Annotated in this window: 37 protein-coding genes (1 of these 37 running past the window's edge); 18 read left to right on the forward strand and 19 right to left on the reverse strand. The window is 68.1% G+C overall.

From position 1 onward, the window contains the following. From ACI0FO_RS04905 to ACI0FO_RS04945, 9 genes are all read right to left on the reverse strand, one after another. On the reverse strand, window positions 1–1,617 hold a 1,617-nt coding region (locus ACI0FO_RS04905; RefSeq protein ID WP_416024586.1), incomplete at its 3' end, for a condensation domain-containing protein. After that, entirely contained in the window at window positions 1,617–10,154 is an 8,538-nt protein-coding gene (locus ACI0FO_RS04910; protein WP_416024588.1) for an amino acid adenylation domain-containing protein, read from the reverse strand. The genes ACI0FO_RS04905 and ACI0FO_RS04910, both read right to left, overlap by 1 nt. A gap of 29 nt (window positions 10,155–10,183) precedes the next feature. Continuing rightward, window positions 10,184–11,149 (reverse strand): TauD/TfdA family dioxygenase, encoded by a 966-nt coding sequence (locus tag ACI0FO_RS04915; RefSeq protein ID WP_416024590.1) that lies wholly within the window; start codon window positions 11,147–11,149, stop codon window positions 10,184–10,186. After that, window positions 11,146–11,877 (reverse strand): 4'-phosphopantetheinyl transferase family protein, encoded by a 732-nt coding sequence (locus ACI0FO_RS04920; protein ID WP_416024592.1) that lies wholly within the window; start codon window positions 11,875–11,877, stop codon window positions 11,146–11,148. Before ACI0FO_RS04920 ends, ACI0FO_RS04915 begins: the two co-directional genes overlap by 4 nt. Next, complete coding sequence (locus tag ACI0FO_RS04925) at window positions 11,855–12,598, reverse strand: thioesterase II family protein (protein WP_416024594.1); 744 nt, start codon at window positions 12,596–12,598, stop codon at window positions 11,855–11,857. Before ACI0FO_RS04925 ends, ACI0FO_RS04920 begins: the two co-directional genes overlap by 23 nt. Window positions 12,599–12,600: 2 nt before the next feature. After that, window positions 12,601–12,825, reverse strand: coding sequence for an MbtH family protein (locus ACI0FO_RS04930; protein WP_416024595.1), 225 nt, complete (start codon window positions 12,823–12,825; stop codon window positions 12,601–12,603). 234 nt (window positions 12,826–13,059) lie between these two features. Further along, window positions 13,060–14,805, reverse strand: a complete 1,746-nt coding sequence (locus tag ACI0FO_RS04935) for an acetyl/propionyl/methylcrotonyl-CoA carboxylase subunit alpha (protein ID WP_416024596.1) — start codon at window positions 14,803–14,805, stop codon at window positions 13,060–13,062. 16 nt (window positions 14,806–14,821) lie between these two features. Next, a complete protein-coding gene (locus ACI0FO_RS04940) occupies window positions 14,822–16,441 on the reverse strand; it encodes a 5-oxoprolinase/urea amidolyase family protein (protein WP_416024598.1) in 1,620 nt (539 codons plus the stop codon). An 8-nt stretch (window positions 16,442–16,449) separates the two neighbouring features. Further along, complete coding sequence (locus ACI0FO_RS04945; RefSeq protein WP_416024599.1) at window positions 16,450–17,211, reverse strand: LamB/YcsF family protein; 762 nt, start codon at window positions 17,209–17,211, stop codon at window positions 16,450–16,452. Window positions 17,212–17,425: 214 nt separating this feature from the next. On the opposite strand from ACI0FO_RS04945, the gene ACI0FO_RS04950 reads away from it, so the two are divergent. Next, window positions 17,426–18,094 (forward strand): GntR family transcriptional regulator, encoded by a 669-nt coding sequence (locus tag ACI0FO_RS04950; protein ID WP_416024601.1) that lies wholly within the window; start codon window positions 17,426–17,428, stop codon window positions 18,092–18,094. On the opposite strand, the gene ACI0FO_RS04955 is transcribed toward ACI0FO_RS04950, so the two are convergent. Both ACI0FO_RS04955 and ACI0FO_RS04960 read right to left on the reverse strand, forming a co-directional pair. Continuing rightward, entirely contained in the window at window positions 18,061–19,497 is a 1,437-nt protein-coding gene (locus tag ACI0FO_RS04955) for a PepSY-associated TM helix domain-containing protein (protein WP_416024603.1), read from the reverse strand. The genes ACI0FO_RS04950 and ACI0FO_RS04955 overlap by 34 nt on opposite strands. 76 nt (window positions 19,498–19,573) lie before the next feature. Then, a complete protein-coding gene (locus ACI0FO_RS04960; RefSeq protein ID WP_416024604.1) occupies window positions 19,574–20,071 on the reverse strand; it encodes a DUF2946 family protein in 498 nt (165 codons plus the stop codon). Window positions 20,072–20,277: 206 nt separating this feature from the next. Here ACI0FO_RS04960 and ACI0FO_RS04965 point away from each other — a divergent pair, with 206 nt between their 5' ends. Both ACI0FO_RS04965 and ACI0FO_RS04970 read left to right on the forward strand, forming a co-directional pair. Further along, a complete protein-coding gene (locus ACI0FO_RS04965) occupies window positions 20,278–20,661 on the forward strand; it encodes a hypothetical protein (RefSeq protein WP_416024606.1) in 384 nt (127 codons plus the stop codon). A 10-nt stretch (window positions 20,662–20,671) separates the two neighbouring features. Further along, complete coding sequence (locus ACI0FO_RS04970) at window positions 20,672–20,896, forward strand: YMGG-like glycine zipper-containing protein (RefSeq protein WP_416024608.1); 225 nt, start codon at window positions 20,672–20,674, stop codon at window positions 20,894–20,896. Here the strand turns inward: ACI0FO_RS04970 and ACI0FO_RS04975 are convergent. The 4 genes from ACI0FO_RS04975 to ACI0FO_RS04990 form a co-directional block, all read right to left on the reverse strand. Further along, complete coding sequence (locus ACI0FO_RS04975) at window positions 20,890–21,627, reverse strand: ribonuclease activity regulator RraA (RefSeq protein WP_416024610.1); 738 nt, start codon at window positions 21,625–21,627, stop codon at window positions 20,890–20,892. The genes ACI0FO_RS04970 and ACI0FO_RS04975 overlap by 7 nt on opposite strands. Before the next feature lie 149 nt (window positions 21,628–21,776). After that, entirely contained in the window at window positions 21,777–24,185 is a 2,409-nt protein-coding gene (locus tag ACI0FO_RS04980) for a TonB-dependent siderophore receptor (RefSeq protein ID WP_416025644.1), read from the reverse strand. Between the two features lie 166 nt (window positions 24,186–24,351). After that, window positions 24,352–25,320: a FecR family protein gene (locus ACI0FO_RS04985; protein WP_416024612.1), complete on the reverse strand. Its 969-nt coding sequence runs from the start codon at window positions 25,318–25,320 to the stop codon at window positions 24,352–24,354. Further along, entirely contained in the window at window positions 25,307–25,810 is a 504-nt protein-coding gene (locus tag ACI0FO_RS04990; protein WP_416024613.1) for an RNA polymerase sigma factor, read from the reverse strand. Before ACI0FO_RS04990 ends, ACI0FO_RS04985 begins: the two co-directional genes overlap by 14 nt. Before the next feature lie 299 nt (window positions 25,811–26,109). On the opposite strand from ACI0FO_RS04990, the gene ACI0FO_RS04995 reads away from it, so the two are divergent. Genes ACI0FO_RS04995 through ACI0FO_RS05015 form a run of 5 tightly spaced genes read left to right on the forward strand, consistent with a single transcriptional unit; the run spans window position 26,110 to window position 30,986 of the window. Continuing rightward, entirely contained in the window at window positions 26,110–26,877 is a 768-nt protein-coding gene (locus ACI0FO_RS04995) for an endonuclease/exonuclease/phosphatase family protein (RefSeq protein ID WP_416024615.1), read from the forward strand. Then, window positions 26,874–28,076, forward strand: a complete 1,203-nt coding sequence (gene clsB / locus ACI0FO_RS05000) for a cardiolipin synthase ClsB (RefSeq protein ID WP_416024617.1) — start codon at window positions 26,874–26,876, stop codon at window positions 28,074–28,076. Before ACI0FO_RS04995 ends, clsB begins: the two co-directional genes overlap by 4 nt. Further along, window positions 28,073–29,074, forward strand: coding sequence for a lysylphosphatidylglycerol synthase domain-containing protein (locus ACI0FO_RS05005; RefSeq protein WP_416024619.1), 1,002 nt, complete (start codon window positions 28,073–28,075; stop codon window positions 29,072–29,074). Before clsB ends, ACI0FO_RS05005 begins: the two co-directional genes overlap by 4 nt. 33 nt (window positions 29,075–29,107) lie before the next feature. Next, entirely contained in the window at window positions 29,108–30,241 is a 1,134-nt protein-coding gene (locus ACI0FO_RS05010; RefSeq protein ID WP_416024621.1) for a DUF3182 family protein, read from the forward strand. Next, window positions 30,228–30,986, forward strand: coding sequence for an alpha/beta hydrolase family protein (locus ACI0FO_RS05015; protein ID WP_416024622.1), 759 nt, complete (start codon window positions 30,228–30,230; stop codon window positions 30,984–30,986). Before ACI0FO_RS05010 ends, ACI0FO_RS05015 begins: the two co-directional genes overlap by 14 nt. A gap of 34 nt (window positions 30,987–31,020) precedes the next feature. Here the strand turns inward: ACI0FO_RS05015 and ACI0FO_RS05020 are convergent, their stop codons facing one another. Together ACI0FO_RS05020 and ACI0FO_RS05025 are read right to left on the reverse strand one after the other, a co-directional pair. Further along, the gene (locus ACI0FO_RS05020; RefSeq protein WP_105559161.1) at window positions 31,021–31,419 is read right to left on the reverse strand and encodes a PRC-barrel domain-containing protein; all 399 of its coding nucleotides are present in this window, start codon (window positions 31,417–31,419) and stop codon (window positions 31,021–31,023) included. Between the two features lie 83 nt (window positions 31,420–31,502). After that, window positions 31,503–33,272 (reverse strand): thiamine pyrophosphate-requiring protein, encoded by a 1,770-nt coding sequence (locus tag ACI0FO_RS05025; protein WP_416024624.1) that lies wholly within the window; start codon window positions 33,270–33,272, stop codon window positions 31,503–31,505. Window positions 33,273–33,524: 252 nt separating this feature from the next. Here ACI0FO_RS05025 and glgA point away from each other — a divergent pair, with 252 nt between their 5' ends. From glgA to fhuF, 9 genes are all read left to right on the forward strand, one after another. Continuing rightward, window positions 33,525–35,111, forward strand: a complete 1,587-nt coding sequence (gene glgA / locus ACI0FO_RS05030) for a glycogen synthase GlgA (protein WP_416024625.1) — start codon at window positions 33,525–33,527, stop codon at window positions 35,109–35,111. A 15-nt stretch (window positions 35,112–35,126) separates the two neighbouring features. Further along, window positions 35,127–38,387 (forward strand): alpha-1,4-glucan--maltose-1-phosphate maltosyltransferase, encoded by a 3,261-nt coding sequence (locus ACI0FO_RS05035; protein ID WP_416024627.1) that lies wholly within the window; start codon window positions 35,127–35,129, stop codon window positions 38,385–38,387. A 21-nt stretch (window positions 38,388–38,408) separates the two neighbouring features. Beyond that, entirely contained in the window at window positions 38,409–41,765 is a 3,357-nt protein-coding gene (gene treS, locus ACI0FO_RS05040) for a maltose alpha-D-glucosyltransferase (protein ID WP_416024628.1), read from the forward strand. After that, a complete protein-coding gene (glgB, locus tag ACI0FO_RS05045) occupies window positions 41,762–43,969 on the forward strand; it encodes a 1,4-alpha-glucan branching protein GlgB (RefSeq protein ID WP_416024630.1) in 2,208 nt (735 codons plus the stop codon). The genes treS and glgB overlap by 4 nt, the downstream gene beginning before the upstream one ends. A gap of 4 nt (window positions 43,970–43,973) precedes the next feature. Next, a complete protein-coding gene (gene glgX, locus ACI0FO_RS05050; protein ID WP_416024632.1) occupies window positions 43,974–46,085 on the forward strand; it encodes a glycogen debranching protein GlgX in 2,112 nt (703 codons plus the stop codon). After that, window positions 46,082–47,908 (forward strand): malto-oligosyltrehalose trehalohydrolase, encoded by a 1,827-nt coding sequence (treZ, locus tag ACI0FO_RS05055; RefSeq protein ID WP_416024634.1) that lies wholly within the window; start codon window positions 46,082–46,084, stop codon window positions 47,906–47,908. Before glgX ends, treZ begins: the two co-directional genes overlap by 4 nt. Further along, window positions 47,905–50,133: a 4-alpha-glucanotransferase gene (gene malQ / locus ACI0FO_RS05060; RefSeq protein ID WP_416024635.1), complete on the forward strand. Its 2,229-nt coding sequence runs from the start codon at window positions 47,905–47,907 to the stop codon at window positions 50,131–50,133. The genes treZ and malQ overlap by 4 nt, the downstream gene beginning before the upstream one ends. Window positions 50,134–50,142: 9 nt before the next feature. After that, a complete protein-coding gene (gene treY, locus ACI0FO_RS05065) occupies window positions 50,143–52,800 on the forward strand; it encodes a malto-oligosyltrehalose synthase (RefSeq protein ID WP_416024637.1) in 2,658 nt (885 codons plus the stop codon). 140 nt (window positions 52,801–52,940) lie between these two features. Continuing rightward, window positions 52,941–53,699: a siderophore-iron reductase FhuF gene (gene fhuF / locus ACI0FO_RS05070; protein ID WP_416024639.1), complete on the forward strand. Its 759-nt coding sequence runs from the start codon at window positions 52,941–52,943 to the stop codon at window positions 53,697–53,699. On the opposite strand, the gene fhuE is transcribed toward fhuF, so the two are convergent. Then, window positions 53,696–55,828: a ferric-rhodotorulic acid/ferric-coprogen receptor FhuE gene (gene fhuE, locus ACI0FO_RS05075; protein WP_416024641.1), complete on the reverse strand. Its 2,133-nt coding sequence runs from the start codon at window positions 55,826–55,828 to the stop codon at window positions 53,696–53,698. The genes fhuF and fhuE overlap by 4 nt on opposite strands. Before the next feature lie 245 nt (window positions 55,829–56,073). After that, window positions 56,074–56,946 carry a GntR family transcriptional regulator gene (locus ACI0FO_RS05080; RefSeq protein ID WP_416024643.1) on the reverse strand — a complete coding sequence of 291 codons (873 nt, stop codon included), beginning with the start codon at window positions 56,944–56,946 and terminating at the stop codon, window positions 56,074–56,076. Between the two features lie 170 nt (window positions 56,947–57,116). On the opposite strand from ACI0FO_RS05080, the gene ACI0FO_RS05085 reads away from it, so the two are divergent. After that, window positions 57,117–57,671 carry the 5' portion of a C45 family autoproteolytic acyltransferase/hydolase gene (locus tag ACI0FO_RS05085; RefSeq protein WP_416024644.1) on the forward strand. Its footprint extends 609 nt past the window's final position, so the window shows 555 of its 1,164 coding nt (coding positions 1–555); its start codon is at window positions 57,117–57,119; its stop codon lies off the right edge, out of view.

Below are 57,671 nucleotides of genomic sequence, written 5' to 3' on the forward strand. Positions count from 1 at the left end.
CAGTTCCGCGTAGCGCAGGCTGACACCGCCCATCGCCAACGCCGGCGCGTCGGGCGTGGCCGCCGCCTGCGCCGCCAGCTGCTCCGGCACGCTCGGCACCCTGCGCGCCGCGCCGCCGTCGCCTTGCGCCAGCAGTTCGCGTTCGTCTTCAGCTTCCAGCCACGGCAGTTCCGCTACGCGTGTCCCGGGCGCATCCAGCCAGCCGCTTAACACGCGCACGTAGCGCCGGGCAAGCCGCGCCATGCGCTCGACGCTGAACAAGTCGGCGGCGTAGATCACGCTGGCGGTCAGACCGCCGGCCGTGTCCTCACGCGTTTCCAACGTCAATTCGAACGGTGTGTCGTCCAAGGGCACGGCAAACGGCGTCAGGGTCAGGCCTGGCAACGCAGCCAGCGCGTCGTAGTCGTCGCGCAAATGGTTGGCCATGACCTGGAATAGCGGATTGCGCTGCGCGGATCGGGCCAGTTGCAGGGCGTCGACGATGCGGTCCAAGGGCAACTCGCCATGCGCTTGCGCCTGGATCATGGCGTCGCTGGCACGCGCCACGGCCTCGGCCAGCGTGTCGGCCCCGGACAGGACATTGCGCAACACCTGGGTGTTGACGAACAAGCCGACCAGGCCCGCCGTGTCTTGACGGCCGCGATTGGCGGTGGGCACGCCGACGCGAATGTCGTCCAGCCCGCTCTCGCGGTGCAACAGCACCTGAAACGCCCCGAGCAACACGCTAAACAGTGTGCAGCCTTCCCGCTGGCACGCGCGGCGCAGGCGCTCTGGCATGCCCGCCGGCAGCACGATCTGCTGCCGGCCCGCGCGAAAAACGTTGTCCGACCCGCGCATGCCGTCAACCGGCAATTGCAGCCAGGGTTCTTCGCCGCCCAGCTGCGCGCGCCAATACTCCAATTGGCGCGCCTCTTCACCGGCCGCCAGCCAACTGCGCTGCCAGGCGGCGTAATCGGCGTAGTCGACGAGCAAGGGGGCAAGCGCCACGGGCGCGTTCTCTAGCGCCGCGCGGTAGCAGGCGGCCAGTTCGTCCAGCAGCACCTGCATGGACCAGCCATCCGCCACGATATGATGCAGCACGCCGACCAGCACATGGTCGTCCTTCGCGGCGCGCAGCAGGGCAAAGCGCGCAAGCGGCCCCGAAAGCAAGTCGAAAGCACGGCCATTCAGCCCGCCGGCGGCCTGCGCGAACGCCGCCTCGCGATCGCCGCTGGCCGGCACGGCCAAGTCGATCCGCTCCAGCGGCAGCGCGCCGGCATCAAGGACGCGCTGCACGGGCGCCCCGTGCGCATCTAGTTCGAAACGGGTGCGCAGGGCCGCGTGCCGTTGCGCCAAGGCATCAAGCGCGGTTTGCAACGCGGCCACATCGAGGTCGCCGCGCAGACGCAGCCCGCCCGAGATATGGTAAGCGGTGGAGTCCGGCGCAAGCCGCCACAGGAACCATTGCCGCTGCTGCGCAGGCGACAGCCCGCCACGCTCGGCGGCGCTGGCCGGCACGATAGGGAATTGCCCTGGCGACAGCCCTTGCTCGCGCAGCCTGCCATAGACCGCCTGGCGTTCCGCCAGCCCCAGGGTTGCGAAGCGCGCGGCAATGCGCGCAAGCGAGGCGTTCGACATCAGTGGTTCTCCAACGTATCCATGAAGGCGTCCAGGGCGTCCAGCGCCTGCGTGTCCGCCGCGCCGCCTGCGTCCTGCAGATGCCCAGCGAACGCCGCCAGTGTCTGGTGCTCGAACAGGGCATTGATGGGCGCCTGCCGGCCCAGGCCTGCTTGTATCCGCGCCGTGACCTGCATGACCATCAGCGAATGGCCGCCCAGCTCGAAGAAGTTGTCCAGGCGCCCTACCCGCTGCACGCCCAGCACGTCCGACCAGATCAGCGCCAGCTGCGCCTCCAGGCCCTCGCGTGGCGGCACATACTCGCGGGCCGTTTCGTTCAAATCTGGCGCGGGCAGCGCCTTGCGATCAAGCTTGCCGTTGCGGTTGCGCGGCAAGGCGTCCAGCCGCACCCACACCCCGGGGATCATGTAGTCGGGCAGATCGCGGGCCAGGGCCGCGCGCAGCGCCTCGCGCCACGCCTGCGCGCCCTCGGCCGGTTGCCATCCGGCAGCCGGCGCGACATAGCCGACCAGACGAGCGCCATGGCCGTCGTGGATCGCCTGGACGGCGGCTTCGCCGACTTCCGGCAACGCCGCCAGGCGCGCTTCGATCTCGCCCAGTTCGACGCGATACCCGCGCACCTTGACCTGATGATCGGCCCGCCCGGCGTACTCCAACACGCCATCGGGCCGCATGCGCCCAAGGTCTCCGCTGCGATACATGCGCCCGCCCGCTTCTTCGCCATGCAGGTCGGGCAGGAAGCGTTCGGCGGTCAGGTCCGGCCGGCGCTTGTAGCCGCGCCCCACGCCCACGCCGGCGATATAGATTTCGCCGACGACGCCCGGCGGCACGGGGTTCAGTTCGCCATCCAGCACCATCAGCCGCGTATTGTCGGCGGCCGTGCCGATAGGCAACCCCGGACCGGGCTCCGCGTCGCCCGGTCGCAAGGTAAAGAAGGCGACGTCGTCGGCGCATTCGGCCGGGCCGTATGCATTGACCAGCGGTACGGCGGGATAGCGCCGCAGCCAGTCGCGCGCCAACGACAGCGGCGTGGCTTCGCCCGTGGGAAGCATCCAGCGCAGCGCCGGCAGCGCCACGGGTTCGGCGGCCAACATTCCCCGGATCAGGGTTGGCACGCTTTCCAGCACCGTGATGCCGCGCGCCTGTGCATGGCGCAACAGCGCGACGGGGTCGCGTGCCGTGTCGTCCGGCACCACCTCGACGGTGGCGCCGCACAGCAGGCCCGCCAACATCTGCCACACAGAAATATCGAAACTGGGAGCCGCCGTCTGTCCGATGACAGCGTGCTCGTCCAACCCCAGCGCGGGCACTTTGCTCAACTGGTTGTTCAGCATGCCCCGGTGCGTGACCACCACGCCCTTGGGTTCGCCCGTGGAGCCGGACGTGAAGATCAGGTAGGCGGCCTGGTCCGGGTGCGCATGGCGTCCGGGGTTGCCGGGTTCCTGTCCGCGCCCGCGCGCCGGGCCAGCCAGCGCTTCTTCCGCCCACAACACACGCGGGGCGTTCGGCACCAGCGCCAGCGCGGCATCCAGAAGCGGCGCCTCCGCCGTGCCGACCAGCACCACTTTCGCGCCGCTCTGGCCGAGGATGGACGCCACGCGCTGCGGCGGCAGGCGCACATCCAGCCCAAGGTAGGCCGCGCCCGCCTTGAACGCACCCACGGCCGAGGCGATAAAATTCACGCCCCGCTCGCAATACACGGCCACGACGTCATCGGCGCGCACGCCACGTTCGATCAAGGCCTGGCCGATGCGGTTGGCGCGCCGGTTCAGCTCGGGATAGCTGACGGCATCCTGGCCGCACCGCACCGCGATGCCGTTGCGGTGGGCGGCCTGGGCTTCGAACAAGCGCACATAGCCGGCGTCGAAGGAATAGTCCGCCAGGCGGCCCCGGCCCGCGGCAAGCAGGCGATCCCGTTGGGCAGGCGACGGCGCCATCAGGGACGCGACGGGCGCGTCGGGCGTCGCCATCAGGCCTTCGACATTGGCGCGGAAGGTGGCCAGCATGGCGGCCACGGCCTGCGCGTCCAGCCGGCGGGTGTCGTAGGTCAGTTGCAGCGCCAGGCGCGGCCCCGGCAGCAGGACCACCGTCAATGGGTAATTGGTGTGCGTGCGCATCCCCAGCGAACGCAGTCCCATGCGCTCGGCGCGGTCGAATACCGATCCGGCGATGGGCGCATTTTCGAACACCACCAGGCTGTCGAACAGCGGTTGGCCCGGCGCCACCTCGCTGAACCCTTGCACCTCGGCCAGCGACAAATGCTCGTGCGCCCGCATATCGGCATTCTGGTCCAGCAGTGCGCGCATCCATTGCGCTGCCGACATTGCCCCGCCCGCCGGCAAGCGCACGCGCATCGGAATCGTATTGATGAATATGCCGATCGTCTGCTGCGCCTGCGCCATCTCGGTCGGGCGCCCGGCCACGGTTACGCCATAAAGCACCTCGTCCTGGCCGGCATGGCGCGCCAACGTCAGCGCCCATGCCGCCTGGATCACGGTATTGGGCGTGACGCGGCATTGCTGCGCGACGCGCTGCAGTTGCGTGGTCTGCGCCTCGCTCAACGTGCTGGTCAGATCAACCATTGACGACACTTCGCCCGCCGTCGCGGCGCGCAGCCCCGGCAGCGGTGTCACTGCGCCGAAACCGGCCAACGCGTCGCTCCAATAGCGGCGGGCGGCGTCGATGTCGCGCGCCTGCAGCCAGTCGATAAAATCGCGATGCGGGCGGCTGGGCGGACGCACGGGCTCGTAGCCGGCGCGGCGCGCGTCGTAATTGTCAAAGAAATCCGTCAACAACAGCGACAGGCACCAGGCGTCCATCAACATGTGGTGAAAGCTCAGCGCCCACCGGTATTCCCGGTCGGCCACGCGGGCCACGCGCAGTCTCAGCAACGGGGCCTGCTCCAGCGGCAGTCCCGTCCGCAGTTCTTCGTGCAGCAGGGACTCGTACCGCGCCACCGCGGCCTCGTAGCCTGATTCGCGCAGATCCAGGCGTTGCACCGGCAGCATCACGGCGCGCCGGATCACCTGCACGGGTTCATGCGCCCATTGCCAATGGAAGGTCGCACGCAGCGCCGGATGGTTTTCCACCACGCGCCGCCACGCCCATTCGAAAGCATCCTCGTCCAGCTCGCCGTCGACGCGATACCGGTCCTGCATCACGTAGATGCCCGAATTCGGATTGCGCAATGTGTGCAGCAGCATGCCGTGCTGCATGGGACTCAGCGGATACGCGTCTTCGATGTCTTCCGCGGGAACCGGTAATTGAGCCAGACGCTCGCGCGCCAGACGCGTGGCGGCGGCGGGCGCCGCGGGCGCTGCGGCCACTGCCGCGTCGTCCAACGTCAACACGCCGGGCGCCAGGGCGGCCAGCGTCTGCTGTTGCAGCAATTGCTTGGGGCTCAGGACCAGCCCGGCTTGCCGCGCCAGCGCCACTACCTTCAGCGTCAGGATGGAATCCCCGCCCAGCTCGAAGAAATTGTCGTCGCGTCCGATGGTCTTCACGCCCAGCGCCTTGGCCCAAATGGCCGCCAGCGCGGTTTCCAGTCCCGGTTTGGGCGCGGTGAACGACGCGCTTTGCAGCGCGGGGGCTTCGGGCAACGCCAGGCGGTCGACCTTGCCCGCGGCGTTCAACGGCAGCGCTGGCAGCACCAGCACGCGCGCCGGCACCATGTAGTCGGGCAGCACGCGAGCAAGCGCTGACCTCAACGCGTCGGCATCCAAGGCGGCCCCAACGGCCGGCGCCACATAAGCCAGCAGGCGTCGGGCGGCACCGGCCTGGCCGCCGGTGGCCACGGCCACGGCCTGGCCCACGCCAGGCTGGGCCAGCAACTGTGTTTCGACTTCGCCCAGTTCGATCCGGTAGCCGCGGACCTTCACTTGGTGGTCCACGCGTCCCAGGTATTCGATCTGGCCGTGCACGCCCCAACGCGCCAAGTCGCCGCTGCGGTACATGCGCGCGCCGCCTCCCTGGAAGGGATCGGCCACGAAGCGTTCCGCGGTCAGCCCGGCGCGGTTCAGATAGCCGCGCGCCAAACCCTCGCCGCCCAGGTAGAGCTCGCCCGCCGCGCCCGGCGGCAGCAGGTTCAGATCGGCGTCCAGCACATAGGCGCGCCGGTCGCCCACCGGTTGGCCGATGGGCATGTAGGCCGCGTCATTGGGCGTGTCCGGATACGCCTTGGCAATCAGTGGCGTAATGACGGCTTCGGTCGGTCCGTAGCCGTTGATCACGCGCGGGGGCCGCAGCGTGTTTTGAATCAGCGCCAGCGTGGCGCGCGACGTGGCTTCGCCGCCGACGGTGTAGGAACGGATCGGCAGCGCGGCCGCCGCCTGGCCCTGGGACTCCGCCAACTGGTGCAGGTAGCTGGGCGTAAAGCACGCGATCGTGACGCCATGGCGGGCGATCTCGGCGCAACTGCGCTCAACGGACCAGAGTTCATCGTCGCGCGGGATCAAGACGCCGCCGAACGCCAGGGGCGTCAGCCAACGTTCGTGCGCACCGTCAAAGTTGATCGACGCGAATTGCAGTTCGCGATCTTCCGGCGTCATGCCGTACAGCGCCCCGATCGCCTGGATATGCATGGAAAGCGGACCATGCGACACCGCTACGCCTTTTGGCAACCCAGTGGAACCCGACGTATAGATCAGATACGCCAATTGTCCGGGATGGATGTCGCGGTCGGGATTGTGCGCCGGCGGGCGGTCAACACCGCCGCCGTCCAACGACAGGCAACGCACCCCCTGAGGCAGCGTCAGCCTGTCCCGCACGGATTCTTGCGACAGCACCCAGCGCAGCCCACTGTCCTGCACCATGTGCGCCAGACGCGCCGCCGGGTAGCCGGGGTCCAGCGGCACATAGACGCCACCCGCCTTCAGCACGGCCAACATGGCCACGATCATGGCCGCGCCACGGTCCAGCGCGATGCCCACCGCGACCTCCGCGCCCACGCCATTCGCGATCAGCAGATGCGCCAGCCGGTTCGCCCTTTCGTTCAATTGTGCGTAGGTAAGTGTTTCGGCGCCCGCGATCAACGCCGGCGAATGCGGCATCTGGGCGGCGTGGCCTTCGATCAGGCGATGCACGGGCGTAAAGGCGCGTGGCCTCCAGGCGCCGGTCCCGGCCGCCAGCAGCGCATCCCGAACGCCGTCGTCCAGCACGTCAAGCGCATCCAGCGCCACGTCCGGCGTATCCGCCAATTGGCCCAGCACCTTCACAAGCGCCTTGGAGAAGGCCCGCATGGTCTCGGCATCGAACAAGTCACGGGCGTAAATCAGGGTAGCCGCCAGCGCGCCATCCTGGCCTTCCCGGGTTTCCAGCGTCAATTCAAACTGCGCGGCGCTCTCCGGCAACGGCAGTGCGGTGGCTTGCACGCCAGGCAGTGTTAGCGGCGCACCCGCGTCCTCGCGCAGATGGTTCATCATGACCTGAAACAGCGGGCTTTGGCCCACGCCACGTTCAGGCGCGATCGCGTCCACCACGCCATCGAACGGATAGTCTTGGCGCGCTTGCGCGTCCAACACGGTTTCACGCGCTTGCGCGGCCACCTCGCGCAACGACATCCTGCCGTGCACGCAGCCACGCAGCACCTGGGTGTTCACAAAAAAGCCCACCGTGCGAGCCAGCGCCGGCAGAGGCCGGTTGGCTGCCGCCACGCCGACACGAACATCGGTCTGGCCGGTATAGCGATACAGCACGGCCTGAAACGCGGCAAGCCACTGCATGAAGGCCGAGCACCGCGCCTCGCGCGCGGCCATCTGTACCCGCGCCGACAGGTCCGGCGCAATCTCGACCTCGCAGCGGGCGGCCTGGTAACGGCCTTCCGCCGTGCGCGGCCGATCAGTCGCCAGTTCCAGGGTCGGTTGTTCACCGCCCAACAAACGGACCCAATCTTCACGCTGCGCGTCCCAGCGGCCGGCCTCCAGCTGCGCCCGTTGCCACGCGGCGTAATCGGCAAACTCCAGCGTCACGGGCGCAAGCGTCCGGCCTTCCATCAACGCGCCCAATTCCTCGAACAGCACACGCATCGACACCGCGTCGGCCACGATATGGTGCGCGACGAGGACCAGCATATGTTCGTCGTCGTCCACGCGCAGCAGCTCGGCGCGCAACGGTAGCGCGCGTTCCAGGTCGAATGGCGTGTTGAACGCCTGGCGGACGATGGCATCGGCCTGCGCGCGGGCGGCCGCCGGATCATCCTGGCGCAGGTCCCGCATGCGCACGACCGTGGACGGCGCAGGGTCGTCCCCAGGTGGCGCGTCCAAATCGATGGGCTGCTGCACCGGCGTGCCATCTTCCAGTATCCGGAAGCGCATACGCAGGGCCTCGTGCCGGCGGATCAACGTTTCCATTGCCTGAGCCAGGCCCGGGCCGTCCAAAGGACCGGATAGCCGCAACGCCCGGCCGACGTGATAGGCATTGCTGGCGCGATCCAGCTGCCACAGGAACCACTGGCGCAATTGCGCGGAAGACAGCGGCACCGCGCCTTCACCCCGGGCGACCGCGGCCACCGGTACCTGGCCCGTCGCGTTCGCGGCGTCGCCGGCCCGAGCGTTCCCGGCCAGTTCACGGATGCGTGCGGCGCAGCCGGAAAGCGCCGGATAATCAAATACCAATCGGGGAGACGCCGCGATGTTCCAGCGGCTGGAAATGGCCGCGGCCACCTGCACGGCGGCCAGCGAATTGCCGCCGCAAGAGAAAAAATTCGCTTGCGCGTCGGGCAGACTGCCGCCAAACGCATCGCGCCAGATCGCGGCCAGCGCCTGCGCGTCCGGATCTTCCAGGCCTGCCGGCGCGGGCGACGGGGTGCCAGCGGCATCGCGGCGCGTCCCGTGATCGAAGACCGCATAGGCGTCCAGCTCGCCCGTGCGCCAGCCGTCGCGGCAGGCCGAACGCTGCAGTTTCCCGCTTGAGGTCTTCGGAAGCCCGCCCGGATTCAGCAGAACGACGACGCTGGCCGGTTCGCCGCAAGCGGCGCCTACGGCCTGGCTGATCGCATCGCGAAGCGCCTCGGGCGGCACCAGCTTTTGCAGCCCCCGCGACACTTCGGCGGCCACGCCGATGCCCTCGCCTTGTGCGCCCTGTACCGAGAACGCGGCCACGCGGCCCTTGCGGACGGCCTCGACTTCGGCTTCCACCGCGCGCTCGACGTCCTGCGGATACAGGTTATGCCCGCGCACAATGATCAGGTCTTTGCGCCGGCCCGCGATATGCAGCTGGCCGGCGTGGAAGAAGCCCAGGTCGCCAGTCCGCAGCCAGCGCCGGCCGCGTTGTTCCACGAAGGTCTCGGCCGTGGCGTCGGGCCGGTTCCAATACCCCTGCGCCACGCTGGGCCCATGCACCCAGATTTCGCCGATGCGGCCATCGCCTGCATCGGCAAGCGAATCCGGGTCCACGATGCGCACGGTGTGATGGCGGGGCACCGTGCCGCACGCCACCAGCTTGCCGCCTTCTTGCGCCGGCGACACCTGGCCCGCAGCCAGCAGCGCGGGGTCGAAGCCGGTGGCCGTCATGCCCCCACCGCTGATCCCGCCCGTCACCAGCAGCGTGGCCTCGGCCAGTCCGTAGCAGGGATAGACCGCGCCGGTGGCCAGACCGGCCGGGGCGAAGGTCGCCAGGAAGTCGCGCAGCGTGTCGTGCCGAACGGGCTCGGCGCCCGAAAACGCCACGCGCCAACGCGACAGATCCAGCTGCGCCAGGCGTTCGGGCTTGGCGCGTTCCAGGCACAAGCGATAGGAAAAGTCGGGGCCGCCACTGTGCGTGCCACCATAGGCGGCGACCGCTTCCGGCCACCGCATCGGCCGTTCCAGGAAGTAACGCGGCGACATCAGCACGCAAGGAATCCCGCGATACAGCGGTTGCAGCAAACCGCCGATCAACCCCATGTCGTGGTAGAGCGGCAGCCACGATACCCATACGTCGCCGGGATTGGAGCCCAGACGTTCCGCAATGGCGGCCTCGTTCGCCATCAAGTTGGCATGGCTGACCATCACGCCCTTGGGCGCGGAGGTCGAGCCCGACGTGTATTGCAGGAAGGCAATCTGCTGACCGTCCGGTTCGAATTGCGCGCTGTTCGCGCCAGCCGCCTCCAACGGGCCGTCAATGGCCAACATGTCGGCGCCCGCCCAAAGGTCTTCGAACGGCGCAATGGCGTCACGCAGATCGGCCGTGGTCAACACGCAGCTGGCCGCGCAATCAGTGGCGATTGCCGCCACGCGGGCCAATTGCTGGCGCCGCACGGATTCCGGCGGGAACACCGGCACCGGAATCAGCCCCGCGTACATGCACGCGAAGAAGCCGGTCACGTAGTGTTCATTGTTGTCCATCAGCAAAAGCGCGCGGTCGTTGACGGCGTAGGCGCCGGCCAGCACGGCGGCCAGCGCGCGTGCACGCGCGTCCAGCGCCGCGTAGCTGTAACGGCGTTCGCCGGTGGCGTCGACTACCGTCAGCGCCGTATCGTCCGGCCGGCTGCGCGCCAGGTCGCGGACGCGCGCCACGATGGTGGCGGGAGGCGTCGTCGCGGAGATCTCGGAGGCTTGCATTGCATACACCTGTGGAAAGATCGCCGACATCAGAAGTCGGCGAAGTTGCTATGAGATTCGGCCATCGCGACCACGACCTTGCGCGGCCCCTGGAACGGCGTGCGCGCATGCGCCACCAGCATGTTGTCAAGCATCATTACGTCGCCCGATTGCCACGGGAACATGACGGTTTGCGCATCCAGCACGGCCCGCACCGCGTCGAACATCGCATCCGGGATGGCTTGGCCATCGGCGAAGTACACGTTGCGCGGCATGTTTTCGATGCCAAGCACCTCTTCCAGAGACTCCCGCACTTCGGGTTGCAGGTTCGACACATGGAACAAATGCGCCTGGTTGAACCACACCCTGTCCCGCGTCCAGGGATGGGTGGCCACGCCCTGGCACCGCTGCCGCGTGCGCAGGTCACCGTCCGGCTTCCATTCGCATTGGATGCGGGCACGCTGGCAGAACGCCTCCACGTCGTGGCGGTTGTCGGTGTTGAAGACCTTTTGCCACGGCACGTCGAATTCACCGTAGTTGCGTTCGTAGATCAGGCCGGCGGCGAAGCGTTCGCGGATGGGCGCCGGCATGTCCCGGTAGACGGCGCGGCTGTCGGCAATGGGCGTTTCGCCCCCGACGGGCGACGCCGTGACGCAGTGGAACCAGATCTTCATCGGCCATTCGCGCGTGTAGGCTTGCTCGTTATGCAGCGGAATATGCTGGTGCGCGGGGTATTCGGTGGAGGTGTAGACACCGGACTGCACGGCGCTGCGGGGCGTGGACGCGAACTCGTAGCTTAAGAGCGGATGCCCGAAGCCAGCCGCGAAGGCACGGAAGTCTTCCACCGATGGCACGGCGAAACCACGCAACAGCACGCCGCCCACGTCTCGCAACGAACGTGACAGGTCGTCCGCCAGGAGCGGCAGCGCCGACAGCAGCGGTTGTCCCGGCGTCGTCGGCGTATACAGCACCGGCAGCAGGTTGCCGTCGGGGGCCTTGCTCAGAAAAGTGTTCATGGTCGAATTCCTGGAGCGCGCGCGGGGCGCGGTGGCAAGATGACGCCGCCCGGATCGGCTTGATCACGGACGGCTGGCAACCAGGCCAGTGCGGCCACGTAACCGGCGGGCATCGCCAATTCGCAGGCTTCGCAAGTCGGCCAGTCGGCACAGGACGCCGCAACGGCGATCTGTCCGGCCTGCCCCCCCGGTTGCACCTGGACCTGCAGCAGATGCTGCGCGACGCCGACGCCCCAGGCTTTCAAGGCGGCCTCCTTGCCCGTCCAGCGGCGCAGGAACGCCGCGGCCGGCGGCAGCCCTCGCCAGCCCGTCCGCTCGGCCGGCAGCAAGGCATGGCCAGCCAGCGATTCCAGGTCGATCGTGCCTGGCTCGCATTCCACGTCCACCCCCACTTCCCGGCAGTCCGAAAGCGCCACCAGCGCGCAACCGCCCGCGTGGCTTACGTTGAAATAGCAGAAAGCGCCCGGCGCCAGAACCGGCTTGCCGTGTTTGCCGGCGCACAAGGGCACCTGGGCGGGCGCCAGCCCCAGGCGCATGGCCAGCAGACGGCGCAGGCCGGCTCGTGCACCCACATAACGGGCGCGGTCGGCATCATGATGGAACCGCCCCGCGCGTGCTTGTTCAGGCGGGGTCAATACCCGCCAGTCTTCGGCGGCGACGCGGCCCACCGTCAGCCGCCACACCGAGATATCAGCGGGCGCCGCCTCAGGCCGCGTCAAGGCTTGCATGACGGACTCCCTGGCTTGCCGCCGGCCGGTCCAGATGCGCCGCGATTGCGCCCAGCACGGCGGTTTCGCTGTCGCGGATGAAGAAGTGCCCGCCGTCGAAGTACTCCAGCGTGGCGGGTTCTTGCGTCACGTCCTGCCAGGCGCGCAACCGTTCCGGCGCGATGTCGTCGCGCCGGCCGCCCATCACGTGGACCGGCAGCGCCAGCTGCGCGGCGTCGTCATGGCGATAGTCGAGGCACAGCGCGTAGTCGGCTTCCAGCACCGCCAGCGTCAAGGCCAGCAATTCCGCGTCGTCGAACACGGCTTGGGGCGTGCCACCCTGGCGGCGCAGATCATCCAGAAGATCGGCCTGTCCGCGCATGCGTGCCAGCCGCGAGTTGTCGCGGGCCGACGGCGATGCGCTACCGGAGGCGATCAGCCGCTGAGGCGGCGGCAGGCCCAGCATGCAGAGGCGCCGGGCCGCGCCGTAAGCGAGCAACGCGCCCATGCTGTGGCCGTAAAGCGCATAGCGGCCGGACAGCCAGGGCCGCGCCCGCGCGCAGACATCGTCTACCGCCGCCTCGAAGCCCGCGCTGAACGGGTCGGCGATGCGGCTGCCGCGCCCCGCCAGTTCCAGGGGCTCGACACGGATCCAGGCGGGCAGCAGGCGGCGCCACCGCAGATACATGGTCGCGCTGGCCCCGGCGCACGGCAGGCACAGCAGGGTAATGGGCGCGACCATCGTCAAGCCTGGCCGGCGGTCTGGGCTTCCATGTGGCGACGCAACGAACGGGGACGCATGTCGGTCCAGACCGATTCGACATAGGCCAGGCAGGCCGCCTTGTCGCCCTGGGTGCCGGTATCGCGCCAGCCCGCGGGAATGGCCTTGTAGTCGGGCCAGATCGAATACTGTTCTTCTTCGTTGACCAGGACGCGGAATGTAGCGCCTTCGCGATCAAAACAACTCATGTCAGGGACCTCGCAGAGCACAACGGCGCTTGCGGCGCCAGGGGGCAGAATTCCCGTTTGCGGAAAATCTGCATCTATCCACCTGACGAACCAGCCCGGACTTTGTTTAGTGCGGACTGCCCTGCGCAGCACGTGCCCTGCCGCCCTGCCACCGGTTTGGCCCCGGGCGGCACCCCATTTCAATGCGCCATGCACAGCGACCGAGCGATCGCCACGCGATGCCGCCGCCCGGTGCTAGTCGATGCGCCCGATCTCGGCGCCTGCCGCGACCGCCTTGCCTGCGGCCGCCTGATGCTTGAGCACGCCATCGCGAGGCGCCAGCACCTGCATTTCCATCTTCATGGCTTCCATCGTGGCGATCAGGTCGCCTTGCTTGACGGTGGCGCCATCTTCGGCGTTCCACGCCTGGAGGGTGCCCGCGATGGGCGCCGCGACGCCGTGGGCGTTGGCCGGCGCCAGCGCGCCCGCCACGCCGGCGGTCTCCAAACCCGCTGCTGCCGCGCCTGCTGATTGCAGGCCGCGCAGCAATTCGGCGGGCAGACCCAGCGACACCCGTCGGCCATCGATCTCGACGGCGGTGCGGTGCAGGTTTACCCCACCCAACGGCGCCGGGCGCACGGCGGCTTCCAGGTCATTGGCGAAGTCGGTCTCGATCCAGCGGGTGTGTACGTTGAAGCCCTCGCCGTCACCAATGAAATCGGCATGATCCAGCACGGCCCGGTGGAAAGGCAGGACCGAGGCCACGCCCTCGATGCGGAATTCAGCCAGCGCACGGCGGGCCCGCGCGATCGCCTGGGCCCGCGTGGCGCCGGTAACGATCAGTTTGGCCAATAACGAATCGAACGTGCCCGGAATGGTGGAACCCGATTCCACGCCACTGTCCACGCGCACGCCCGGGCCGGACGGGGCGGCAAAGGCCGCGATGCGGCCGGGCGACGGCAGGAAGCCGCGGCCCACGTCTTCGGCGTTGATGCGGAACTCGATGGCATGGCCGCGCGGCGCGGGGGCCGCATCGATCGCCAGCGGCAAGCCGTCGGCGATGCGCAGTTGCTCGACCACGAGGTCCAGCCCGCAGGTTTCCTCGGTGACGGGGTGCTCGACTTGCAGGCGGGTGTTCACCTCCAGGAACGAGATGGCGCCCGACGCGCTAAGCAGGAATTCAACCGTGCCGGCGCCGACGTAGCCGGCGTGGGCGCAAATGTCGCGCGCCGACGCGTGGATGCGCTGGCGTTGTTCGTCGCTGAGGAACGGTGCGGGCGCCTCCTCCACAAGCTTCTGGTTGCGACGCTGCAACGAACAGTCGCGGGTGCCCAGCACGACGACCTTGCCGTGCTTGTCGGCCAGCACCTGCGCTTCGACATGGCGCGGATGGTCCAGGAACTGCTCCACATAGCATTCGCCGCGCCCGAAGGCCGTGACGGCTTCGCGCACGGCGGATTCGTACAGATCGGCCACGTCTTCCATGCGCCAGACGACCTTCAAGCCACGGCCACCGCCGCCGAACGCCGCCTTGATGGCGATGGGCAAACCGTGTTCGCGCGCAAACGCCAATACCTCATCGGCGCCATTGACCGGGCCAGGCGTGCCGGCCACCAGCGGCGCGCCGACGGCCAGCGCGATCTTACGGGCCTGGACCTTGTCGCCCAACCGTTCGATGGTGTCGGGCGACGGCCCAATCCAGCTCAGGCCGGCGTCGATGACGGCGCGCGCGAACCCCGCGCTTTCAGACAGGAAGCCGTAGCCGGGATGCACGGCATCGGCGCCGCTGCGGCGCGCCACGGCCAACAACTTTTCGATGTTGAGATAGGTGTCGGCCGGGCGGTCGCCTTCCAGGCCAAACGCTTCGTCGGCCAGGCGCGTGTGCAGCGCGTCGAAATCGGCGTCGGCGTAGACCGCCACGGATTTCACGCCGTAATCGGCGCAAGCGCGGATGATGCGCACCGCGATTTCGCCACGGTTGGCGATCAGGACTTTCTTCATGGCTGGCATAGTCAGGTTATGGCGTTGCGGCCGGCGCGGCGGGCACGTCGACCGGGACAAATTCAGAAATGGGATGGAAGCGCACGCGCGCGCCGATGGGGATTTGGGCCGCGCGGTCCAGGTGCCAAGGGGCCACCGATGCGATCACCGGGTAGCCGCCCGTCAACGGGTGGTCGGCCAGGAACAGCACGGGCTGGCCGCTGGCCGGCACCTGGATCGACCCTTTGCGCGTGCCCTCGCTGGGCAGTTCGGCGTGGTTGGCGCGTTGCAGCGGGCGTTCACCGTTCAAGCGGATGCCCACGCGGTTGGATTGCGGGGTGACGGTCCAGGCCTGATGGGACAGCAGCGCCACGGCATCGGCGTCGCACCAGTCGGTGCGCGGGCCCAATACGACGTCCAATACGACCTCGGTGTCTTGCGCGGGCAGGTCGGCCGCCGGTAGTTCCGGCGCGCCGACGATGGCGCCCTGCCCCACGGGCAGGATGCCGATGCGGTCGCCCGCGGCCAAGGCGTCGGGCCCGACGTGCGCAAGCGTATCGGTCGAGCAACTGCCCAGCACCGGCGCCACGTCGAAGCCGCCGCGCACGGCCAGGTAGTAGCGGATTCCCGCCACGGGCTGTCCCAAAGTCAGCGTGTCGCCATCGTTCAAGGCGATGGCCTGGTGACTGGCAACGGTCCAAGCGGCTGCCGTGGCGTCTTGCAGCGCAAGCTTGCCTTGCGCGCCGGTCACCGCCACCACGCAAGCGCCGTGGGCGCGGACCTGAAAGCCGCCGTACACGATTTCGATGCAGGCCTGCCCGGGCGCGTTGCCGACCAGCCGGTTGGCGGCGCGCAGCGCGCCCTGGTCCATCGCGCCCGAGGCCGCTACGCCCTGACGTGCCTGCCCGGGCCGGCCCAGATCCTGGAAGACGGCTTGCAAGCCAGGCGCCACCACTTCAAGCGACGCGCTGGCGTCGTTGATTGGCCGGGGCGCGGCTGGCGTGGCGCGCATGACGGCTAAAGGCGTAGCCGTCGAAGCAGCCGCGGGGCCGGCGTCGATGAAGCGGACGCGATAGCCGGGCTGTAGTAGCGCCGGCGTGTCGCGAGACAGGTCCCACATGGCCACCGGCGTAACGCCCAGGATCTGCCATCCGCCCGGGCTGGCTTGCGGATAGACGCCGCTGAACGTACCGGCCAGCGCCACCGCGCCGGCGGGAATGCGGGTGCGCGGCGTCTTGCGCCGGGGCACATCCAGGCTGGGGTCGCCGCCGCTCAGGTAAGCGAAACCCGGCGCGAACCCGGTGAAGGCGACGCGGTAGGTGCCGCCGGTGTGCCGGCGCACCACTTCCTGGCGCGTGATGCCGAGCAAGGCCGCGACTTCATCCAGGTCTTCGCCGTTGTAATGCACGGGAATTTCGATCAGTTTGCCTTCGCGCGCGACGCGGCTGGATGTATCGCGGCCGCCAATATCGGCGATCAGCGCCTCGCGCGTCACGGTGTCGGGCCGAAACACCACCAGCACGGTACGCGCGGCCGGCACCAGTTCGGTTACGCCGGCGATGGGCTGGGCCTGCAGCGCGGCAAACAGCGCCAGGGTCTGCTCCAGATCGTCCAGTTCAACGAGCAGGGCATCGGTATTCACGGGCAAAAAGCGCACGAGGCCTCCTAGGCGGCAAACGAGCGAATGGTAACGCCGGACTGCTCCAGGCGGCTGCGCACTTCGCGCGCCATGTCCACCGCGCCCGGACTGTCGCCATGCACGCAGATAGAGTCCGCCTCTACGCGCGTCAGCGAACCGTCGATGGCTTCAACCAGCCCGTCTTCCACCAGGCGCAGCATGCGCCGCGCCACCACGTCGGGGTCATGCAGCACGGCGCCTTTTTCGCGGCGGGAAACCAGCGTGCCTTGCGGCGTGTAGGCCCGGTCGGCGAACGCCTCGGCCACCACGCGCAGACCGCGTTCGCGCGCCAGCGTCAGCAGGGGCGAACCGGCCAGCCCAACCAGCGCCAACGACGGGTCCACCGCCAGCATCGCCGTGATGACGTCGTTGGCCTGGCGCGCATCGTGCGCAATGGTGTTGTAGAGCGCGCCATGCGGCTTGACGTAGCGGACCTGTGTGCCGGCCGCGGCGGCCAGGCCTTTCAACGCGCCGATTTGATAGATGACGTCGGCGATCAGGTCGGCGCTGGCGACGTCCATGTTGCGGCGTCCGAAACCGGTCAGGTCCGGGTAGGATACGTGCGCGCCGACCGCCACGCCATTGGCCGCCGCGCCCTTCAGCGTGGCAAGAATGCCGGCCGGGTCGCCGGCATGGAAGCCGCAGGCCACGTTCGCGCTGGACACCAGCCGCAGCATCGCGGCGTCGTCGCCCATGGTCCATGCGCCCAGGCTTTCGCCCAGGTCGCTGTTCAGATCTATGCTAACCATCGCGTGCTTCTCTATTGACCGTCAGAGCCGGATGCAGGGCTTCTGTTACAGGATTGTTCTACAATATCTGTAAATAGTAGATCAAACGACAGCCCATTGCCTATCAGTATTTCCACCCGGTCTGCACAAAACAGGCGGATGTGAGGGGCAATCTGCAAGGTGGTCAGATACACTCACACGGAAAGGCCCTCCCGCCTATGCAGATTTCCCGTCAATGACCGATTCCCACGCGCACCAGACCCTGACCGATAAAGTCACCGAACAGATCCGCCGCCGGTTGATCAACGGCGAATTCGCGCCCGGCCAGCGCCTGTCGGAAGCGACCCTGACGCAAAGCCTAGACGTATCGCGCAATACACTGCGCGAAGCGTTCCGCAACCTGACCAAGGAAGGCTTGCTGACCCATTCGCCCAACCGCGGCGTCGCGGTAGCGGTGCCCAACATGGCCTCCATCATCGATCTGTATCGCGTGCGGCGCATGATCGAATGCCAGGCGCTTGCGCAGGCGTACCCGCACCACCCGGCGCACCAGCGCATGCGCCAGGCGGTGGACGACGCCGGCGCCCGCCGGCTCAGCCAAGACTGGACGGGCGTGGGCACGGCCAACATGGCGTTTCATATGGCCATCGTGGAACTGGCCGACAGCGAACGGCTTAACGCCATGTTTTCGCTATTACTGGCCGAACTGCGGCTGGTGTTCGGCCTGCTGCAGGACCCCGAATTCCTGCATGCGCCCTACGCCGACATGAATGCCCGAATCCTGGAATGGGTCGAGGCCGGTGAATTCCAGAAGGCAGCCGATGCGCTGAAAGACTATCTGGCGCAGTCCGAACGCATCGTGCTGGCAAGCTATGCGCGGCGCGTCAGCGCCTTGGGCGGCTGAGCCCGCCACGACCGCAACACGTCCACCGCCAGGAACGCCAGCAGGCTTGCGCCCATCACCGGCAGGCACCACCCCAGCGCCAACGCCACGGCCGCGGCCGCGCACCGGCCTGGCCAGGACAGCTCACGCCACGCTTGCGTCAGCGTTTGACCGGATGCGCCCGACACCGGGCGACGCAGCCACCACATGCGGTAGCCCAGAACAATCATCGTGGTCAGCGCCAAGCCGATGGCCGCCATCAGCAATTGGTTGGGCCAGCCGAAGAGAATGCCCATGTGCATGTCCACGCCCCAGCGGATCAACTTGGCGATCAACGGGAAGGTGGCGAAATCAGCGCGGCTGGTGATGGCGTAAGTGGCGGGATCGATGGCGATGGTGTCGACCTGCGTGGGCCATGAACGGTCCACTTCCCGCACCGTCCAGGCCTCATCGGCTGCGCGCGGCGGACGAATCTCCAAGGCGTCGCTGTCGATGCCGCCCGCCCGAGCGGTCTGCCGGATGCGGTCGATATCGCCCACCACGGGGGACAAGGGCGTCATGGCCATGCCGGCCATTCCGGCCATTGCGCCATGATGATGTGCGTGCTCATCCTCGCCCCCGCCCTGCCCGACCGTCGCCCCGGCGCGGGGCAGCGCCAGCGACACCGACGGCGTGATCCAGCCGAGTTGCGCGCGCAGCTGGTCCACGCGGCCGCCCGCCCAATTCGACCAGGTCAGGCCTGTGGCCGACAAAAACAGCAAGCCGATCGCCAACCACAGCCCCAGCAGCACGTGCCAGCGTCGCGTGCGCAGGCGCGGGCTACGCGCCGCACCCGCTGGCGGGCGGCGGCGTCCCGCCCACCACATCGCCAGCCCGCCCAGCGTGGCAAGCCACATCCATGACGCGGCCAGTTCGCTATAGTTGCGGCCCAGTTCGCCCAGCATCAGATTGCGGTGCAGATAATCCAGCGCCGTGCGAAACGGCAGCGTGCCGCTGGTGCCGTAGACGATCAGGTCGCCCTTGATTTCCAGCGTGGCGGGGTCGACGAACAACGCGCGGCTTTCGGAATCGCCCAGGCCGGGCTGCGTGAACATGACGCGCGTGGTGTCGCCCGGGCCAGGCGCCGGGCGCACTGCGAACAGGCGCGGCCCTGCGCCGATGCGGGCTTGCGCCGCCTGCACCTGGCTGGCCAGGGATTGCGCCGGCCCTGTCGACGCGGTGCGTAGTTGGCCGGCATACAGCAGGTTTTCGATCTGGGGCGTCAGCACGAACAGCGTGCCAGTGACGGCCGCCACCAAAATGAAAGGGCCGACGAACAGCCCGATATAAAAATGCAGGCGGGTGATCAGCGCCATCAAGGCGCTGCGGCCCGTGGCCCGTTCGCGCTCGGGCGCGGGGCGGGAATCCAGGGTTTGCGTGGACATGGGGTCCTCCGAATACGAACGACGCCGCCCCATCCGGGCGGCCTTCATGCGCGCGATACGCGCACGTCGAGAACGGTCATTCGGGTATCGAAGGAGGCGCGCGCGATCCCAGCGGGGGGCCGGCGGCCGGCATCGCGGGACGCGGACTGTCGACCCGCAGAGGCGTCCGCGCCAGCCAACGCAACAGCACGGGCGCCACCGCCATCATCGGCGGCACATCCAGCACCTGATGCGCGCTCAGGCCAAACGGGCATTCCTGTCCGGCCGCGCCGTGGCCGTCGGGGCCGCCGTGGCCGGGATCCCCGTGGTTGCCGTGATGCGCGTCGGATTGCGCGTGGGATTGCGCGTGGGGTTGCGCGGCCGGCTGCGTGAGCGGCGCCCGCAGCCCTGGCCACACACCGCCGCCCATCACGCAAAACTCCAGCGCCAGCCGGCCCTGCCGCAGCGCATCGGCATCCGGCATATATCCCACCGGCACCCAGGCCCGCGCCACCAGCAACAGCAGCAGCAACAGCCGCCCGACATCGACGGCCAGGGCGGTACGGGGGGGTCGACGGGAAAGTCCGGTGCGCATGGGTCCAATCCAGGACGCCGGGGGATTCCGACGCCACGCAGGAATTTTACCCGCCGCGTTGGGGCGGCCGGCCAGCGCATTCTGCTTGCGGACGCCTTCTTTCGGGCATAAATTGAGCAGACCCGTTTTGGGTCCGGGCCGCCCGGCCCCCCGATGCGGCGTCGAAAGGTCGTTTTTTATCTTTTAAGCCCGCGAGGAGCGTTGCGATGAAAGTGAAACACCTGTTAGGCCCGGCAGCCCTTGCGCTGTCTTTGCTGTTCACCCCGCCAGGCATGGCCCAGACCGCCGATCCGGCGCCCATCATCACCGGCAAGCAATGGACGGAATCGGACGCCAGTCATAAGAAGGCGTACCTGCTGGGCATCGCCAATCTGTTGCAAGTCGAACGCGCCTACCAGGAACGGCGCAAACTTAACGACACCCAGACGCTGGTTCCAAGATTTACGGCCGGCCTGCAATCCCACACGCTGGATTCGGTGCGCGACGGCCTGGACCGTTGGTACGCCGCGAACCCCACCAAGCTGGACCGCCCCGTGATCGAGACCCTGTGGTTCGAGATCGTCGTGCCCGGCGCGAAGCGCAAGCCTTGAAGGAGCCGTCATGAAGCTAATTCGATCGATTGTCATCGGCGTCGCGATCGGGACGCTTGCTGCCTGCACGAACATGTCGCCGAAGCAGCAAGGCACCGTGTCCGGCGCGGCCATTGGCGCCGCGGCGGGCGCCGGCATTGCCGCCATCGCAGGCGGCAGCGCCTGGACGGGCGCCGCCATCGGCGGCGTGGCGGGCGGCGTCGCCGGCAATATCCGCGGCGGCAACTCCTACTGATTGGGCATTGCGCCCTGCTTGGCACGCCAGGCCTGGTAACGGGCCTGGTTTTCCTGATTCGGCGGATACAGCCCGGGCAACTTTTCCCCTGCCTCGACCTGCTGCATGATCCAGCCTTCCAGCCGTTCCTGCTCGATGGCGATTTCCACGACTTCGTCCAAGATGGCGGCCGGAATCAGCACCGCGCCGTCGCGGTCCAGCACGATCACATCGTTCGGAAAGACCGCGACGCCGCCGCACCCGACCGGTTCCTGCCAGCCCACGAAGGTCAGCCCCGCCACCGAAGGCGGCGCGGCCGCCCCGCTGCACCATACCGGCAGGCCGGTGCCCTCGACGCCTTCCAGGTCACGGACCACGCCGTCCGTCACCAGCGCGGCCACGCCGCGCTTCTGCATCCGCGCGCAGAGAATGTCGCCGAAGATGCCGGCATCCGTCACGCCCATCGCGTCGACCACGGCAATGCAGCCTTCGGGCATGTCTTCAATCGCCGCCCGCGTCGAAATGGGCGACGCCCACGAGGCCGGCGTGGCCAGATCCTCGCGGGCCGGCACGAAGCGCAGCGTGAACGCGCGCCCCACGATCCGCTTGGCACCCGGCGCCAGCGGCCGCGCCCCGCGCAGCCACACGTTGCGCAGCCCTTTCTTGAGCAGCACGGTGGTCAAGGTGGCGGTGGTGATGCCGGACAAGGCCTGAACGACGCGCGCGTCCAAAGGCTGAGGTGCAATCGTCATGATGCAGGTTCTCCTGGAATGGAATTCGATTGTGACCCCGCGCAAACCGCAATACAACCCGGCTTTTGCAGATTCAGAATCCGTTTTTTATACCTGCTTCCTGCGCCTTCGTGCTTGCGCCTTGCCGCGCGCGTCCGCCCGCCTTGCGTTTACCAGCGGTGCTGGTACGTCAACGTCAGCACCGTGCCGGCCGCCGGAAGACGGCTGGTGTTGGTGCCGCTGCGCATCAGTTGGCTGTACAGGGGGTAGTACTCGCGGTTGAACAGGTTTTCGATGCCGACCGTCACTGTGTCCTTCTTGGTGAACTGGTAGCGGCTCATGACGTCCACCGTGAAATAGCTGTTGACCTCGCGACGGCCAAAGCTGGCGACGCCATCCAGGCGGTAGTCCTTGCTGGCGTAGTAGTTGGCCTGCAGGCGGTTGCTCCAGCGCTCGTTCGGCCGGTATTGCACGTAGCCCGTCACCTTGACCGGCGGGATGCGATACCCCGTCATGTTGCGCCATTCACCGCCCTCGGGCTGCTCCTGCCCCTTCATCCAGGTGAACGTGCCGCCCGCGCCCCAGCGTTCGTCGTCGGTCAGGTAGTCGGCGGCCGCTTCCACGCCGTACACGCGTTCCTTCGTGCGGGTCAAGATCAGGCCGTTATTGAAACTCTGCACGTCGCCCAACTTCGACGTCGTGTAGAACAGCGCCAGCGACGCCGTGGTGTTGCCCAGGCCGCCGCGCCAGCCCAGCTCGTAGTTGTTGGTCTTGACGGGTTCCAGGTCCGACGAACCGATATCAAAACCCGGACGCGCGTTGCGCATCTGCACGCCGATATCGGGCAACTGGAAGCCCTGGCTGAACGACGTGTAGAACTCTTGCCCGCGCACCGGCTCGTAGCTCAGGCCTACGTTGAACAGCAAGGCGTCGTAGTTCACCGTGCCGCCCTGCACGGTCGCGGGCGACGGCACCCGCGACTGCGACAGGGGCACGAAATCATTGAAACGCGCCGACGAATATTCGTAGCGCACGCCGCCCTGCCCCGACCACTGGTCGTTGAAGCGGTGTTCCAGCTGGCCGAAGAGGCCCGTGCTGCGCGTGGTCAGTTCCGGCATGTAGGTCAGCGTGCCAGTCTTGCGGAATACGCGGCCGCCACTGCCGTCGAACGCGGCCGGATCGAAGATGTCGATCGGCATGTCGCTGCGTTCCTGGTTGAAGTCCGCGCCCCACAACAGACGGGTCTTGTCGGAATCGCCCAGCGGCGTGTCGATCGTCAGGCGGCTTCCCATCACCTTGGAGTTCTGCATGGCCTGGTCCACATTGCCGCCACGCGTAACCACGGCGCGGGCGTCGAACGGCGTGAAGCGCGTGTAGTAGTCGCGGTAATAGACCTGGGCCGACAGCTTGCTGCCCCACAGGTTCTGATGCTGGTATTCCAGGTTCACCAGCGTGTTGCGGATCTGGTTCTGGTCGGCCAGCACCAGGCCGTCCAGCGGCAAGGCGCGCGCCGTGCCCGGCGGCAGGCGGGCCACCGACGGGTCCGACCCGTAATCGCTGTCCTGGTCGGCGTTGTAATAGCTGGCCGACAGTTGCACGCGCTGATCGTCGTCGATGCGCAAGCCGAGCTTGCCGCCCAAACTGTAGATGTTGGAGTCGAACAGGTCGCCCTGGCTGGGCTCGGAGGCGATGCGGCGGCCCTGCGCGTCGTAAGACGCGCCGTTGTGGCGCGCGCCCAGGTCCAGCGCGTAATCGAGCTTGCCCTGGCTGCCCGCGAAATGCTGCTGCAGTTGGCCGCCCAGGCCATCGGCACGCAGGCGGCTCAGGGGGGACACGGCGGTCAGCGTGGTTTCCGACACCGGTTCGCCCCCAGCCGGCCGCGTGGTGATCGAGACGATGCCGCCGGTGGCGCCCGCGCCGTAGATCGAGCTGCTGCCGCGCAACACTTCGACGCGTTCGATGATGGCCGGGTCGATGTTGGCCAAGTTGCGCGACGAATCGCGGTTGGTGTTCAGCGGAATACCGTCCACCAGCACCAGGATGCCTCGGCCGCGTAGCGTCTGGCCATAGTCGGTCATCGTGCGGCTGGAATCGGCCATGCCCGGCACGACCTTCGACAGCACCGTGGCCAGGCTGTCGGACCCCGTCCGCAGTTCCTGGAGGTTGTCGCGTTCCAGCACGATGGTCTGTTGCACCGGGCTGACCAGGTTGCTGGCCATGCGCGAGGCGCTGACTTCGATCGGCGCCAGCACCGTCGGGGCGGCCGCGCCGGCAGCACCGGCGGGTTCAAGAATGATGGCGCTGCCTTCGTGGCGGGCACGCAGCGGCGTGCCGCGCAGCAAGGCGTCAAGCGCTTGGTCGGGCGTCATCGTGCCGGACACGGCCGGCGCCTGGATGCCCGCCACCGCCTGCGGGGTGTAGAAGATCTGCAGACCATGCTGCTGCGCCAGCGTTTTCAGCGCGCCGTCCAGCGGCTGGGCCGGCAGGTCCACCGCGATCGGCGGCGACGCGGCCCAGGCGGCAGGCGCCCCCATGGCGATCAGCACCGCCGCGCTGACGGCCCGGATCCGGCCGCTCATCGGCTGCGCGCGCTTGTTCTTATTGCGATCCACTTCATCCTCTCCTGAGTCGGGCGGTCTCCGGCCCCTTGCCGGATGTGCCCCGCGTTAAGAGAGAAGACGCGAAAGCGGAAAAAAACCTGAATGCCCGGCCAAAATATTTTTCGCAGGCGCGTGGATCCCCGGCTTAGCGGGCCACGACTTCAGCCCGCCCGTCGGGCAATGTGCGCACCGTCACCGGCAGGATGTGCGGCAATGCGGTCAGGAAGGCGTCGGTGTCGTCGATGCGGAACACGCTGGTCAGGCGCAGGCCGGCCAGCCCCTTGCCGCCGCCCAGTACCACCGGCTGCGCGCGGTAGCGCGACACCTCGCGCACCGCGCTGGCCAGGTCGGTGTCGCTGAAGACGATCTGCCCCGCTCGCCAGGCCAGCGCCGATGCGACGGGCGCCGTCCGCGGCGGCTCGACCTTGCCCGACGCCGGGACCCGGGTGCCCAACCCCGGCGTGACCGACACCGCGCTGGCGGCATCATCTTGCCGCCCGGCCACCCGGACCGAACCGGATTCGACCAGCACGCGCACCTCGTCCGCGTCGCGGCGCACATCGAAGCGGGTTCCCGTCACGGTGGCCGTGGCCAGGCCGGCATCCACCACGAAAGGACGCCGGGCGTCCTTGTCGACCGAGAACAGCGCCTCGCCTTCCAGCAGTTCAACCTGCCTTGCGCTGGCGCCGAACCGCAGCTTCACATGGGTACGGCTATTCAATTCGGCGCTGGAACCGTCCGGCAATGCCACCACTCGCCGTTCTCCCGACGCCGTGCGGTATTCGGCGGTCTGCACGGCAAGCGGCTGCTGCCGCTGCCAGAACAGCACGCCCGCGCCCACCGCCAGCGCCGTCATGCCAAGCGCCAGCACCTGGCGCCGGCCGGACGACCGCGCGCGCCGGCGCGGCTCGGCCAAGGCACGCAGGCGGTCCGCCGGCACCTCGGAGGCGGCTTGCCAGATGGATTCCAGCACGCGGAATTCATAGCCGTGGCGGGGATCGGCGGCCAGCCAGGCCTGCCACTCGGCTTGGCCCGCAGCGTCCAGTTCCCCGGATCGTGTCCGGGCGAACCATTTGGCGGCTTGGGCGCGCGCGGCATCGCTAGCTGGGCGCATAAGCCCCCAGCCGTTCGCGCAGATGCAAGGCGGTGCGGATCATGTACTTTTCGACCATGTTCTTGCTAAGGCCCATGCGCTGGGCGATCTCGGCCTGCGTCAGGCCTTCCAGCCGTTGCCAGATGAAGACCTGGCGGCACTTGAGCGGCAATTCGGCCAGCGCCGTTTCCAGCGCCTGCCCCAGTTGCTGCGTGCGCGCCTGCGCCACGGGGTCGCCCAGCGTGCTGGGATGGGCCGCTATGGTATCAAGCGGCACCCACTCCTGCCCGCCTTCGCGGCGAAAGCTGTCGATCGCCGTATTGCGCGCCGCCTGGTGCAGGTAGGCACGCGGCTGTTCGACATGGGCGGAACCGGCCTCCAGGCATTTCACGAAGGCGTCATGGGTCAAGTCCTGGGCGGCGTCGCGGCACCCCAGCTTACGGGTCCAGACGGCGAGCAGTTCTTCGTAATAGGCAAGAAAGCCGTGTGGACGAGACCGTGAAGAGGGCATGGGGCGAATTCTTAGCGAAGCGGCATGATAATGCTTTTTATTACCGATTGCCACGTTCGCGCCGGGGAACGGCAAATCAGTGTGGTGCGCGACCTGCACGCGTAAAGACCGGCCCGCCGACGGCCACAGTGTTGCAATTCGTAAGGCAGCGGAAATTTCTGCCGGGCGTACCGGCTTTTCCGCACCATTGCGTACAAAAGCGGCGTCGGCATGGGGCAGCCGCCTCGCGCCAGCGACGCTGGCGCACCCCAGGCACGCTAATTGCGCCTGACCTTGGGTTTTCCGCCTACGGAGGGTCCATGCCCGCCCCGACCGACGATTCCCGTCGGGTGTTAACGGTGCTTACCGTCAACACCCATAAGGGATTCACAAGTTTCAACCGGCGCTTCATGCTGCACGACCTGCGCGCGGCCTTGCGCGGCGCCGCGCCCGATGTGGTGTTCCTGCAAGAGGTGCTGGGCGAACATCAGGCACACGCCGAACGCCACCCGTCCGCGTGGCCGGCATTGTCGCAATACGAATTTTTGGCCGATACGCTGTGGTCCGACTTCGCCTACGGGCGCAACGCCGTCTATCCCGCCGGGCATCATGGCAACGCGATCCTGTCGCGCTACCCGATCGACCGATACGAGAACCATGACGTCAGCGTGGGCGGGCACGAAGGCCGAGGCCTGCTCCACTGCGTGCTGCGCGTGCCCGGCAGCGCGCCAGTGCACGCGATCTGCGTGCATCTGGGTCTGCGGGAACGGCATCGCGGGCAACAATTGAACCGGCTTTGCGAACTGGTCGGGCGCGACGTGCCGGCCGGCGAGCCGCTGCTGATTGCCGGCGATTTCAATGACTGGCGGCTTACCGCCGACCGCCAGATGGCCCGTTGCGGCACGCAGGAGGTCTTCACCACGCGTTTGGGCCGCCCGGCGCGCACCTTCCCCGCGCGATGGCCGTGGTTGCGGCTGGACAGGATTTACGTGCGCAATGTGCGCGACTGGCGGCCGATGCCGCTGGCGTCCCGAGTGTGGTCACGGCTGTCGGATCACGTGCCCATTTCCGCGGAGATCGCGCTATGACGACCGTTGACCTGGGGTGGCGCGAAGGCAACCGCTACACGCTGCTGGAGAACGGCGAAGCCTACTTTCCCGCCGTGCGCCGCGCCATCGATTCCGCCACGCGCGAAGTGTTGGTCGAAACGTTCATCCTGTTCGACGACAAGGTGGGCCAGGCGCTGCAGCAGACGCTGATCGCGGCCGCCCGCCGCGGCGTCAGCGTGGATCTGCTGGTGGACGGATACGGGTCCGACGAACTGACGGACGAGTTCATCGGCGCCATGACCGAAAGCGGCGTGCGCTTCCATATTTTCGACCCCCGCCCCCGGCTGCTGGGCATCCGCACCAACGTGTTCCGGCGCATGCACCGCAAGACCGTGGCCGTGGACAGCCGGTGCGCCCTGGTGGGGGGCATCAATTTTTCGGCCGATCACCTGCCCGACTTCGGCCCCCAGGCCAAGCAGGACTACGCGGTGCAGGTGGACGGGCCGCTGGCGGCGGATATCGCCGACTACGCCCGCGCGGCCTTGAAGCGGAACGGGCCGCGCCGTTGGCGCCGCCCCCCCGCGGCATCGGTGCCCGACGGCGACGGCGGCGGCCGGCTGGTCGTGCGCGACAACCAGGCCCATACCACCGACATCGAACGCTATTACCGCGCCGGCCTGCGTTCGGCCAAACACGACGTGCTGATCGCCAACGCCTATTTCTTCCCCGGCTATCGCCTGCTGCGCGACCTGGTCAGCGCCGCGCGCCGCGGCGTGCGGGTGCGGCTGCTGCTTCAGGGCGAACCCGACGTGCTGATGGCGCGGCTGGCCGCCTCGATGCTGTACGACTATCTGATGAGCGCGGGCGTCGAGATCTTCGAGTATTGCAAGCGGCCGCTGCACGGCAAGGTAGCCTGCGTGGACGACGATTGGTGCACCGTGGGGTCCAGCAATCTCGACCCGTTGAGCTTGGCGCTGAACCTGGAGGCGAACGTCGTGGCCCGCGACTCGTCGCTTAACCGCGCACTGCGCGATAGCCTGGACCACCTGATCGAGCAGGACTGCAAGCCGGTGCCGCTGAGCCCCAGGCCCACGCGGGTGCTGCGGCGCTTCTGGGTGGGCGTGGTGGTGTTTCACTTCCTGCGGCGCTTTCCGGCGTGGGCGGGCGCGCTGCCGGCCCACAAGCCCACGCTTCAAACCATCAAACCCGCCACGCCCGGCGAAGGCGAGGCGGCATGAGAGTCTTTCGGACAACCTTCATGCGGTCGCTGCGCCACCGCTGGCCGCGCATCAAGAAGGTACTGCCCTGGCTGATCCTGGCCGTGGTGGCGGGGCTGCTCTTCTATTTCGGGCGCTCGGTCGATTGGCCGCAAGTGTGGCAAGCCATGCGCCGCATTCCCCGCGATGCCTTGTTGCTGGGAGGCGGCCTGACGGTCCTGGGCTACCTGAGTTATGGCGCGTTGGACTTGCTGGGCCGCCGCTACACCGGGCACAAGCTGCCGATGCCCACCGTGCTGGGCGTGGCGATGGTGAGCTATGCCCTGAACCTGAGCCTGGGCGTGCTGGTGGGCGGCCTGGGCGCGCGCCTGCGCCTGTATGCCCGAATGGGATGCCGCAAGGCCGTCGCCACCCGCGTCGCCCTGTTCGCGGCGGCCTCCAACTGGATCGGCTACGCCTGGGTGGCCGGCGCGGTGTTCGTCAGCGGCGCCATGCCCGTGCCCGAGGGCTGGGACGTGGGTAGCGGCGTGCTTCGGCTCATCGGCGCCGCCATGCTGGCGGCGGGCGCCGCCTACGTGTGGGCCTGTGCCCGCGCGCGCCGGCGATCAGTCACCTGGATCGGGCAACACGTCACGTTGCCGCGGGCGCGCATGGCGGTGCTGCAATGCCTGTTCGCCGGCCTGTCATGGATGTTCATGGGCGCCGTGGCGTATGTGCTGCTGCAAGGCAAAGCGCCCTATCCCGTGGTGTTGGGCATTTTGCTCAGCGCCAGCTTCGCGGCGGTGCTGACGCGCGTGCCGGGCGGCCTGGGCACGACGGAGGCGATCTTCGTCGCGGTGCTGGCGCCCAAACTGCCGTACTCCGAGGTGCTGGGCGCCGCCTTGGCGTACCGGGCCTGCTATGCGCTGGCGCCCATGTGCCTGGCCTTGGCCGCGTTCCCCTTGATGGAGGCCCGCATCGCGTGGCGCAAGCGCCATGCGCATGCCAGCGTGCCAGGCCACGGGAAGCCTTCCCTTTAGCGCCCGGGAACGCCGCTTGCTGCTATCGCGGCCATGACAAAACACCCGTCCCCTTCCGAGTCCGACCTGGTGGTCGCCTATCCGCGCCGCGCCAACGCGTCGGAACATGAGATCGCGTCCCAGGAAGCCCTGGCCTCGCGCTTGGCCGCTTTGCTGGGGCGCCGCTTCGAGCCGGATTACCGGCCCAGCCGCCATCGGGATGCGCCCCCGCCCTACTATGTGCCCGACCGGACAATCATTGGCGCCGTCCGCGCCGCGCGCTTGGGGATTACGCGCGCCGCCGACTTGTATGGCGGCGTCGCCCCGCATTCCTTCGTCGCGGGCAAGTCCATCACCCATGGTTTGCCGGACCCTCGCGCAAAGGCGCCGAAGGCTTGGGTTGCCGACCTGGCGGACGCATTGCGCGACGTGGTGCTGACGGGCTACACCGCCTTCACGCCTCAAGACGCGGAGACCGCCGGCATGCGGCTGCTGAAACGCGGGCGGCTGCGCATCAAACCGCCGGACGCCACGGCGGGGCGCGGCCAGGTGGTCGTGCGCAACGCGGCCGACTTGCACGCCGCCCTGGCGAACCAGTCCGTCATGGCCATGCGCAGGCTGGGACTGGTGCTAGAGGAAGATCTGGAAGACGTCGCCACCTACAGCGTGGGGTGGTCGCGGGTGGGCAAGATGGAAATCTCGTATGTCGGAACCCAATCCCTGACGCCGGACAACGCCGGCGTATCGGTCTACGGCGGCTCGGAGCTGCGGCTGGCGCGGGGCGGCTTTGACGCCCTGCGCGCGCTGGACCTTGAACCCAGGGAGCGCCAGGCGGTGGACCTGGCCTGCCGCTACGACACCGCCGTCTCCACCGCCTACCCTGAACTGTTCGCGTCGCGCCGCAATTACGACATCGCGTTTGGACGCGACGCTTCCGGGCAAGCGCGCGCCGGCGTCCTGGAGCAATCCTGGCGAGCGGGCGGCGCCAGCCTGGCCGAACTGGCGGCGATGCAGGCATTCGCCTTGTCGCCCTCTCTGACCACGGTGCGCGCTGCCACCCGCGAACGATACGGCCGCAACGAACCGCCACCGATTCCGCAACACCTGGTCTTCCATGGCGAGGACTCCGCCGTCGGCCATATCAGCAAATCGGGCGGGGTATTGGAGGATGCCGATGGCGGCGCATAGCGATCCCATCGCGCTATCGGTCGACGGCCAACTGCTCGACGGCACGTTCCTGACGCCGGAGGATAAGGTGCCCGGCGTGCTGTTCATTCACGGTTGGGGCGGCAGCCAGGAATTCGATTTGTCACGCGCAAAGGGAATCGCGGCGTTGGGCTGCGTGTGCCTGACCTTTGACCTGCGCGGCCACGCCGCCACCCGCCAGCAACAGTTGCAAGTGACGCGCGAAGACAATTTGCGCGACGCGATGGCGGCCTACGACCGTCTGGCCGCGCACCCGTCACTGGACTCGGGTTCCGTCGCGGTGGTGGGCAGCAGTTATGGCGGCTATCTGGCCGCGCTGCTGAGCGGCCTGCGGCGCGTGCGCTGGCTGGCGCTGCATGTGCCCGCCCTGTATCGGGACGACGAATGGCTACTGCCCAAGAACCAGCTGAACCGCGACGTGTTGCGCGCCTACCGCAACAGTTACGTGGCGCCGGAGTCGAACCGCGCCTTGAAAGCCTGCGCCGAATTTTCTGGCGACGTGCTGATCGTGGAGGCAGAACACGACACCTTCATCCCGCACTCCACCATCATGAGCTACCGCTCGGCATTCCGGCGGTCGCATTCGCTGACCCACCGCATCATTGACGGCGCCGACCACGCCCTGACGGAAAAATCCTCGCAGCGGGCCTATACGTCGATTCTGGTCAACTGGGTGACGGAAATGGTGACCGGCGCGCGGATGGGAGATCCGCGGCCGGCGCCTTGAGGCAAACCCGGGCCCTGCGGCCCGGCGCCGCGGCTTACCAATAGATGTCTTGCTTGTAATAAGTATGCAGGCTGCGCGCCCACGTCTCGTCCGCCATGCTGGGCCAGTTGTCCTTATCGAAGCCCGGCGCGTTCTTCAGCGTTTCCTTGTCGACGTTCAACACGAAGCACTTGCGGTCCGTGTCCAGTGTCAACGCGCCCCAGGGGATGGCGAACAGCTTGTCGCCGATGCCCAGCACGCCGCCGCGCGACAGCACGGCATACGCGACGCGGCCACGCGGCACATCGATCATGATGTCCTTGATCGACCCCAACTCCTCGCCGGCGGAGTTGTACACATCATTACCTTCCAGCGTGTCCGCCGCCATGACCTGGGGCCCCGGGCCGCTCGGGTCGCTCTTGGGGCCGCCCACGATGTTGGTTTGAGTTTCCATGGTCTATCTCCTTTGCCGGGCTTGCGCCCGCGTTGTTGTGGCAGGAATCCATTCCTCCGCAAGTGCCGTGCCGCAACCGCCGGTCAGCTTGCCCACCACTGCTTGATCGTGGCGCGCAGCGCTGCAGCGCCCGTGGCGGCGCCCTCCTTGCGCAGCGCGGTCATGTAAGCGCCGACCTGTTTCAACGAGATATGCGGCGGCATCGGCGGCACTTCCGGGTCGGTAACCATTTCCAGCACCGCCGGCCGGCCGGCGGCGAGTGCCCGGTCCCATGCGGGGCCGACGTCGTCCGGCTCGGTCACCCGGATGCCCTCCAGGCCCAGCATGCGGCCGTACTCGGCATAGGAAAACGGCGGCAGCCATTGCGAGTCGGCAAAACGGGGGTCGCCGCCCATGACGCGCTGCTCCCACGTCACCAGGTTCAAATCGCCGTTATTCAGCACCAGCACCACCAACGTGGGGTTCGACCAGTCTTTCCAACGATGTGCAATCGTGATCAGTTCATTGATCCCCAGCATCTGCATCGCGCCATCGCCCACCAGCGCGACCACCGGCCGGCCGGGATGCGCCAGCTTGGCCGCCAGCGCGTAAGGCACCCCGCAACCCATGCTGGCCAGGCCGCCCGACACCGACCCCATCATGCCTTCGCGCAGTTGCACGTCGCGGGCATACCAGTTGGCGGCCGTTCCGGAATCGCAGGTGACGATGCTCTGCGCCGGCAGCCGCCGCGACAATTCCAGGAACGGACGCTGGGGATTAATACCATTGGCCTGCACCATGGCGCGCGCCGTCACCGTCTCGCGCCAGCGCGCCACGCGCTTTTCGATGCCCTTGCGCCAACGGTCCGAGCCCTTGGGTTCCAGCCGGGGCAACAACGCCTGCAAGGTCAGGCGCGCATCGCCGACCAGCCCGGCTTCGACCGGATAGCGCAGGCTGAGCTTGCGGCCATCGACGTCGATCTGGACCGCCCTGGCTTGCCCCTCTTTGGGCAGGAATTCCGCATAGGGAAACGAGGTCCCGACCATCAGCAACGTGTCGCATTCATTCATCATTTCCCAACTGGGCTGCGTGCCCAGCAGGCCGATGGCGCCCGTCACGTAAGGCAGTTCGTCCGGCACCACCGCCTTGCCCAGCAGGGCCTTGGCCACGCCTGCCCCCAACCGGTCGGCTACCGCCTGGACCGCTTCGCCGGCCTCTAGCGCGCCCGCGCCCACCAACATCGCCACGCGCTCGCCCCGGTTCAGGATCGCCGCGGCATTGTCCAGCGCCGCCTCTGGCGGCACGGCGGCGTGCGACGTCAGCCCGATGCCGGAATGCACCGTGCCATGCTCGCGGGGCGGCGCCTCCACGGCTTCCAGGTCCTGCACGTCGTTCGGAAAGATCAGGCAGGTCACGCCGCGCCGCTCCATCGCGATGCGCATGGCGCGGTCCACCATGTGGCGCACCTGCAGGGGCGACGTCACCATGTGCACGAAGTCGTGCGCCACGTCCTTGAACAAGTTCACCAAGTCCACTTCCTGCTGATAGTCGCCGCCTAGCGCGCTGCGCGCCTGTTGACCGACGATCGCCACCACGGGCTGATGGTCCAGCTTCGCGTCATATAAGCCGTTGAGCAAGTGGATGGCCCCGGGGCCCGACGTCGCCAGGCACACGCCGACCTGTCCCGTGAACTTGGCGTGGGCGCAAGCCATGAACGCCGCGCCTTCCTCGTGGCGTGTCTGGACGAACTCCAGTTCCTTGTTTTTCCCGAACGCGCCGATCAACCCGTTGATCCCGTCGCCGGGATAGCCGAACACGCGTTGCACGCCCCATTCGCCCAACCGGGCGAGCACAAAATCGGAAACGGTTTTCAAGTTGACGCTCCTTGCCATGGTTCTTCGGAACCCGAGGGCGCCGCAATCGCCATGCCCGGCGGCGGTGTTTCCGGGGGAAATGGTGCGCCGCTCCCAGTTTTACAAAAGTCAGCAACAACGACACCCGAGGCCCCCGCCCCGGGTGGCGCGCCATCGTGGCGTCGACGCGGGCACGCCTCTTGCGCATTGAAAGGCTTACGGAATCGGGCCCCCTTTTTCAGCGGCCCTCCGACTCTCCCCGGAGCAACAAGCATGGCGACGACGACAATACTCATAGTGGCTGCCGAAGCATTCCCCCTTGCCAAGACCGGCGGGCTTGGGGACGCCATTACCGGCATGGCGCGGGCGCTGTCCGAACGCGGCATCGCCGCGACCATCCTGCTGCCCGCCTACCGCGGCGTGACGCGCCGCCTGGCAGGCGCGCGTGAGGTGGCCCGGCTGGAAGACCTGCCCGGCGGCGACGCCCGGCTGCTGGCGGGCGTGTGCCCTGCCTCCGAGCTGTCCTTCCTGCTGCTGGAGAACGACGCGCTTTATGACCGCGCCGGCCTGTACATGAACGACGACGGCCAGGAGCACGCGGATAACGGCCTGCGGTACGCCGCGTTGTGCCATGCCGCGGTGCGGATCGCACAAGGCGTGCCCGGCTTGCCGCGCCCCACGGTGGTGCATGCGCATGACTGGCACGCGGCGCTCACGCCGCTGCTGTTGCGCGAAGCCGGCGTCCACGATGTGAAAAGCGTGCTGACGATCCACAACCTGGCGTTCCAAGGGCAGTTCCCGCTTGACGACGCCCCGGCCCTGGGCATTCCGCCCGCGTGCCGGAGCGAAGACGCGATGATCGCCTGGGACAAGCTGAACTTCATGAAGGCGGGCATCCGCAACGCCGACCGCCTGACGACCGTCAGCCGCACCTATGCCCGCGAAATCCTGACCCCGGCTTTCGGCTGCGGGCTGGATGGCCTGCTGCGCGAGCGCGCCGCGGACTTGCTGGCGATCCCCAACGGCATCGACACCGCCCTTTGGGATCCCGCGCGCGATCCGCAACTGGGGCCGTTGCGCTACCACGCCGGCGACCTGGCGAACAAGCGCCTGTGCAAGACAGTCCTGCAGCGCGAGTTCGACCTGCTGCCGGATGCCCAGGCCACGCTGGTGGTGCTGGGCAGCCGCTTGACCGAACAGAAAATGGCGGACGTCGCGGCTGAAGCCCTGCCCCGCGTGCTGGACGCCCATCCCGACATGCAGGTGGCCATCTTGGGCCAGGGCGATCGGCGCCTGGAAAATGCGCTGATGTCGCTGGCGGCGCGATACCCCAAGCGCTGCGCCACGCGCATCGGCTACAACGAGACGGGCGCGCACCGGCTGCATGCGGGCGGCGACATCCTGCTGCATGGCAGCCGCTTCGAGCCCTTCGGGCTCACCCCGCTTTACGCCATGCGGTACGGCACGGTGCCCGTCGGGTCGCGCGTCGGCGGCATGGCCGACACCATTGAAGACCCGGGCGCCGACGCGCCCCTTACCGCCATGGCGTTCGCCAACGGCCTGCTATTCGACGGCGACAGCCCGGACGCCATGGCCGGCGCGTTATCCCGCGCGATGCACCTGCGCCAACACCCGACCCTGTGGCGGGCGATGCAACGCAACGCCATGACCCGGGATTTCAGCTGGCAGCGCGCGGTCGGCCCGTATGAACAGCTTATCCACGCGCTGGCGGGAGATTCCACCGTCGAAGACGCCGTCGCAGCGTCCGCGCCGGCCCAGGCATCCCAAGCAGCCCAAGCATCCCAGGCAGGACATCGGCGGACACGGCAGGCGCGCGGTTCCATGCCGATGCCCCTATAAGCGAGGCCCATCCGCATGACTGCCAACGTCCCCCTTGCTCCGGCCCCGCCCACCCCGCTGCGCATCTGCCATGCGCCTCGCGGCTTTCCTAACGGCGCGCCGGTGGAAGGCGGCGCCGAGCGGGACACCCGGCTCTCGCGCATTCACGAGGCGGGCTTCGATGCCGTACTGATCCCGCCGCCCTGGCTGCGGCCCGCCAACGCCCCGTCGCTGGCGCCCATCGACGCCGACCTGAGCCTGGAGGCGAACCAGACAGCACCGATCACGGACACGCTGGCTGGGCTGGTGCAGGCCGCGGCGAAGCGCAAGCTGGCGTTGTGGGTCCGCGTGAGGTTCGACCGCGTATCGGTAGATGCCAGCGCTGGCACCGCGCCGCCGGGCTGGTACCGCGCCCATCCGGAAGAACCGGCGCGGGATCCCCGTCTGCCCGTCAGCGACTGGGGGCTGATGGCGCTGAACGACGGTCCCCCCGACGGCTTCGCGGCATCTTGGGGCGCGCGCCTTGCGCGTTGGGCCGACGCTGGCGTGTCAGGTTTCTTGTTCGAGGCGCCGCAGTGCTTGCCTGCCGCTGCGTGGCAGGCTCTGTTGGCGCCATTGCAGCGGCGCGACGCCCCTGTCGCTTGCCTGGCCTGGACGCCCGGCATGAGCCCGCCGCAAATAGAGGCGTTGCGCGGCGCGGGCTTCGACGGCGTGTTCTCGTCGTTAGCCTGGTGGGACTACAAGTCGGGTTGGCTGGCGGAAGAGGCCTCGCGGCTGGAAAAAGTGGCCCCGGTTCTGGCCAGCGTCTTGCCGTTGGACGACGTGGCTTTTACGGACCGACCGCCGGCCGACCACCGCCGGGCCTGGGCGGCCGCCTTCACCGCCAATGGCTGGCTGGCGGACGAAGCGGACATCGATCCGTCCGGCCCGGCGCGGCAGATCAACCATTGGCTGGGCGCACTGCCGTTGCAGACGGGCAGGCCCCATGTGCTAAGCGGCCGCGACGGCCGCGCGACACTGATCCTGCGCGAGGCAACGGAAGGCGCCACCGCGATCCTTGCCTTGAATCCCGCTGATTCGGCGTTGGCCCGGATCGATTGGGATGCCGTGGCCTCGTGCTTGCCGCCGGGCGATATCGTGCCGCATCCGGACGCCGCAACGCCGATGCCGGACGGCGATGCCCTTGCCCCCGCCAGCTGCGCGGTGATGGCGGTCACGCCGACGCCCCCTGTCCGCGAAGCCTCCCGGCACCCCGGCCCCCGCACCGAAGGGGGCGCCGGTTTGCGCATCGCCATCGAAAGCGTCTCGCCTGCCGTGGACGATGGCGCGCACCCGGTCAAATGCGTCGTGCACGAACGGGTGACCGTCCAGGCCGATCTGGTGATGGACGGTCACGACCGTATCGCCGCCGAATTGCGGTGGCGCGCGGCCGACGAACCGGACTGGCGCCGCGTGCCGCTGCAACTGATCGCCAACGACCGCTGGCAAGCCAGCTTTCGCCCGCGCCGCATCGGGCCGCATGAGTTCCAGGTCGCGGCGTGGTTCGACGCCTGGGAAACGTTCCGCCACGACCTCGAAGTCAAGCATCGGGCCGGCCGCGCATTGGGGCTGGAAATCGCCGAGGGCCTGCAACTGCTGCGCGAGGCCGACAGGCGCGCCAGCCGCCTCCCCACCGCAAGCGACGACGCAGCTGAGATCAAGCGCGCGCTGAAGGCCCTGCCGGACGTTCCCGCCGATGTCGCGCCCACCGACGAGCAGGTCGCCCTGTTGCTGGGCGCCGGGCTGGCGCACGCCATGCGCGAACTGGACGCGCATCCCTTTGAATCCGTGACGGCCACCCGCTATCCGGTCTGGGTCGACCGTGCGCAAGCGGCCCACGGCGCGTGGTATGAACTGTTCCCTCGTTCGCAAGCGCGTGAACCCGGCCGCCACGGCACCTTCGACGACGTGATCGCTCGGCTGCCCGACATTCGGGAAATGGGGTTCGACGTGCTGTACATGCCGCCCATCCATCCCATCGGGCGACGCAACCGGAAAGGCCGCAACAATAGCCTGACCGCAGGCCCGGACGATGTCGGCAGCCCCTACGCCATCGGCGCGGCCGAAGGCGGCCACGACGCCATCGACCCCAAGCTGGGCACGCTTTCGGACTTTCTGCGGTTGGTCCAGGCCGCGCATGGCCACGGCATGGAAGTGGCGCTGGATTTCGCCATCCAGTGTTCGCCCGATCACCCCTGGCTACAGGCGCACCCCGACTGGTTTTCATGGCGCCCGGATGGATCGCTGCGCTATGCCGAGAACCCGCCGAAGAAGTATGAAGACATCGTGAATGTCTCGTTCTACGGCGCGCCGCCGCGTCGCACCCGCAAGCTTGCGTTGTGGCGTGCGCTGCGCGACGTGGTGCTGTTCTGGGTCGACCATGGCGTGCGCATTTTCCGGGTGGACAACCCGCACACCAAGCCGCTGCCGTTCTGGCAATGGCTGATCGCCGAGGTGCACGGCCAGCATCCGGACGTGCTGTTTCTGTCTGAAGCGTTTACCCGTCCCAAGATGATGTATCGGCTGGCCAAAGTGGGGTTTACGCAGTCCTACACCTACTTCACGTGGCGCAACGACAAGGCCGAACTGCAGGCGTACCTGGAAGAGGTCTCGCGGCCGCCGCCGGCCGATTTCTTCCGTCCGCATTTCTTCGTCAACACACCCGACATCAACCCGCTGTTCCTGCAGACGTCGGGCCGCGCGGGCTTCTTGATCCGCGCGGCGCTGGCCGCGATGGGCGCCGGCCTGTGGGGCATCTATAGCGGATTCGAGTTGTGCGAGGCCGCCGCCGTGCCCGGCAAGGAGGAATACCTGGATTCCGAGAAATACGAGCTGCGTCCGCGCGACTGGCGCCAGGCCGGCAACATCCGCGCCGAGATCGCCCGCCTGAACCAGATCCGCCGCGCCAACCCTGCCTTACAGACCCACCGCGGACTGACCGCGGTTGCAAGCGGCAATGATCGCGTGCTGGCCTTCTTGAAGGCCACGCCCGGTTTGGGCAATGTCGTGCTGACGGTGGTCAGCCTGGATCCGTTCAATCCGCAGACCGCCTACGTGGAGCCGCCGTTATGGCGATTCGCGGAAATGGGCGTGGACGTCGGCGCGGCGCAGGCCGGCGCGGTGCAAACCGGCGCGGCGCAGTTGACGGCCGAAGACCTGCTGACGGACAGCCGCGACACCTGGCACGGCGCGACGCGTGCCGTGGCGCTGTCGCCCGACCAACCTTATCGCGTCTGGCGCTTGTCGCTGCATGGCTGACGCCGCCCGGAGCCCAACACCATGATCAGTGAAATCCAGCCCCTCAAGGACGACGGCCTTTGGTACAAGGACGCAGTCATCTACCAGTTGCATGTGAAGTCGTTCTTCGACTCGAATGACGACGGGGTAGGCGACGTGCCCGGCCTCATCATGAAGCTGGACTACATCGCCAGCCTGGGCGTGAACACGATCTGGCTGCTGCCGTTCTACCCATCGCCCCGGCGCGACGACGGCTACGACATCGCCGATTACCGGGGCGTGCATCCCGATTACGGCACCGTGGCCGATGTGCGCAAGCTGATCCGCGAGGCGCACGCCCGGGGCCTGCGCGTGATCACCGAACTGGTCGTGAACCATACCTCGGACCAGCATCGCTGGTTTCAGCGTGCCCGCACATCGCGTCCGGGTTCGGCGGCGCGCAACTTTTATGTCTGGTCGGACAACGACAAAGCCTACGCCGGCACCCGCATCATCTTCTGTGACACCGAAAAATCCAATTGGACCTGGGACCCCGAGGCCCAGGCGTATTTCTGGCACCGGTTCTATTCGCATCAACCCGACCTGAACTACGACAATCCGCAGGTCCTGAAGGAAGTGCTGTCCGTCATGCGCCACTGGCTGGACATGGGCGTGGACGGACTACGGCTGGATGCGGTGCCGTATCTGGTGGAACGCGAGGGCACCAACAACGAAAACCTGCCCGAGACGCACCAGGTGCTCAAGCAGATACGCGCCGTGATCGACGCCGAATACCCGGGCCGCCTGCTGCTGGCCGAGGCCAACCAATGGCCAGAGGACGCGCAGGAATATTTCGGCGCCGGCGACGAATGCCATATGTCGTTCCATTTCCCGCTGATGCCGCGTATGTACATGGCGATTGCGCAAGAAGACCGCTTCCCCATCACCGACATCATCCGCCAGACGCCCGACATCCCCGCCACCTGCCAATGGGCCATCTTCCTGCGCAACCACGACGAGTTGACTCTGGAAATGGTGACCAGCCGCGAACGCGACTACCTTTGGAGCGTGTACGCCGCCGACCCGCGCGCGCGCATCAATCTGGGCATCCGCCGCCGGCTGGCCCCCTTGCTGGAACGCGACCGCCGCCGGGTGGAACTGATGAACAGCCTGTTGCTGTCGATGCCCGGCACGCCAGTGCTGTACTACGGCGACGAACTGGGCATGGGCGACAACGTGCATCTGGGCGATCGCGACGGCGTGCGCACGCCGATGCAATGGTCGCCCGACCGCAACGGCGGCTTTTCCCGGGCCGATCCCGAACGCCTGCCGCTGCCGGTGCTGATGGGGCCGCTGTACGGCTACGAGGCCGTCAACGTGGAAGCGCAGCAGCGGGATCCGCATTCGCTGCTGAACTGGACGCGCCGCATGCTGGCGCAGCGCCGCCAGACGCACGCTTTCGGTCGGGGGACGCTGCGCTTCATCCTGGCCGGCAACCGCAAGATCCTGGCCTACCTGCGCCAGTGGAACGACACGATCATCCTGTGCGTGGCGAACCTGTCGAACGCCGCGCAACCGGTGGAATTGCCGTTGCAGGCCTTCAATGGCCGCGTGCCGGTGGAAATGCTGGGCGGCACGCCTTTCCCGGCCATCGGCGAACTGCCCTATCTACTGACGCTGCCGCCGTATGGCTTCTACTGGATGGACCTGAGCGCCGACGCCGCCCCGCCCGGCTGGCATGCCAGCGGCCCGGCGCAGATGCCTGAACTGACCACGCTGGTGCTGAAATCGCGCGGCGGCGCCGCGTTGACCGACGCCTCGCGCGCCACGCTGGAAAATGAAGTGCTGCCGGAATACCTGGCGCGCCAGCGCTGGTTTCCCGGCACGCACGCGCCAGCCCGCGTGCGGCTGGCCTATGCCACGCCCTTTAACGCGGCGGGCGGCGAGTACTACTGGGCCGAAGTGCAGCCTGAAGACGGCGTCGAAGGCTGGCGCGCCCAGGCTCCGTTCGTGCTGGTGTGGGACGAAACGGCGCAGGTGCAATACCCCATCGCGCGCGTGCGCCGGGGCGCCGAAGTCGGCACGCTTGCCGATGCCTTCCTGCAACCGGGCTTCGTGCTGGGCGTGATCGACGCCTTGCGCGCCGGGCGCGAGCTGGACGGCCGCGACGGCGGCAAGCCGGGCGACAAGCCCGGCGTCATCCGCTATCTGCCGGAACCGGGCCTGACCGCGCTGGACCTTGGCGACGACCCCGCGCTGCAATGGATCAGCGGCGAACAATCCAACAGTTCGGTCATCCTTGGGGGGCAGGCGATCCTGAAGCTGATCCGTAACGTGCAGCCTGGCGTGTCGGCCGAAGTGGAAATGACCCGTCATCTGACTCGCGCCGGCTACGCCAACATTCCCGCGCTGCTGGGCGAAGTGCAGCGCGTGGACGCCGACGGCGTGCCGCACACGCTGGCCGTGCTGCACGCCTTCGTTACCAACGAGGGCGACGCCTGGACCTGGACGCTGGACTACCTGAAGCGCACGCTGGGCGCCGCGCTGTTGGGCGGAGACAGCCCCGAGGAATTCGAAGCCAGCCTGGAAGGCTACGCCGTCATGGCGGCCACGATCGGACGCCGGCTGGCCGAACTGCACAACGCCTTGGCGCAACCGTCCGACGATGCCGCCTTCGCGCCGCGCACGGCCACCCCCGAAGACGCCGACGCGCACGCCGCGCGGGTTATCGCCCAGCTGGATCGCGCGGCCGAAGACCTGCGCGCGGTGCTGCACACCCTGGAAGCCCCTTCGCGCGCCTGCGCGCAATGGTTCTTCGAGCACCGCGCCCGCCTGACCCAACAGGTCAGCGCCATGGCGCAGGCGTTGACCGGCGCGCCGCTGACCCGCGTGCATGGCGACTTCCATCTGGGGCAAGTGCTGGTGGCCCAAACCGACGCCTACCTGATCGATTTTGAAGGCGAACCGATCCAGTCCCTGCAAGCGCGACGGCAGGCGGCCAGCCCCTACAAAGACGTGGCCGGCATGTTGCGTTCGTTCGATTACGCCGCCGCGTCCATCGCGCGCGGGGATCCCCTGGGCGGCGCGCCCACGGACGCCAATGCCGGCCCCGCCGATTCGGCCGCCGCGCCGGGCGCCCCGGTGGAACTGCGCGACACCTTGCTTGCGCGGTTCGGGTCGCGGGCCGCCGAGGCGTTCCTGCAGGGGTATGCCGAAGCCGCCAGCACGGCCGTGGCGCGGCCCGCCACGCAGGAAGAACCGTTGCTGAAGTTGGCGCTGCTGGAAAAAGCCGCTTACGAGGTCAGCTATGAGGCCGCCCATCGTCCCGACTGGATCTCGATCCCGCTGTGCGCCCTGACCGAGCTGGCCCGAGAGCAGTTGCAGGCCGCCGCGATCAGCACCGAGGAAAAATCCCAATGAACCGCCGCCCCACCGCCCCCCCGCCGCCCCGCGCCACGCCCGCCGGCCAGGTGGACGCCGACACGCTCGCCGCCCTGGCCGCAGGTCGGCATGCCGACCCGTTTGCGGTGCTGGGGCCCCACGACGGCATGGTCCGCGCGCTGCTGCCAGGCGCCCATGCCGTGTCGGTCATCGACCAAGACGGCCAGCGCACCGCTCTGCATGAACAGGCGCACGGCCTGTATACCGGCGCGGCGCCCGGCGCCCACCCGGGCCAACCCGGCTCGTACCGGCTGGCAATCCAATGGCCGGACGCCGAACAGATCACGCCCGACGCCTATGCCTTTGGCCCGGTACTGTCGCCGCAGGACCTGGAGGCGCTGGCGGCTGGCGATTGGCGCCCCGCGCTGGAATTGCTGGGGGCCCGGCTGACCGATATGGACGGCATCCACGGGCTGCGCTGCGCGGTGTGGGCGCCCAATGCGCGGCGGGTGGCCGTGGTGGGCGACTTCAACAGTTGGGACGGCCGGCGCCACCCCATGCGGCTGCGCCACGCGGCCGGTGTCTGGGAATTGTTCATCCCCGGGGTTGCGGCCGGCGACCGTTATAAGTTCGCGATCACCGGCGCCGATGGCGCCATCATCCAGAAAGCCGACCCCATGGCGCGCCGCGCCCAGGCGGCCCCCGCCACGGCCTCCGTCGTGGACAACCCTTCTCCCTACCCCTGGACGGACGACGCATGGATGCAATCCCGCGCCGGGCGCCAAGCGCGCCACGCCCCCATTTCCATCTACGAGGTCCACGCAGGCTCCTGGCTCGCGCCCGATGGCGACCGCTGCGTCTGGGACCAGCTTGCCGACAAGCTGCCCGCCTACGCGCACGCCTTGGGGTTCTCGCATGTCGAATTGATGCCGATCATGGAATACCCATTCGGCGGATCCTGGGGCTACCAGCCCCTTGGCCTGTTCGCCCCTTCCGCGCGCTTTGGTCCGCCCGACGCTTTCGCCCGCTTCATCGATCGATGCCACGCGGCCGGCATCGGCGTCATCCTGGATTGGGTACCCGCGCATTTTCCCGATGACGTCCATGGCCTGGCCCGTTTCGACGGCACGCCGCTGTATGAATACGCCGACCCGCGCGAAGGCTATCACCCCGACTGGAACACGCTGGTCTACAACCTGGGCCGCACGGAAGTCAAAGCGTTCATGATCGCCAGCGCCATCCATTGGCTACGGCACTTTCACATTGACGGCCTGCGCGTGGATGCCGTGGCGTCGATGCTTTACCGCGACTACAGCCGCCAACCCGGCGAATGGATCCCGAACCGGCACGGCGGCCGCGAGAACCTGGAGGCGGTCGAATTCCTGCGGGCGCTGAACGCCACCGTGCGCGAGCAGACGCCCGACGCCATCGTCGTGGCCGAGGAATCGACCGCCTGGCCCGGCGTGACGGCCCCGGTGGCCGAAGGGGGCCTGGGCTTCCACTACAAATGGAACATGGGCTGGATGCACGACACGCTGCGCTATATGCACGAAGACCCCGTGTACCGCAAATACCACCACCACGACATCACCTTCGGCATGGCTTATGCCTATTCCGAACGCTTCATCCTGCCCCTGTCGCATGACGAAGTCGTCCACGGCAAGGGTTCCCTGTTGAACAAAATGCCGGGCGACCGCGCGGCCAAACTGGCGAACCTGCGCGCCTATCTGGGTTTCATGTGGGCGCATCCGGGCAAGAAACTGCTGTTCATGGGGGGCGAGCTTGCCTGCCCGGCCGAATGGAATCATGACGCCACCCTGGAATGGACGTTGTTGGACGACGCCGGCCACAAGGGCGTGCAGCGCCTGGTGGCCGACCTGAACCGCCTCTATCGCGATACGCCCGCCCTGCACGAACTTGACGCCGAACCGGCAGGGTTCGCGTGGGTGGTGATGGACGACGCCGACAACAGCGTGGCCGCGTTCCTGCGCCATGGCCGCACATCACTGGTGTTGGCCGTGTCGAATTTCACGCCTGTCGCGCGGCATGGCTACCGGGTCGGCGTGCCCGTGGCGGGACGATGGATCGAAACACTGAACACCGACGCCGGCTGCTATGGCGGCTCGGGCCAGGGCAATCAGGGCGCGGCGTTCACGGTGGCCGAGCCCTCGCACGGCCACGCGCAATCCCTGCCTTTGACGCTGCCGCCCTTGGCGACCCTATTCTTCACGCTGGAAGGCTGACTCCATGGATCCCTCTCAACTGCCCCGCCTCACGACCGGCCAGCCGTATCCGCTGGGCGCGGTCAGCGACGGCCTGGGCGTGAACTTCGCCGTCTTTTCGGCCAACGCCACGCGCATCGAACTGTGCGTGTTCGATGCACGCGGCCGCAAGGAACTGCGGCGCTTCGATTTGCCCGAATGCACCGACGAAATCTGGCATGGCTACCTGCCCGATGCCCAGCCGGGGCTGGTGTACGGCTACCGCGCGCACGGCCCTTATGACCCGCGTAACGGGCACCGATTCAATCCGCACAAGCTGCTGCTGGACCCCTACGCGCGCCAACTGACCGGCTCGCCCAGCTGGAGCGACGCGCTGTTCGGCTACCGGCTGAATCACGCCCGCGCGGACTTGTCGATGGACCGCCGCGACAGCGCGCCCGCAATGCCCAAAGCCATCGTGACGGAAGACGTGCCGTTCAACTGGGGCAACAGCAAGGCGCCACACACCGCGTGGGCCGACACGACCATCTACGAAGTGCATTTGCGCGGCGTCTCGATGCAGCGCGAAGACCTGCGCCAGCCGCTGCGCGGCACCTGCGCCGCCCTGGCGGACCCGCGTTTCATTGAACACCTGCACCGCCTGGGCGTCACCGCCGTTGAATTGCTGCCGGTGCACGCCTTTCTGCAAGACCGGTTTTTGCTTGAACGCGGGTTGCGCAATTACTGGGGCTACAACACCCTGTCGTTCTTCGCGCCCGAACCCGCGTATCTGCAGCGCGGCCCGAACGACCTGCGCCAGGCGGTGCGCCGCTTGCACGCGGCCGGCCTGGAAGTGATTCTGGACGTGGTCTACAACCATACCTGCGAAGGCAGCGAACTCGGGCCCACGATGTCGTGGCGCGGACTCGACAACGCCAGCTATTACCGCCTGATGCCGGGCGAAGAGCGCTACTACATCAACGACACCGGTTGCGGCAACACGGTGAACCTGTCGCATCCGCGCGTGCTGCAGATGGTGATGGATTCGCTGCGCTATTGGACGCAGTCTTACGGGGTGGATGGGTTCCGTTTCGACCTGGGCGTGACGCTTGGGCGCGAAGGCACGGGCTTCGACCCGGGATCCGGCTTCTTCGATGCCCTGCTGCAGGATCCGGCGCTGGCCGGCGTGAAGCTGATCTCGGAACCGTGGGACATCGGCCCCGACGGCTATCAACTAGGTAACCACCCGCCCGGGCTGGCCGAATGGAACGACCGCTACCGCGACACCGTCCGCCGCTACTGGCGCGGCGATGAAGGCATGCGCGGCGACATGGCGGCCCGGCTGTGCGGCTCACGCGACGTCTTCGACCGGCGCCACCGCCGGCCCTGGGCCAGCGTGAACTTCGTGGCCTCGCACGATGGCTTCACCACCCAGGACCTGGTCAGCTACGACGCCAGCCACAACGAGGCCAACGGCGAGAACGGCAACGACGGCCACGCCGAAAACTACAGCCGCAACTGGGGCGAGGAAGGACCGACGCAGGACGATGCCATCCTGGAGCGGCGCGGCCAGGTGCAGCGGGCGCTGCTGGCGACGCTGTTCCTGTCCGACGGCACGCCGATGATGCTGGCCGGCGATGAATTCGGCAACAGCCAGGACGGCAACAACAACGCGTACTGCCAGGACGGCCCCTTGTCGTGGCTGGACTGGACCCTGGCCCAGAGCGACGCCGGACGCGCGCTGAGCCACTTCGTCGCGCGCGCCGTCGCGCTGCGGCGCGATCACCCCAGCCTGCGCGCCGCGCGCTTCGGCGACGCCGCCCAGGAAGTCTGCCCCGGCGTCGCCGCCATCAGTTGGTTCGACGCGGATGGCAGCCCGATCGGCCAGGCATCGTGGGACGATCCGCAGACCCTCGCCATGGCCCTGCGCCGCGCCGCGTTGCGCGATGACGGCAGCGCGGACATCACCCTGCTGCTGTTGAACCCGGGCGATGAACCCGTTGCGTTCACGCTGCCCCAGCCCGGCCTGCCCTGGATACGCGAACTGGACTCCGCCACACCGGTCCCGGCCGCGCCGGTCTCCGATACCGGCATCACGGTACAAGCCCACGGCCTGGTGCTGCTGTCGGCCGCCTGCATCCCCGGAGGCACATCATGACGGCGTGGCCCGAACCCTATACCCACGGCGCCCTGCCCCTGCCCGACGGCCGCACGCGTTTCCGCCTGTGGGCCCCCACCGCGCCCGCCGCGCTGGCGTTGGTCATTGACGGGCGCGACCCCATCGCGCTGCATCCGGGCCACGATGGCTATGCCCAGATCGAGGTGGATTGCCCGCCCGGCACCCGGTATCGCTACCGCATCGGGGATGGCCTGCTGGTGCCGGATCCGGCATCACGTCAGCAAGACGGCGACGTGCATGGCGCCAGCGTCGTCCCCGGACCCGACGCCTACCCTTGGCAGCACCCGTCCTGGCATGGCCGCCCCTGGTCGGAAGCCGTCATATACGAAGCGCACGCGGGCCTGGCGGGCGGCTTTGCAGGGCTGACCGCCAAGCTGCCCGAGCTGGCCGCGCTGGGCGTCACCGTGGTCGAGCTGATGCCCGTGGCCGACTTCCCCGGCCCGCGCAACTGGGGCTACGACGGCGTGCTGCCCTATGCGCCGGATGAAGCCTATGGCTCGCCGGACGCGCTCAAGCGCCTGATCGACACGGCGCACGGCTTGGGCATCAGCATGATGCTGGACGTGGTCTACAACCATTTCGGCCCCGACGGCAACTATCTGCCGCAATACGCTGCGCCATTCTTCCGGCACGACGTGTCAACGCCGTGGGGCCCTGCCATCGATTTCCGCCAGCCCGCCGTGCGCCGCTACTTCGAAGAAAACGCCTTGTACTGGCTGACGGAATTCCGCTTCGACGGCCTGCGGCTCGACGCCGTGCACGCCATCCCCGACCCGGAGTGGCTGGTGGAACTGGCGCAGTTCGTGCGTGGCCAGATTCCGGCGCAGCGCCATATCCACCTGGTCCTGGAAAACGACGACAACCGCGCCAGCCTGCTCAGCCAGGGTTATGACGCGCAATGGAACGACGACGCGCACCACGTGCTGCACCACCTGTTGACCGGCGAGTCCCACGGCTACTACGCCGACTATGCCGACCAACCCGCCCAGGCCCTGGCGCGTTGCCTGGCGCAGGGCTGGCTGTACCAGGGCCAGCCCTCGCGCGCGCGGCACGGCGCGCTGCGCGGCGAACCCAGCGGCCATCTTCCGCCCACCGCCTTCGTGCTGTTCCTGCAGAACCACGACCAGACCGGCAACCGCGCGGCGGGCGAGCGCTTGACCGTCCTGGTCGACAACCCGGAGCGCCTGCGCGCCGCGGTTGCGCTGCAACTGCTGGCGCCGCAGATTCCGTTGATCTTCATGGGCGAAGAAAGCGGCAGCCGCGCGCCGTTCCTCTATTTCACCAGCCACGCGGACGCGGCCCTGGCGCAGGCGGTGCGCGACGGACGGCGCCGGGAATTCTCGGCCTTTCCCGGTTTCAGCGCGGCCGATGCCGCCGCCTTGCCGGATCCGAACGCCGAAGCCACTTGGGCGCAAAGCGTGCCGTGGCCCCCCGCAAGCGCCGCGGATGAAGACGGGAACGACGACAGCGGCGATGCGCAGGTTTGGCGCACCCTGTACGGGGCGCTGCTGCACTTGCGCCAGCGCGCGATCGCGCCGCGGCTGCCCGGCACGCGCAGCGTCGAGGCGTGCGCCGTGGGGCCGGATGCGGTGCGCGCGCAATGGCTTCTGGGCGATCGCGCCCTGCTGACGCTTTACGCCAACCTGGGCCCGGACCGGCAAGCGCTGCCCCCCGGCCTGGCGCCGACCGGTCCGCTGTTTTCCTCGCTGCTGTTCGAATCCCGGCCGGGCGCGTTCGACGCGTTGGGCCTGGGTAGCCTGTGCGCCGACAGCACGGTCTGGCTGCTTGAGGACGCCGAATGAACGCGCCCGCCCAAAGCGCCTTGTCGGCCTTGGCCGCCGAGGCGGGGATCATCGAAGACTGGATAGGCGCCGACCACCGTCCGCGCCGTGTTTCGCCTGATACGCTGCGCGCCTTGCTGGGCGCGATGGATCTGCCGGCCGACTCAGACGAGGACATCCGCGACAGCCGTCACCGCCTGGCCGCCGCCTCGGCGCAAAGCCACCTGGCCCCGATGCTGATCGCGCTGCCCGGCGACGCGATCGAGCTCCCCGCGCATTGCGCCGGCATCTGCCAGATACAGGCCACATCGCATTCCCTGATGACCGCCCGCGCCATCAAGGCGGACAACGGCACGGCCACGCTACGCGCGCCCGCCGAACCCGGCTACTACACGTTGACCACGCCCGGCGGCGTCACGACACTGGCGATCGCGCCCCCGCGCGCGCCGGCCATCGACGAGCTACTTCGCGTCAAGGATGCCCGCGCGTGGGGATTGGCCGTCCAGCTCTACAGCCTGCGGCGGCCGTCCCCGGATCTCGCGGTGGCCACGCACGGCTTCGGCGATTTCGGCGCGCTGGGCGACCTGGCCGCCGCTGCGGGGGCCGCAGGCGCGGACGCGCTTGCAATCAGCCCGGTCCATGCCATGTTCGCCGCGGACCCGGCACAATGCAGCCCCTATTCCCCATCCAGCCGCCTGTTCTTGAATACCTTGTACGCAGACCCTGCCAGCGTGCTGGGCAAGGCAGTGGTGCATGACGCATTGGCCGGCATGGATCAGACGCGGTTACGCGCCCTGGACGCGCGGCCGCTGATCGACTGGCCGGCCGCTGCGGCGTCGCGTCTGGAATTGCTGCGGCGCCTGCACGCCCGCTTCCCCGCCACCGCCGCGCCGGCCCAGCGCAAGGCCTATGACGATTACCGCGACGCAGCGGGGCAAGACCTGCGTGACCACGCCTTGTTTGAAGCGTTGCATGCGGACCAGACGCGCGCGCAAGGCGCGCCGGTTCCCTGGACCGCATGGCCGGCCGACCTGCGCGACCCGCGTTCCGCTGCCGTGCAACGCTACGCCGATGCGCACGCGGCGGACGTCGACGCGCACATGTTCAGCCAGTGGCTGGCATCGGCCAGCCTGGCGCAAGCCCAGCAAACCGCGCGCCACGCCGGAATGCGCATCGGGTTGGTGGCGGATCTGGCCGTGGGCGGCAGCCCCGTGGGCAGCCACGCCTGGAGCCGTCAGGCCGACCTGATGACGCGCACCCACGTGGGCGCGCCGCCGGATCTGCACAATCCGCAGGGCCAGGGTTGGGGCCTGACTGCGCTGTCGCCCGCCGCGTTGCGGCAATCGGGATACACGGCGTTTCTGGCGATGCTGCGCGCCAGCCTGGCCCAAGCGGGCGGCGTGCGCATCGACCATATCCTGGGCATGGCGCGAATGTGGCTGATTCCGGATGGCGCCCCGCCTCAAGACGGCGCATATCTGCGCTACCCGCTGACGCCGTTGCTACGCCTGACGGCGCTGGAAGCCTGGCTGCGCCGCGCGCTGGTCATCGGCGAAAACCTGGGCACGGTGCCCGAAGGCTTCGACGACCGCCTGCAGGAACACGGCCTGCTTGGCATGAACGTGCTGTGGTTCATGCGCGCCCCCGATCCGGCGACGAACACGGCCCATCCGATGCCCGACCCATCAACGGCGGCGCCGGACGCACCGGCGATGGCGCCCGATCCGTCAGCGCCGGCGCCTGGCCCCAACGCGCCCCCCGCCGAACCGGCCGATTTCCTGGCGCCCGCCGACTGGCCGCCGCACGCCGTCGCCATGACCACCACGCACGATCTGCCCACGCTGGAGGGCTGGTGGCATGCGCAGGACATCCTGTGGCGCTCGCGGCTAGGGTTGTTGGGTCCGGAACAGGACGAGGCCACGCTGCGCGCCGGACGGCTTGCAGACCGAGCCGCCTTATGGCGCGCCGTGCAGACATCGTCGCCCACCGCATCCACGTTGCCGCTTCCCCGTGAACCGCCGGGCGCGGAATTGCTGGGCTTCGTCGCGGCAACGCCCTGCCCGTTGATGCTGGTGACGCTGGAAGACCTGACGGGCCAATTGGATCAGCCCAATCTGCCCGGCACCGTCGCCCATCACCCCAACTGGCGACAACGCGCCCCGCTGTCCGTCGCCGATTGCCTGAATGCGCCGGCCAGCATCGCGCGCCTGCAATCGGTACGCGCCATTCGAGGACGCCATGACTAGGAGCCCGCCATGAACGCGCCCCGCGCCACCGCGCGCCTGCAACTGCACGCGGGATTCACGCTGGACGACGCCCGTGCGCAGCTTCCGTACTATGCCGCGCTGGGCGTCAGCCACCTGTACCTGTCGCCCATCACCGAAGCCCGTAGCGGGTCGACCCATGGGTACGACGTGATCGATCACCAGCGCGTCAGCGAGGCGCTGGGCGGAGAGCCCGCGTTACGCCGCCTGGCCGCCGCGGCCCAACCGCTGGGCCTGGGGCTGATCGCCGACATCGTGCCTAACCACATGGCCGCGCATCCCGCCAACGCATGGTGGGCCGACGTGCTGCGCCTGGGGCAGCGCAGTCCGCACGCGGGCGCTTTCGATATCGATTGGCAGCCGCCCGACCCGGCCTTGCACGGCAAGATCTTGCTGCCGGTGCTGCCCGAACCTTATGGGCACTGCCTGAAAACGGGCGACATCAGGCTAATCCATGACGCCGATGATTACCGGGTGGCTGTCGGCGACCTGCACTTGCCCGTCGCACCCGGCTTCGCCGCCGACGCCCAGGAGGTCGCCGCCACTTGCGCCGCCTATGATCCCCATGCCGACGACGGGCGTGCACGCCTGCACGACTTGTTGGAACGCCAGCATTACCGGCTGACATGGTGGCGTACCGCGCCCGAGCAGATCAACTGGCGCCGTTTCTTCGAAATCAGCGAACTGGTCGGCGTGCGCGTCGAAGACGAGGCCATCTTCGACGCCGTGCATGGCATGGTGTTGCGGCTGTATCGGGAAGGTGTCCTGGACGGCTTACGCATCGACCACGTCGACGGCCTGGCGAGCCCCGGCGCGTATTTGCGCCGGCTGCGCCAGGCGCTGACGCAGGCCGGCGCGGAACGCGCAAGGGCCTACCTCGTCGTGGAGAAGATACTGGCCGACGGCGAAACCCTGGATTCCCGCTGGCCCGTCGACGGCACGACCGGCTACGACTTCATGGACCAGGTGGGCGCGTTGCTGCATGCGCCCGACGCCGAAGCGCCGCTGAAGGCGTTCTGGAACACGCTAAGCGGCGATCCCCGCGACGCGCCGGCCCAATTGCTGGATGCGCGCCAACGGATGCTGGCCCGGCACTTCCCGGCGGAACGCCTGGCGCTGGCGCATGCGCTGGTAAACGTCGCCCGCCTGGACCCGGCGACGCGCGACTGGACGTTCGCCGCCATTGATCGCGTGCTGACCGCATTGCTGGCCGCGTTTCCGGTGTATCGCACCTATGCGGAAGACGGGGGCCGCAGCCCCGCCGATGTCGATTGGATGGGCATCGCCCTGGACGCGGCTCGCGCGCGGTTGGGGCCGAACACGGCCGACGCACGGCTGCTTGCGCAAATAGGGCAATGGCTTGGCGGCGCTGCGCCGGAAAAAAGCCCGGCGGCACACAGCGGCGCCACTTCCGCCGGCCCTGCCCTGGCCGGCGCGTTGGCGCACGGCCTGCGGCGCTTTCAACAGCTGACGCCGCCGCTGGCGGCCAAAGCGCTGGAAGACACGCTGTTCTACCGGCGCGGGCCGCTGCTGTCGCGCAACGAGGTGGGATCAAGCCCCGAGCGATTTTCGCTGTCGCCCGACGCATTCCACGCGCTCTGCGCCCAGCGCGCCGCCCGCTACCCCCTCGCCATGCTCGCCACGGCCACCCACGACCACAAGCGGGGCGAAGACACGCGAGCCCGCCTGGCCGTGCTGAGTGAAGCGCCCCACGCATGGATCGGCCTTGCCCGAGGCTGGGTCCCGCGCCTGGCCCGGCTTGGCCCCATCGCGCCGGCCGATGCCTATCTGCTGCTGCAATGCCTGGTGGGCGCCTGGCCGCTTGACCTTGCCCCCGATTCTCCGGACGGGCCGTTGGCAAACTACCTGGACCGCATCGCGCAATGGCAGGAAAAGGCGCTGCGCGAGGCCAAGCTGCGCACCAGCTGGACGGATCCCGATCCGGCCTACGAACGCGCGGCGCGCCGTTGCGTCGACGCGCTCAAGGACACGGACGAGGGCCGCGTCCTGCTGCGTGAAATCGGCGAGCACGCGTTGCGCATCGCCCCTGCGGGCCTGGTGAACAGCCTTGCGCAAACCTTGCTACGGTGCACGCTGCCCGGCGTGCCGGATCTCTATCAGGGCACGGACCTATGGGACTTCAGCCTGGTCGATCCCGATAACCGCCGCCCGGTCGATTACGCGGCGCGGGCGGGCCTGCTGGCGTCGGACGATGCAGGCGAACCGATCGCCACGGGCGCACAGGCTTGGCAAACCGGCGCGATCAAGCAGGCCCTGATCCGCCGCGCGCTGCATCTGCGCGCCCGCGATCCCGAGCTGTTCAGCCACGGACGCCACGAACCGCTGACCGTGCACGGTCCGCAGGCTGCCCATGTGGTGGCCTACCTTCGGCGGCACGATGCCCGCAGCGTGCTGGTCGTCGTGCCGCGGTGTTGCGCGCTGGCGCTTAGCGCCTATGCGCAGGGCCAGGCGGCGGCGCAGGCGTACCGCGTCTGGACCGGCACCCGCATGCGGCTCCCAGCGCCAACACTTCCGGACGGCCTGCTGAACACGCTGACCGGACAGCGTCCGCGCATCGACGCCGCTGGCGACATAGACGTGGACGAACTCCTGCGCGATTGCCCGGTCGCGCTGTGCGTCGCCGACTGACACCGCCAGCCCCGCAGCGGCGCATTTGCACTGCCGCCGCTTTCTCTTTACGCTGCGGTTCTTCGCAGGCCGGCATCCGCCGGCCCCGGGTCCCCTTCCTATCCGAACACGATGATCCGTCCCATGCAGGCACCGCGCGCATGATCGCGTTGCTGCAGCCCTTCTTCCGCGAAGACTGGCGCCCCTTCGCCGAAACGGTGCAGCTTGCCGCGCCGCCCGCCGGCGCATGCAAGGCCGCTGCTTTGCTGGGCGATGAACCCCGACTGGCCGACGCGCTTGCCCGCCATCGCCGCCATTGGTCGGATGCCGATCCACGGGCCGTGGCGTCCGCGTGGGCCATGAGCTACCTGTGGACGCTGCTGCCGCCCGTGGCCACGGCCGCCAGCGGCGCGCGCCACGCGCTGCCCACGCGCAGCGACGCCATGTGGATCGAACTGGACGCCAACGCGGCGCCTGCCCGTTTCCAGATCCTGGAGCTGGGCGCCCCGGACCCCGACGGCGACGTGTGGCGCCGGTACGACGCGCTGGTCTGGCACCACCTGCTGCCTTTGGCCGACGCGTTGTTTCACGCCAGCCGGCTGCCGCGCAAAGTGGTGTGGGGCGGCACGGTGCGCTACCTGGAAGTGGTGCTTAAGGCGGTCGAGACGCAGACGCACGGTACGGCGGCAAGCGACGCGGTCCGCCAGGACAGGCTGGCGTTGCTGGAAAACCCCTGGTGGGGCGACCCGGCGCACGGACGCGCTAATCCCCTTTGCCTGCCGCCCCGGACATCACGCGGCCCGGGGCCCGCGGTGACGCTGCACCGCGAGTGCTGCCTCTACCACCTTTTGCCCACCGCGCAATACTGCGCGGCCTGCCCGCTGGCGCCGCAGCATCGGGCCCCCGCCAAGCGCGGTTAATACTGATAGCGCATCGTCATCATGGCGCTGCGCCCCGCGCCCCACGCGCCCTGGCTGTAGAAGCCCACCTGGCTGTAGTACTTGCGGTCGAACAGGTTGTTCACGTTCAGCTGCGCCGACAGATTTCGGTTGAACCGATAGCGCGCCATCAGGTTGGTGATGGCATAACTGCCTTGGCCCACGCGCTCGGCGCCATTGGGGCCGCTGGCGATGGTGTAGACGTGGCTCTGCCAGTTGACGCCGCCGCCCACCGTCAGCTTGTTCCAGTCGCCGGGCAGCTGATACGTCGTAAACACACGCACCAGGCTGCGCGGCTGGTCGGTCTGGATCGCCTTGCCCTCGCCATCGCTGGCGGTCCAATGGGACCAGCCCGCCGCCACGTTCCAGCCCGGCGTGACTTCGCCCGACACTTCCAGGTCGAAGCCTCGGCTGCGCGTGCCTTGCGCGGCCCGATAAGCCTGGTTGATCGTGCCCGGCACCAGGTATCCCGTATCGGCCTGCGCCACGTTGTCCTGATCGATCTGGAACACGGCGGCGCTGGCGTTCAGGCGCCCTTCCAGGAATTCGCCCTTGACGCCCGCCTCGTAGGACTTGCCTTCAAGCGGGTCGAGCCAACCGCCGGTGCGGTCCTGGTAGCTTTGCGGATTGAAAATCCCCGTGTAGCTCACATAGGCGGTGTAGGTGTCGTTGATGTCGTACAGCAGCCCGGCATACGGCGTGAAGGCGTTCTTATCGAAAGCGGTGTGATCGCCGCCGCCGAAGCCGACGGAGTCCGTCTTCCACGTGCTGTAACGGCCGCCGACGATCAGTTTCAGCGGATCGGCCAGATTCAGCCGCAACGCGCCGTACCAGCCGGTTTGCTTGGTCGTGTAGCGGCTGGCCGTGACCGATGTGCCGTTCCAGTCCGGCTCGGGATACGAGCCGTCCCAATCCAGGAAGTTGCCGACCGGCGCGGCGGATAAGGACGACCGGTAGTCGAAGTCCGCGTACTGGCGGTTGAAGCTTGCGCCCACGACGGCCTCGTGGCGGCGGCCGAACATCGTGAACGGGCCCGACGCCTTGACGTCGACGCTGTTCTGCTTGCGGTCGCCCAGATACCAGGACGGCGACGCGCCCATGCCCAGGCCGGTCTCGCGGTCGGGCCACCCGTACAGGTACAACAGCTTGCCGTCCATCTCGTGCTTGGAGTGCGATGCCACCGCCTGCACGCGCCAGTCATTGTCGAAGCGGTGCTCCAGGCTGGCGAACCCGCCTTGGGTTGTGCTTGCCCACGAACTCCAATCGGCCCCCGTGTTCAACGAACGCTTCCAGTCAGTCCGGCCGCCGTCCGCGTACCACAGCGGAAATCCGCCCCAACTGCTGCGCTGCGGGTCATTGTCCTGGTAGTTGAAGCCTGCGCTAAGGGTGGTGCGCGAGGTCAGGTCCGCGTCCACCACGCCGTAGAAAACCGTCTTCTTGTTCTGATAACCATCCAGGAAAGAATGGCTGTCCTGATACGCGGATACGATGCGGCCGCGCACGCTGCCGTCGGTGTTCAGCGGCGTCGACAGATCCAGCGTGCCGCGGTAGTTGTCCCACGTGCCGGCGCTGACGCTAAGGTCCGCCTTGAACTCGCGGCTGATGGCGTGTTTGCGCACCAGGTTGATGGACGCGGAGGGATTGCCGGCGCCGGTCAACAGGCCGGTGGCGCCCCGCACGACCTCCACGCGGTCATAGATGATGGGATCGACGGACGATTCACCGGCGGCGTAACCGGTGTCGAAACTCGTGGGGATGCCGTCATACATGTAGTTGCTGACGGCAAAGCCGCGCGAACTGAACGAGTACCGCTCGCTGTCGTAGTTCTGCACCGAGATGCCTGGCGTGCTGGCCATCACGTCGGCCAGCGACCGCATGTCTTCGTCGTCCATGCGTTGGCGCGTCACGACGGTGACCGATTGCGGCGTCTCGCGCAGCGTCAACGCCAACCCGGTGCCGGCGGCGGTGGCGCGCGGCGTGTATGAACCGGTGCCTTCCGTTGTAGTGGCATCGCCCTCGCCCACCACCTGCACGCTTGGCAGCGTGGATATTCCACCTTCCTGCGCCGCCGCGGCGACGGATGCCAGCGCCAGGAAAAGCCCCCATGCCACGCAAGCGCTGCGTGTGGGATGCCCTTCAAGGGCGCACGGCGTGGATCGGCGACGACGATTGGATGGACGGCCACCCGACCGGTGAACTTGCATGTTGACTCCCTCTCTCACAGCGGTCTGCTGAATCGGGAGGAAGTGTAATGCAACTGATTCGCATCTTCATTATCTGTTGTCGAATTACGACGGCCACGCCGGCAGGTCGCACGCCGGGTTGCGTCTCTGCCCTGCTGGCATCGGGCCCGCGTCTAGATATCCGCCGACCGCGTGATGTGCCGCCTGAGCAGCGCGGTTGCGTAATCGCGATCCCCCTCGGCCAGCGCCGCCAAGATCCCCAGGTGATCCGTACACGCCTGGTGGATATGGACCTCGGCCAAGTGCCCGAAATTGGCGTACTCCGTCATGCGCCGCAACGAGTTCTGGCGCCGCACGGCCTCGGTCAGGAAGCGGTTGTTGGACCATGCCGCCAAGGTCTCGTGAAAGGCCGCGTTGGCGTTGAACCAAGCGTCGCGTTGCAGTTGTCCGATGGGCATCTGCAGGATCTCGGTCTGTTCGCGCTGCAAGGCGGCCAACTGGTCGGGGCGCGGCGCATAGCCCGGTGTCATCAGCGCGTTGCATTCGACGATCAGCCGGAACTCGTAGCTCTCGTTCACCGCCTGCTCGTTGTCCAGGCTTTCCGCGAAGTGCCAGCCATGCCCCGGCAGGCGCTCCGCCAGCCCCTCGGTGGCAAAACGCATCAACGCGCGCCGCACCGCGCCGCGCGTCACCTGAAATTGTTCAACCAGTTGCGCCTCGGACACTTCAGCGCCCAGGCGGCCGACCGCGCGCGCGCTCATCAAATCGCCGTACAGGCTTTCCGATTCGGAATGCGGCATCAGTTCATCCAGGCTTTCGTCGCTGCCTGGTTCACGTTCCAGCCGGTAGCCTTTGCCCGGCGTATACGCCACCAGGCCCTGACGCGTCAGCAGATTCAACGCTTGCCGGATCGGGGACCGCGACACCTTGAGTTCCTGCGCCAGGCGCGCATCCGACAGCCGTTCGCCCACCTGCCAGCGGCCGCCGGAAATCAGCGCCGTGAGCTTGCGGGCGACTTCGATCTGTAGGGGACTTAGCTCCTGCATGGCATCGCGCTCCTGCGCTTCACGAGTGGTTCCTATGCTCAATGCCAATTCGCATCCTTGGCATTCACGTTTTCCCTAGATTTCATATACCGCGCCATAAAACAGATTGACAGCCAACATCCGGGCTATCTAGTGTATTACACAGCAACAAAATACAAAAGGACGGATAGATGGCGATCACTCCCTTTCCCTGCGTGACGTTGACGGGCGGCCCCGAAGAACGCGGCCGCCAGTACGGACAGGCGCTGGCCCCCCGCATCCGCCGCAGCGTGGCACTGTATGGCGGGGCCCTGGATGGATTCGGCATGAGCGCCGCGCAAAAGACCGCCCTGATCGCCGACTACGCGCGCCGCATCGGGGAATTCGACGAAAGCTATGTAGAGGAAATGCACGGCATCGCAGCCGGCGCCGGCGTGCCGTTCGAAGACATTGTGATGATCAACGCCCGTACCGAGGTCATGGCGTTGGCGCGGGCGCAAAGCGCCACGGCCAATCCCGACGACGAGGCCGACGACGGCTGCACCGGGGCGATCCTGCTGCCCGAACGCAGCGCCTCTGGCAATCTGATCCATGCGCAAAACTGGGACTGGCGCGCCGAATGCGCCGACACCGGCGTGGTGCTGCGGGTGCGCCAGGACCACGGCCCCGACTACCTGACCTTCGTCGAAGCGGGCGGGCTGGCGCGCAGCGGCTTGAACGCGGCTGGCGTATCCATCACCGCCAAC

Source organism: Achromobacter marplatensis, from assembly GCF_049060505.1.
Classification (GTDB): Bacteria; Pseudomonadota; Gammaproteobacteria; order Burkholderiales; family Burkholderiaceae_B; genus Achromobacter; species Achromobacter marplatensis_A.

Excerpts from the sequence above, each read along its gene's own strand:
- ACI0FO_RS04930 (WP_416024595.1), bottom strand. The coding sequence starts at position 12,825 with ATGAGTTGTTTTGATCGCGAAGGCGCTACATTCCGCGTCCTGGTCAAC.
- ACI0FO_RS04975 (WP_416024610.1), bottom strand. The coding sequence starts at position 21,627 with ATGACGATTGCACCTCAGCCTTTGGACGCGCGCGTCGTTCAGGCCTTG.
- glgB (WP_416024630.1), top strand. The coding sequence starts at position 41,762 with ATGAACCGCCGCCCCACCGCCCCCCCGCCGCCCCGCGCCACGCCCGCC.
- ACI0FO_RS04960 (WP_416024604.1), bottom strand. The coding sequence starts at position 20,071 with ATGCGCACCGGACTTTCCCGTCGACCCCCCCGTACCGCCCTGGCCGTC.
- treS (WP_416024628.1), top strand. The coding sequence starts at position 38,409 with ATGATCAGTGAAATCCAGCCCCTCAAGGACGACGGCCTTTGGTACAAG.
- treZ (WP_416024634.1), top strand. The coding sequence starts at position 46,082 with ATGACGGCGTGGCCCGAACCCTATACCCACGGCGCCCTGCCCCTGCCC.
- ACI0FO_RS04990 (WP_416024613.1), bottom strand. The coding sequence starts at position 25,810 with ATGCCCTCTTCACGGTCTCGTCCACACGGCTTTCTTGCCTATTACGAA.
- ACI0FO_RS04950 (WP_416024601.1), top strand. The coding sequence starts at position 17,426 with ATGACCGATTCCCACGCGCACCAGACCCTGACCGATAAAGTCACCGAA.
- ACI0FO_RS04945 (WP_416024599.1), bottom strand. The coding sequence starts at position 17,211 with ATGGTTAGCATAGATCTGAACAGCGACCTGGGCGAAAGCCTGGGCGCA.
- ACI0FO_RS05035 (WP_416024627.1), top strand. The coding sequence starts at position 35,127 with ATGACTGCCAACGTCCCCCTTGCTCCGGCCCCGCCCACCCCGCTGCGC.
- fhuF (WP_416024639.1), top strand. The coding sequence starts at position 52,941 with ATGATCGCGTTGCTGCAGCCCTTCTTCCGCGAAGACTGGCGCCCCTTC.
- clsB (WP_416024617.1), top strand. The coding sequence starts at position 26,874 with ATGACGACCGTTGACCTGGGGTGGCGCGAAGGCAACCGCTACACGCTG.
- ACI0FO_RS04935 (WP_416024596.1), bottom strand. The coding sequence starts at position 14,805 with ATGAAGAAAGTCCTGATCGCCAACCGTGGCGAAATCGCGGTGCGCATC.
- ACI0FO_RS04925 (WP_416024594.1), bottom strand. The coding sequence starts at position 12,598 with ATGGTCGCGCCCATTACCCTGCTGTGCCTGCCGTGCGCCGGGGCCAGC.
- ACI0FO_RS05005 (WP_416024619.1), top strand. The coding sequence starts at position 28,073 with ATGAGAGTCTTTCGGACAACCTTCATGCGGTCGCTGCGCCACCGCTGG.
- glgA (WP_416024625.1), top strand. The coding sequence starts at position 33,525 with ATGGCGACGACGACAATACTCATAGTGGCTGCCGAAGCATTCCCCCTT.
- ACI0FO_RS04980 (WP_416025644.1), bottom strand. The coding sequence starts at position 24,185 with ATGAGCGGCCGGATCCGGGCCGTCAGCGCGGCGGTGCTGATCGCCATG.
- ACI0FO_RS04965 (WP_416024606.1), top strand. The coding sequence starts at position 20,278 with ATGAAAGTGAAACACCTGTTAGGCCCGGCAGCCCTTGCGCTGTCTTTG.
- ACI0FO_RS04985 (WP_416024612.1), bottom strand. The coding sequence starts at position 25,320 with ATGCGCCCAGCTAGCGATGCCGCGCGCGCCCAAGCCGCCAAATGGTTC.
- ACI0FO_RS04920 (WP_416024592.1), bottom strand. The coding sequence starts at position 11,877 with ATGCAAGCCTTGACGCGGCCTGAGGCGGCGCCCGCTGATATCTCGGTG.
- ACI0FO_RS04970 (WP_416024608.1), top strand. The coding sequence starts at position 20,672 with ATGAAGCTAATTCGATCGATTGTCATCGGCGTCGCGATCGGGACGCTT.
- glgX (WP_416024632.1), top strand. The coding sequence starts at position 43,974 with ATGGATCCCTCTCAACTGCCCCGCCTCACGACCGGCCAGCCGTATCCG.
- ACI0FO_RS04995 (WP_416024615.1), top strand. The coding sequence starts at position 26,110 with ATGCCCGCCCCGACCGACGATTCCCGTCGGGTGTTAACGGTGCTTACC.
- ACI0FO_RS04955 (WP_416024603.1), bottom strand. The coding sequence starts at position 19,497 with ATGTCCACGCAAACCCTGGATTCCCGCCCCGCGCCCGAGCGCGAACGG.
- ACI0FO_RS05010 (WP_416024621.1), top strand. The coding sequence starts at position 29,108 with ATGACAAAACACCCGTCCCCTTCCGAGTCCGACCTGGTGGTCGCCTAT.
- ACI0FO_RS05080 (WP_416024643.1), bottom strand. The coding sequence starts at position 56,946 with ATGCAGGAGCTAAGTCCCCTACAGATCGAAGTCGCCCGCAAGCTCACG.
- malQ (WP_416024635.1), top strand. The coding sequence starts at position 47,905 with ATGAACGCGCCCGCCCAAAGCGCCTTGTCGGCCTTGGCCGCCGAGGCG.
- ACI0FO_RS04910 (WP_416024588.1), bottom strand. The coding sequence starts at position 10,154 with ATGCAAGCCTCCGAGATCTCCGCGACGACGCCTCCCGCCACCATCGTG.
- ACI0FO_RS05020 (WP_105559161.1), bottom strand. The coding sequence starts at position 31,419 with ATGGAAACTCAAACCAACATCGTGGGCGGCCCCAAGAGCGACCCGAGC.
- ACI0FO_RS04915 (WP_416024590.1), bottom strand. The coding sequence starts at position 11,149 with ATGAACACTTTTCTGAGCAAGGCCCCCGACGGCAACCTGCTGCCGGTG.
- ACI0FO_RS05015 (WP_416024622.1), top strand. The coding sequence starts at position 30,228 with ATGGCGGCGCATAGCGATCCCATCGCGCTATCGGTCGACGGCCAACTG.
- treY (WP_416024637.1), top strand. The coding sequence starts at position 50,143 with ATGAACGCGCCCCGCGCCACCGCGCGCCTGCAACTGCACGCGGGATTC.